56 protein-coding genes and 1 pseudogene (2 of these 57 only partly in view) are annotated in these 54,179 nt (G+C 73.7%); 33 read left to right on the top strand and 24 right to left on the bottom strand.

Going from position 1 to position 54,179, the window contains the following annotated elements; genetic code table 11:
- A protein-coding gene (locus tag ACFYXU_RS21230) for an ABC transporter ATP-binding protein (RefSeq protein WP_389405744.1) crosses the window boundary here: on the bottom strand, positions 1-494 show its 5' portion. The gene continues 514 nt to the left of window position 1, outside the view; only the first 494 of its 1,008 coding nucleotides appear in the window; its start codon is at positions 492-494; its stop codon lies beyond the left edge, outside the window.
- Between the two features lie 575 nt (positions 495-1,069).
- On the opposite strand from ACFYXU_RS21230, the gene ACFYXU_RS21225 reads away from it, so the two are divergent.
- The 5 genes from ACFYXU_RS21225 to ACFYXU_RS21205 all read left to right on the top strand — a co-directional run bounded on the left by ACFYXU_RS21225 (position 1,070) and on the right by ACFYXU_RS21205 (position 6,564).
- Positions 1,070-1,699 carry a hypothetical protein gene (locus ACFYXU_RS21225; protein ID WP_329858369.1) on the top strand — a complete coding sequence of 210 codons (630 nt, stop codon included), beginning with the start codon at positions 1,070-1,072 and terminating at the stop codon, positions 1,697-1,699.
- A 102-nt stretch (positions 1,700-1,801) separates the two neighbouring features.
- Complete coding sequence (locus tag ACFYXU_RS21220; RefSeq protein WP_389405745.1) at positions 1,802-2,437, top strand: hypothetical protein; 636 nt, start codon at positions 1,802-1,804, stop codon at positions 2,435-2,437.
- 62 nt (positions 2,438-2,499) lie between these two features.
- Positions 2,500-4,155, top strand: a complete 1,656-nt coding sequence (locus tag ACFYXU_RS21215; RefSeq protein WP_389405746.1) for a DUF6801 domain-containing protein — start codon at positions 2,500-2,502, stop codon at positions 4,153-4,155.
- Positions 4,156-4,197: 42 nt separating this feature from the next.
- Positions 4,198-5,139, top strand: a complete 942-nt coding sequence (locus ACFYXU_RS21210; RefSeq protein WP_376514459.1) for a hypothetical protein — start codon at positions 4,198-4,200, stop codon at positions 5,137-5,139.
- 213 nt (positions 5,140-5,352) lie between these two features.
- The gene (locus tag ACFYXU_RS21205) at positions 5,353-6,564 is read left to right on the top strand and encodes a helix-turn-helix domain-containing protein (RefSeq protein WP_389459234.1); all 1,212 of its coding nucleotides are present in this window, start codon (positions 5,353-5,355) and stop codon (positions 6,562-6,564) included.
- 61 nt (positions 6,565-6,625) lie between these two features.
- On the opposite strand, the gene ACFYXU_RS21200 is transcribed toward ACFYXU_RS21205, so the two are convergent.
- Positions 6,626-7,108: a winged helix-turn-helix transcriptional regulator gene (locus ACFYXU_RS21200; protein WP_384568898.1), complete on the bottom strand. Its 483-nt coding sequence runs from the start codon at positions 7,106-7,108 to the stop codon at positions 6,626-6,628.
- A gap of 96 nt (positions 7,109-7,204) precedes the next feature.
- Between ACFYXU_RS21200 and ACFYXU_RS21195 the strand changes: the two genes are divergently transcribed.
- Both ACFYXU_RS21195 and ACFYXU_RS21190 read left to right on the top strand, forming a co-directional pair.
- Complete coding sequence (locus ACFYXU_RS21195; RefSeq protein WP_389459660.1) at positions 7,205-7,906, top strand: SDR family oxidoreductase; 702 nt, start codon at positions 7,205-7,207, stop codon at positions 7,904-7,906.
- Positions 7,907-7,946: 40 nt separating this feature from the next.
- A complete protein-coding gene (locus tag ACFYXU_RS21190) occupies positions 7,947-8,372 on the top strand; it encodes a tautomerase family protein (RefSeq protein WP_389459232.1) in 426 nt (141 codons plus the stop codon).
- 71 nt (positions 8,373-8,443) lie between these two features.
- Here the strand turns inward: ACFYXU_RS21190 and ACFYXU_RS21185 are convergent, their stop codons facing one another.
- Positions 8,444-9,931, bottom strand: coding sequence for a long-chain fatty acid--CoA ligase (locus ACFYXU_RS21185; RefSeq protein WP_329858376.1), 1,488 nt, complete (start codon positions 9,929-9,931; stop codon positions 8,444-8,446).
- 145 nt (positions 9,932-10,076) lie between these two features.
- Between ACFYXU_RS21185 and ACFYXU_RS21180 the strand changes: the two genes are divergently transcribed.
- On the top strand, positions 10,077-11,252 hold the full coding sequence (locus ACFYXU_RS21180; RefSeq protein ID WP_376514467.1) for a PucR family transcriptional regulator: 1,176 nt from the start codon (positions 10,077-10,079) through the stop codon (positions 11,250-11,252).
- 107 nt (positions 11,253-11,359) lie between these two features.
- Here the strand turns inward: ACFYXU_RS21180 and ACFYXU_RS21175 are convergent, their stop codons facing one another.
- The 4 genes from ACFYXU_RS21175 to ACFYXU_RS21160 all read right to left on the bottom strand — a co-directional run bounded on the left by ACFYXU_RS21175 (position 11,360) and on the right by ACFYXU_RS21160 (position 13,988).
- Positions 11,360-11,812 (bottom strand): DUF5709 domain-containing protein, encoded by a 453-nt coding sequence (locus tag ACFYXU_RS21175; protein WP_361392199.1) that lies wholly within the window; start codon positions 11,810-11,812, stop codon positions 11,360-11,362.
- 47 nt (positions 11,813-11,859) lie between these two features.
- Positions 11,860-12,027, bottom strand: a complete 168-nt coding sequence (locus ACFYXU_RS21170) for a hypothetical protein (protein WP_376514469.1) — start codon at positions 12,025-12,027, stop codon at positions 11,860-11,862.
- 223 nt (positions 12,028-12,250) lie between these two features.
- Entirely contained in the window at positions 12,251-12,814 is a 564-nt protein-coding gene (locus tag ACFYXU_RS21165) for a hypothetical protein (RefSeq protein WP_389405747.1), read from the bottom strand.
- 7 nt (positions 12,815-12,821) lie between these two features.
- Positions 12,822-13,988, bottom strand: coding sequence for a 2,4-dienoyl-CoA reductase (locus ACFYXU_RS21160; RefSeq protein WP_389459230.1), 1,167 nt, complete (start codon positions 13,986-13,988; stop codon positions 12,822-12,824).
- 94 nt (positions 13,989-14,082) lie between these two features.
- Between ACFYXU_RS21160 and ACFYXU_RS21155 the strand changes: the two genes are divergently transcribed.
- Together ACFYXU_RS21155 and ACFYXU_RS21150 are read left to right on the top strand one after the other, a co-directional pair.
- Entirely contained in the window at positions 14,083-14,730 is a 648-nt protein-coding gene (locus tag ACFYXU_RS21155; RefSeq protein ID WP_376514474.1) for a TetR/AcrR family transcriptional regulator, read from the top strand.
- Entirely contained in the window at positions 14,727-15,836 is a 1,110-nt protein-coding gene (locus ACFYXU_RS21150; protein ID WP_389459228.1) for an ABC transporter substrate-binding protein, read from the top strand. Before ACFYXU_RS21155 ends, ACFYXU_RS21150 begins: the two co-directional genes overlap by 4 nt.
- Positions 15,837-15,863: 27 nt before the next feature.
- Here ACFYXU_RS21150 and ACFYXU_RS21145 read toward each other — a convergent pair whose 3' ends face one another.
- The gene (locus tag ACFYXU_RS21145; RefSeq protein ID WP_389459225.1) at positions 15,864-16,247 is read right to left on the bottom strand and encodes a VOC family protein; all 384 of its coding nucleotides are present in this window, start codon (positions 16,245-16,247) and stop codon (positions 15,864-15,866) included.
- Positions 16,248-16,320: 73 nt separating this feature from the next.
- Entirely contained in the window at positions 16,321-17,826 is a 1,506-nt protein-coding gene (locus ACFYXU_RS21140) for an MFS transporter (protein WP_389459223.1), read from the bottom strand.
- Between the two features lie 114 nt (positions 17,827-17,940).
- Here ACFYXU_RS21140 and ACFYXU_RS21135 point away from each other — a divergent pair, with 114 nt between their 5' ends.
- From ACFYXU_RS21135 to ACFYXU_RS21110, 6 genes and pseudogenes are all read left to right on the top strand, one after another.
- A complete protein-coding gene (locus ACFYXU_RS21135; RefSeq protein ID WP_376514483.1) occupies positions 17,941-18,825 on the top strand; it encodes a helix-turn-helix transcriptional regulator in 885 nt (294 codons plus the stop codon).
- A gap of 233 nt (positions 18,826-19,058) precedes the next feature.
- Positions 19,059-20,557, top strand: a pseudogene (locus ACFYXU_RS21130) (IMP dehydrogenase).
- A gap of 71 nt (positions 20,558-20,628) precedes the next feature.
- Complete coding sequence (locus tag ACFYXU_RS21125; RefSeq protein ID WP_376514487.1) at positions 20,629-21,129, top strand: hypothetical protein; 501 nt, start codon at positions 20,629-20,631, stop codon at positions 21,127-21,129.
- 78 nt (positions 21,130-21,207) lie between these two features.
- Positions 21,208-21,783 carry a GNAT family N-acetyltransferase gene (locus tag ACFYXU_RS21120; RefSeq protein WP_376514489.1) on the top strand — a complete coding sequence of 192 codons (576 nt, stop codon included), beginning with the start codon at positions 21,208-21,210 and terminating at the stop codon, positions 21,781-21,783.
- 139 nt (positions 21,784-21,922) lie between these two features.
- On the top strand, positions 21,923-22,480 hold the full coding sequence (locus tag ACFYXU_RS21115; protein WP_389459220.1) for a hypothetical protein: 558 nt from the start codon (positions 21,923-21,925) through the stop codon (positions 22,478-22,480).
- A gap of 141 nt (positions 22,481-22,621) precedes the next feature.
- A complete protein-coding gene (locus tag ACFYXU_RS21110) occupies positions 22,622-23,272 on the top strand; it encodes a CatB-related O-acetyltransferase (protein ID WP_389405754.1) in 651 nt (216 codons plus the stop codon).
- A gap of 67 nt (positions 23,273-23,339) precedes the next feature.
- On the opposite strand, the gene ACFYXU_RS21105 is transcribed toward ACFYXU_RS21110, so the two are convergent.
- Positions 23,340-24,068 carry a hypothetical protein gene (locus ACFYXU_RS21105; RefSeq protein ID WP_389459218.1) on the bottom strand — a complete coding sequence of 243 codons (729 nt, stop codon included), beginning with the start codon at positions 24,066-24,068 and terminating at the stop codon, positions 23,340-23,342.
- 223 nt (positions 24,069-24,291) lie between these two features.
- Here ACFYXU_RS21105 and ACFYXU_RS21100 point away from each other — a divergent pair, with 223 nt between their 5' ends.
- From ACFYXU_RS21100 to ACFYXU_RS21080, 5 genes are all read left to right on the top strand, one after another.
- Positions 24,292-25,485 carry an MFS transporter gene (locus ACFYXU_RS21100; RefSeq protein ID WP_376514497.1) on the top strand — a complete coding sequence of 398 codons (1,194 nt, stop codon included), beginning with the start codon at positions 24,292-24,294 and terminating at the stop codon, positions 25,483-25,485.
- A gap of 110 nt (positions 25,486-25,595) precedes the next feature.
- On the top strand, positions 25,596-26,219 hold the full coding sequence (locus tag ACFYXU_RS21095; RefSeq protein WP_389459216.1) for a histidine phosphatase family protein: 624 nt from the start codon (positions 25,596-25,598) through the stop codon (positions 26,217-26,219).
- A 130-nt stretch (positions 26,220-26,349) separates the two neighbouring features.
- Positions 26,350-26,736: a VOC family protein gene (locus ACFYXU_RS21090; RefSeq protein ID WP_376514501.1), complete on the top strand. Its 387-nt coding sequence runs from the start codon at positions 26,350-26,352 to the stop codon at positions 26,734-26,736.
- 161 nt (positions 26,737-26,897) lie between these two features.
- Positions 26,898-27,389, top strand: coding sequence for an SRPBCC family protein (locus ACFYXU_RS21085; protein ID WP_389459213.1), 492 nt, complete (start codon positions 26,898-26,900; stop codon positions 27,387-27,389).
- A 131-nt stretch (positions 27,390-27,520) separates the two neighbouring features.
- Positions 27,521-28,585, top strand: a complete 1,065-nt coding sequence (locus ACFYXU_RS21080) for an MBL fold metallo-hydrolase (RefSeq protein ID WP_389459211.1) — start codon at positions 27,521-27,523, stop codon at positions 28,583-28,585.
- A gap of 48 nt (positions 28,586-28,633) precedes the next feature.
- On the opposite strand, the gene ACFYXU_RS21075 is transcribed toward ACFYXU_RS21080, so the two are convergent.
- Positions 28,634-29,053 (bottom strand): hypothetical protein, encoded by a 420-nt coding sequence (locus tag ACFYXU_RS21075; protein ID WP_361392145.1) that lies wholly within the window; start codon positions 29,051-29,053, stop codon positions 28,634-28,636.
- A 166-nt stretch (positions 29,054-29,219) separates the two neighbouring features.
- Here ACFYXU_RS21075 and sigJ point away from each other — a divergent pair, with 166 nt between their 5' ends.
- Complete coding sequence (gene sigJ / locus ACFYXU_RS21070) at positions 29,220-30,173, top strand: RNA polymerase sigma factor SigJ (RefSeq protein WP_389459208.1); 954 nt, start codon at positions 29,220-29,222, stop codon at positions 30,171-30,173.
- 85 nt (positions 30,174-30,258) lie between these two features.
- Here sigJ and ACFYXU_RS21065 read toward each other — a convergent pair whose 3' ends face one another.
- The gene (locus ACFYXU_RS21065; RefSeq protein ID WP_389459206.1) at positions 30,259-30,696 is read right to left on the bottom strand and encodes a glutaredoxin domain-containing protein; all 438 of its coding nucleotides are present in this window, start codon (positions 30,694-30,696) and stop codon (positions 30,259-30,261) included.
- Between the two features lie 196 nt (positions 30,697-30,892).
- On the opposite strand from ACFYXU_RS21065, the gene ACFYXU_RS21060 reads away from it, so the two are divergent.
- Positions 30,893-32,083: a cytochrome P450 gene (locus tag ACFYXU_RS21060; protein ID WP_389405764.1), complete on the top strand. Its 1,191-nt coding sequence runs from the start codon at positions 30,893-30,895 to the stop codon at positions 32,081-32,083.
- 38 nt (positions 32,084-32,121) lie between these two features.
- Positions 32,122-32,331: a ferredoxin gene (locus ACFYXU_RS21055; RefSeq protein WP_389459658.1), complete on the top strand. Its 210-nt coding sequence runs from the start codon at positions 32,122-32,124 to the stop codon at positions 32,329-32,331.
- A gap of 149 nt (positions 32,332-32,480) precedes the next feature.
- On the opposite strand, the gene ACFYXU_RS21050 is transcribed toward ACFYXU_RS21055, so the two are convergent.
- Complete coding sequence (locus ACFYXU_RS21050; protein WP_389459204.1) at positions 32,481-33,512, bottom strand: metallophosphoesterase family protein; 1,032 nt, start codon at positions 33,510-33,512, stop codon at positions 32,481-32,483.
- Positions 33,513-33,673: 161 nt separating this feature from the next.
- Entirely contained in the window at positions 33,674-33,955 is a 282-nt protein-coding gene (locus ACFYXU_RS21045; protein ID WP_389459202.1) for a hypothetical protein, read from the bottom strand.
- A gap of 195 nt (positions 33,956-34,150) precedes the next feature.
- Between ACFYXU_RS21045 and ACFYXU_RS21040 the strand changes: the two genes are divergently transcribed.
- From ACFYXU_RS21040 to ACFYXU_RS21025, 4 genes are all read left to right on the top strand, one after another.
- Complete coding sequence (locus ACFYXU_RS21040) at positions 34,151-34,864, top strand: alpha/beta fold hydrolase (RefSeq protein WP_389459200.1); 714 nt, start codon at positions 34,151-34,153, stop codon at positions 34,862-34,864.
- Between the two features lie 225 nt (positions 34,865-35,089).
- Positions 35,090-35,785, top strand: a complete 696-nt coding sequence (locus tag ACFYXU_RS21035; RefSeq protein WP_329858414.1) for a type 1 glutamine amidotransferase domain-containing protein — start codon at positions 35,090-35,092, stop codon at positions 35,783-35,785.
- A 99-nt stretch (positions 35,786-35,884) separates the two neighbouring features.
- A complete protein-coding gene (locus tag ACFYXU_RS21030) occupies positions 35,885-36,349 on the top strand; it encodes a nuclear transport factor 2 family protein (RefSeq protein WP_389459198.1) in 465 nt (154 codons plus the stop codon).
- A 38-nt stretch (positions 36,350-36,387) separates the two neighbouring features.
- Positions 36,388-37,182 (top strand): YqjF family protein, encoded by a 795-nt coding sequence (locus ACFYXU_RS21025; RefSeq protein WP_389459196.1) that lies wholly within the window; start codon positions 36,388-36,390, stop codon positions 37,180-37,182.
- Positions 37,183-37,191: 9 nt separating this feature from the next.
- Here the strand turns inward: ACFYXU_RS21025 and ligA are convergent, their stop codons facing one another.
- The 4 genes from ligA to ACFYXU_RS21005 form a co-directional block, all read right to left on the bottom strand.
- Positions 37,192-39,258: an NAD-dependent DNA ligase LigA gene (gene ligA, locus ACFYXU_RS21020; RefSeq protein ID WP_389459194.1), complete on the bottom strand. Its 2,067-nt coding sequence runs from the start codon at positions 39,256-39,258 to the stop codon at positions 37,192-37,194.
- 325 nt (positions 39,259-39,583) lie between these two features.
- A complete protein-coding gene (gap, locus tag ACFYXU_RS21015; protein ID WP_376515609.1) occupies positions 39,584-40,582 on the bottom strand; it encodes a type I glyceraldehyde-3-phosphate dehydrogenase in 999 nt (332 codons plus the stop codon).
- A gap of 130 nt (positions 40,583-40,712) precedes the next feature.
- On the bottom strand, positions 40,713-41,669 hold the full coding sequence (locus ACFYXU_RS21010) for a DJ-1/PfpI family protein (RefSeq protein ID WP_329858422.1): 957 nt from the start codon (positions 41,667-41,669) through the stop codon (positions 40,713-40,715).
- A gap of 62 nt (positions 41,670-41,731) precedes the next feature.
- Positions 41,732-43,063, bottom strand: coding sequence for a hypothetical protein (locus ACFYXU_RS21005; RefSeq protein ID WP_389459191.1), 1,332 nt, complete (start codon positions 43,061-43,063; stop codon positions 41,732-41,734).
- Between the two features lie 420 nt (positions 43,064-43,483).
- Here ACFYXU_RS21005 and ACFYXU_RS21000 point away from each other — a divergent pair, with 420 nt between their 5' ends.
- Positions 43,484-44,740: a serine hydrolase domain-containing protein gene (locus tag ACFYXU_RS21000; protein ID WP_376515600.1), complete on the top strand. Its 1,257-nt coding sequence runs from the start codon at positions 43,484-43,486 to the stop codon at positions 44,738-44,740.
- Between the two features lie 74 nt (positions 44,741-44,814).
- Here ACFYXU_RS21000 and ACFYXU_RS20995 read toward each other — a convergent pair whose 3' ends face one another.
- The 3 genes from ACFYXU_RS20995 to ACFYXU_RS20985 all read right to left on the bottom strand — a co-directional run bounded on the left by ACFYXU_RS20995 (position 44,815) and on the right by ACFYXU_RS20985 (position 46,701).
- Positions 44,815-45,348 carry a GNAT family N-acetyltransferase gene (locus ACFYXU_RS20995; protein WP_389405771.1) on the bottom strand — a complete coding sequence of 178 codons (534 nt, stop codon included), beginning with the start codon at positions 45,346-45,348 and terminating at the stop codon, positions 44,815-44,817.
- Positions 45,349-45,412: 64 nt separating this feature from the next.
- A complete protein-coding gene (locus ACFYXU_RS20990; RefSeq protein WP_361392100.1) occupies positions 45,413-45,841 on the bottom strand; it encodes a nucleoside deaminase in 429 nt (142 codons plus the stop codon).
- Positions 45,838-46,701, bottom strand: coding sequence for a TIGR03619 family F420-dependent LLM class oxidoreductase (locus ACFYXU_RS20985; RefSeq protein ID WP_389405772.1), 864 nt, complete (start codon positions 46,699-46,701; stop codon positions 45,838-45,840). Before ACFYXU_RS20985 ends, ACFYXU_RS20990 begins: the two co-directional genes overlap by 4 nt.
- Positions 46,702-46,795: 94 nt before the next feature.
- Here ACFYXU_RS20985 and ACFYXU_RS20980 point away from each other — a divergent pair, with 94 nt between their 5' ends.
- Positions 46,796-47,275 carry an Lrp/AsnC family transcriptional regulator gene (locus tag ACFYXU_RS20980; RefSeq protein WP_376515593.1) on the top strand — a complete coding sequence of 160 codons (480 nt, stop codon included), beginning with the start codon at positions 46,796-46,798 and terminating at the stop codon, positions 47,273-47,275.
- 456 nt (positions 47,276-47,731) lie between these two features.
- Here ACFYXU_RS20980 and ACFYXU_RS20975 read toward each other — a convergent pair whose 3' ends face one another.
- Positions 47,732-48,697, bottom strand: coding sequence for a serine/threonine dehydratase (locus tag ACFYXU_RS20975; RefSeq protein WP_389405773.1), 966 nt, complete (start codon positions 48,695-48,697; stop codon positions 47,732-47,734).
- 194 nt (positions 48,698-48,891) lie between these two features.
- Here ACFYXU_RS20975 and ACFYXU_RS20970 point away from each other — a divergent pair, with 194 nt between their 5' ends.
- Positions 48,892-50,364: a hypothetical protein gene (locus ACFYXU_RS20970; protein ID WP_389459189.1), complete on the top strand. Its 1,473-nt coding sequence runs from the start codon at positions 48,892-48,894 to the stop codon at positions 50,362-50,364.
- A gap of 61 nt (positions 50,365-50,425) precedes the next feature.
- Here ACFYXU_RS20970 and ACFYXU_RS20965 read toward each other — a convergent pair whose 3' ends face one another.
- Positions 50,426-51,640 carry a S8 family peptidase gene (locus ACFYXU_RS20965; RefSeq protein WP_389405775.1) on the bottom strand — a complete coding sequence of 405 codons (1,215 nt, stop codon included), beginning with the start codon at positions 51,638-51,640 and terminating at the stop codon, positions 50,426-50,428.
- Positions 51,641-52,010: 370 nt separating this feature from the next.
- Between ACFYXU_RS20965 and ACFYXU_RS20960 the strand changes: the two genes are divergently transcribed.
- On the top strand, positions 52,011-52,457 hold the full coding sequence (locus ACFYXU_RS20960; protein ID WP_376515581.1) for a nitroreductase family deazaflavin-dependent oxidoreductase: 447 nt from the start codon (positions 52,011-52,013) through the stop codon (positions 52,455-52,457).
- Between the two features lie 151 nt (positions 52,458-52,608).
- On the opposite strand, the gene ACFYXU_RS20955 is transcribed toward ACFYXU_RS20960, so the two are convergent.
- Positions 52,609-53,535: a DMT family transporter gene (locus ACFYXU_RS20955; protein ID WP_389405776.1), complete on the bottom strand. Its 927-nt coding sequence runs from the start codon at positions 53,533-53,535 to the stop codon at positions 52,609-52,611.
- Positions 53,536-53,607: 72 nt separating this feature from the next.
- On the opposite strand from ACFYXU_RS20955, the gene ACFYXU_RS20950 reads away from it, so the two are divergent.
- Positions 53,608-54,179 carry the 5' portion of a LysR family transcriptional regulator gene (locus tag ACFYXU_RS20950; protein ID WP_389405777.1) on the top strand. Its footprint extends 340 nt past the window's final position, so the window shows 572 of its 912 coding nt (coding positions 1-572); the start codon lies at positions 53,608-53,610; its stop codon lies beyond the right edge, outside the window.

The raw sequence follows: 54,179 nt of genomic DNA, 5'->3' as shown, positions 1-54,179 counted from the left end.
TCGCACAGGACGATCTGCGGGTCGAGCACGAGCGCGCGGGCCAGTCCGGCGCGTTTGCGCATGCCGCCGCTGATCTCGCCGGGCAGTTTGCCCTCCGCGCCCAGGAGGCCGACGAGTTCGATCCGCTCCATGACGATGCGGCGGATCTCGGACTCGCGCTTGCGGGTGTGCTCGCGCAGCGGGAAGGCGATGTTGTCGAAGAGACTCATGGAGCCGAACAGGGCGCCGTCCTGGAACATGAGGCCGAAGAGTTTCCGGGTCTCGTAGATGTCGCGTTCCGGACTGCTGACCATGTCGACACCGTTGATGAGGACACGGCCCTGCTGCGGTTTCAGCAGTCCGATGAGCGATTTCAGGAAGACCGTCTTACCGGTTCCCGAAGGGCCGAGCATGACGCTGACCTCTCCGGCCGGCAGGGTCAGCGACACGTCCTGCCAGATGTTCTGCTTGCCAAAGGACATGGTCAGACCCTCAACGACTACTTCGATTCCCATCCCACCTCCAGCAAGCGTGCGTCGGGTGTGCGCCGCGGGCGCACGTTAAGTCGGTCCGGATCATCCGGACAATAGGCGGGTGCCACTTTTCTTGATCCGCTCCCGTTGTTTGTCACCGCGGAGACAAGGTCGGGGTCGGCACTTGTCTCCGCGGAGACACAGAGCTGCGCCGACCTGCGACGGTGCGCCGCCCCGGGAACGCTACGGCCGAGTAACCTCTCGCGGCAATACTGGAATCCCAGTTTTCCCGGTACGGGACCTGACGCCGGACGAGTTGTCACGCGGGAGACAATTCCGCTTCCGCTCTTGTCACCGAGAAGAGCAGGGGAAGGCCCCGGCGATCGATCAGAATTGTCGACATTGCGCACCACGGAACCAAGGGGATTCCCGTCATCGCTCACCCACTTGACAGGCAATGCGAGAACTCCAAAGAATCTTGGACTCCGCCATTGTTCAGCTAAGTTTCCCGCAAGTAACGTCTCGTTTCGCGGCCGAGAAATGACGAGCCGCCGGCCGCTCGACCCCCACCGCGGCCACCCCTCTGCCGGTCAATCCCCAAGGAGAGTCCCAGAGCCATGAACAAGCCCATCAGAAAGCTCGCCGTCGTCGCCGGAGCCGCCTCGGCCGCGTTCGCCCTCGCCGCGGCGCCCGCCTCGGCGGTGCCGTCGACGGTCTGGACCGTCAACCCCACGCCGGCCAGCTTCACCGCGGCCAACAGCGGGAACGTCGTCCTCAGCGTCAACGGCATCGCCATGACGTGTACGAAGTCGACCGCCGCGGGCACGATGGCGAGCGCCACCGGCAACCCCGCCACGGTGGCCTCCATCAGCTCCATCGCGTTCGGCGCCTCGGGCGCGCCCTGCACCAGCGTCCTCGGCAACGTGACCACGGTCGCGACCACGCCGTGGACCGTGGTGGCGCAGGACTACACCGCGGGGACCGGCGTCACCAAGGGCTACGTCGGCAACGTCGACGCCAAGGTGACCGTCGGCGCCTGTGTCTTCCGCGTGACGGGCAAGGCCTCCGGAACGTACACCAACTCGACGGGCGCGCTGGCCGTCAACAGCGTCGCGGGCGAGCTCACCGTCGTCTCGGCGACCAACTGCGGCTCCGCCGTGCCGGTCGGCGCCAAGCCCACCTTCAAGGGCACCTACCTCGTGAAGGCGGGCAACGTCATCCCGACGATCGTCGGTTCCAACCCGTAAGGACGCAGGACCCGCGTCCGCCCGGCCGGCGATCCCGGCCGGGCGGACGCGGCCCGTTCGGGTTCACGCCCGCCGCCCATCACCAAGGAGACCTCCCGGGCCATGCAGAAGCCGATCGGAAAACTCGCCACCGCCGCCGGCGCGGCCGCGGCCTCGGCCGTCCTCGCGGCGGTCCCGGCCGTGGCGGAGCCCTCGACGGTCTGGACGGTGAGCGGATCGCCTGTCGCCGTCTCCGCGACCGCCACCGGGCACGTGACGCTCGTCCTCAACGGCTTCATCATGACGTGCTCGAAGTCGACCGCTTCGGGCACCCTGCGGAGCGCCTCGGGAAACCCGGCGGCCGTCGGGTCCCTCACCTCGGTCACCTTCGGTGCGCCCGGGACGCCCTGCACCAGCGTGCTGGGGAGTCCCACCCTGCCCACCTCCACTCCGTGGAGCGTCGTGGCGCACGACTACGCCGCCGCTACCTCCACCACCACGGGCCACCTCACCGGCGTCGACTTCCGGACGACCCTCGGTGCCTGCGTCTTCCGGGTGAGGGGCGGGGCCTCCGTCACCTACGCCAACGCCACGGGCAAGCTGGCCGTCGCGTCCACCGACGGCGAGCTCACCGTCGTCGAGTCGCTCAACTGCGGCGACCTCGCCCCGCTCGGCGCCCGGCCCGTCCTCCGGGGCGACTACCTGGTCAGGGCTGCCGGTACCGGCGGCGTCCCGACCGTCGTCGGCTCCCACCCGTAGATCCCGCCCTGCCGGCGGGACACACCCTCACGCGTTCGCGAACGACCCGAGCGGAGCACCAGATGAGAGGCCCACGGCCCACCCCTCGACCCTCCCGCGTCCGCGCGCGCGGCGCGACGATCGCCGCGTTCGTGGCGCTCGCCCCGCTGCTTCCGGCCGCGGCCGTCGCCGTCGGGACGCTGAAGGTCGACGCCGCGCTCCCCTATGTCTGCACCCTGCCCTCGGGGCAGCAGTCCGCGACGGTACGGATCACGGCGAGCTTCCCCGAACGGGTCGCCGTGGGCGAGGAGATCCGGCCCACCGACGTCACCACGACGGTCGAGCTGCCCGCGGCGGCCGTGGCCGAACTCACCGCGCTCCAGGCCGCCACCGTCCGGGCCGAGACGCGGCTCGCGGTCGGGGTGGCCCAGAAGGAACAGCGCGCGGAGGTCACCTGGAGCGGTACGGCGGAGCCCGTCGCCGTCCCCGCCGAGGGGCCCCTCGTGCTCACCACCACCGGTGACGTGCCGTCCCTGACGACAGCCGAGGCGGGCGGTCTGACGCTCACCGCCCAGGCCCTGGGGATCGACCTGGCCCCGAGCACGTCCGACGGCGCGGCCACCACCCCCGCGGCCCTCTCCGTCAGCTGCGTACCCGGCCGGGACGCGGAGGGGCGTACGGTGCTCGCCACCGTTCCGGTCGGCGCCGACGGGCCCACCGGGGAACCCGGCACGCCTTCTCCGTCCCCGGCCTCCCCTTCGCCGTCCGGTTCCACGACGGTCGGTCCGCCGCCCCCGCTCCCGTCGAACCGTCCGGCACCGGCGAGTCCGGGGACCCCCGACGGGACCGGGAAGCAGGCTCCGAAGGACCCGCGGAGCCCCAGGCAGCCGGAGCGCGGACGGGCGGCGGACGAGACCCCACCCGGCACTCCGCCGCCCCGGCCGGCCGCGCCGCCCTGCATCACCGAGAACCCGACCCCGGTGTCGCTCTCGGCGTACATCACCGGCTACTCCAACGTGAGGAAGCTGAACGGAGCCTCGCTCATCCCGTTGTCCTGTCTCCTGATCGAGCAGGGCCTGCCGGAGCCGCCCTCCACCCCCGTGCCGGACGGCGAGTTCCAGTTCTTCACCCCGTCGACGGCCAATCTCTCCTACCAGGGGCGCAAACAGACCCCGCCCTTCACCTCCACCCTCCTGACCTTCGGCTTCGCGCCGGTCACGGCGACCATGGTCCTGGAGCAGACGGGCCCGATCACGATCGGCACGCTGTTCCGCGCCATCTTCGCCACCGGTGACAACTACCTGGACAACACCGTCCGGGCGCCCCTCGTCCTGCGCGTCCTCGACGTCGAGGTCAACGGCGTCACCCTGGACGTGGGCCCCTCCTGCCGCACGGAGACCTCGCTCAGCTCGCCCGAGCCCGAGCCCGCCCGGTACCCCGGGAAGCACCTGGTGATGCTCGGCAGGGGCTACATCCCCGTCGGAGGCAACGCCCAGGGCTACCAGCTGACCACCGGCGGACCCCTGAAGGGCGAGGTGACCATCCCGGCGTTCAAGGGCTGCGTCACCGAGGGGGGCGAGAACCTCGACCGTCTCCTCACCGCCTCCATCTCCGGATCCGGCAACTACCTCAAGCAGATGCAGGGTCAGACCTGCACCGTGCTCAACCAAGTGCCCACCGACGATCCGCAGTGCACCGAGGACCTCCAGCCGTACGTGGTCCCCAAGCCCGAGCGCTGATCCACCCCACCGCCCCCGCTCCCTCCCAGGAAGGCCACCGCCATGTCCCTCGCCTCCTCCCGCACGAGACTCGCCACCCTCTCCGCCCTGACCGCGCTCGGCGCGTTCGCCTCCGTCGGCACGGCGACCGCCGCCACCCCCCAGCTGAACGGCGGATGGGCCCCGTTCACCCGCTGTCCGGTCGACGCCCCGGCGATGCTCGCCGCCGACGGTCTCGACCTGTCGCCGCAGTGCGTCTCCTCCAGCTCGGTCTCCGGCTCCATCAAGCTCGGGAACACGACCGTCATCACCGGGAAGACGAACCTGCAGATCGGCGTCGTCCAGAACGCCGACGGCACCAGCTCGGTCGTCGCCCCGCCCGCGGGCTCGATCATCGCGGACTCCGCCACCGTCCCCGGCGGACTGCTCGGCCTGATGTGCCCGAGCGACATCCCGTTCATCACCGACATCTGCCGGCAGCTGTCCGACGCCAAGCTCAACAAGATCACCGCCACGATGGAGTCGGTCGGCACGCCCTCGGACTTCGACCAGATCGCGGGCGTCCTCACCGACATGCCGATCGTGACCCTCCCGGTCCGCATCCACCTGGAGAACCCGTTCCTCGGCAGCAACTGCTACATCGGCACGAAGGCCAACCCGATCATCCTGCGCCCGAGCAACAAGACCTCGCCCGACTTCTCCGTGGAGCGCTACAACGCCGACGGCTCCCCGAACGAGGAGGGCGACATGAGCCGCCTGAACATCCTCGGCTCCACCCAGGTCGACACCACCTTCGCCGTCCCCGGCGCCAGCGGCTGCGGCCTCGGACTCGGCCTGGTCAACGGCGCGGTCAACCTCAAGACCGGACTGCCGTCCGCGGCCGGCCGGAACAGCCTCACGCTCAACAACACCCAGACCTACCTGACCGGCCTGTACGCCCCCGGTCTCGTCGCCCCCGACGCCGGGAAGGTGCTCTCGCGGAACTGGCACTCGGCCGTCAAGTAACGGCCACCCAGGGTCGATTCCCGGCCTACTCGACGGCCCACGGGCCTCCGCGCCCATCAACTCTTGCGCAAGTTGTGTACAGCACACAGCAGTTGATTTAGCTTCAGCAGTCCCCGTTGGTACGCACCTGACGGCCATGGCGGCGCCCACCACCCAGGAGGGCGCCGCACTGCCGCTCCCCACCGGTCGCGCAGGAGAGCAAGGGATCGGTCCATGCCCGCAATCGCACAGTCACCGAACATCGGCGAGCCGCTCGACCCGCTTCCCCGAGAGTTCGCCGACCTGATGAGGCCGGAGATCCCGGGGCTCATCAAAGAGATCGGCATGGAGGTCCAGCGGGCCTACCCCGTGTACGCGCACCTCTTCAACGGACCGCACTCGGACGCCATCCGCCAGGGCGTGGAACAGGCCCTGGCGGCCTTCGTGGAACGGGTCGCCTCCCCCGGCACGACCTCGGCCCTGCGGGACGAGCTGCTGCGGAAGTTCGGCCGCGTGGAGGCCTACGAGGGCCGCGACCTGGGCTGCCTCCAGGGCGCCTACCGGCTCGGGGCGCGCATCGCGCTGCGCCGGGCCAAGGGCATCGGCCGCACCTACAACCTCTCCCCCACGCTCATCCTGGCCTTCGCCGACGCCCTCTTCGCCTACGTCGAGGAGCTCGAAGCCCTGTCGCGGGAGGGCTACGTCATGGCCCAGGCCCGTGCCGTGTCCGACGTGGCCGCGCGCAGACGGCAGTTACTCCACCTCGTCGTCGCGGGTCCGCCGCTGCCCCGGGCGACGATCGCCGAGCTGTGCGAGGAGGCCTCCTGGCAGCTTCCCGCCGAGTGCACCCTGGTGGCCCTGCGCCCGCCGGTCGCCGAGCTCGTCCAGGCGGGGCTCGACCGGGACGTGCTGGCCGATCTGACCCTCCCCCAGCCGCACCTGCTGATCCCCGGACCGCTCACCCCGCAGCGGCTCGTGATGCTCGAATCGGCCCTGGCCGGGACCCCCGCGGTCGTCGGCCTGACCGTGCCGCCGGCGCAGGCCGCGCACTCCGTGCGCTGGGCCCGGCGCGTCCTCCAGCTCGTCGACGAAGGCGTCGTACCGGACGCCCCCCTCGTGCACTGCGAGGAGCACCTGACAACGTTGTGGCTGCTGTCCGATCCGGCTCTCACGGCGCATCTCGCCGCGCGTGAACTGGCCCCGCTCGCCGAGCTGTCCGGCACCCGGCGCGAGCGGCTGATCGAGACCCTGCGCGTCCACATCTCGACGCGCGCCCCCGCCGAGCAGGTCGGCGAGATGCTGGGCGTGCACGCCCAGACGGTCCGCTACCGGCTGCGGAACCTGGACACCCACTTCGGCGACCGGCTCCTGGACCCGGACCACCGGTTCGCCCTCGAAGCGGCGCTGCGCTCGCTGCACCTCAACGGCGGGAAGCGGACGGACTGAGAACGGCGGGAAGCGGGCGGACCGACCCGCCCCCGCCTCCGCCGGCCGCCCCGCCCGCGTGTCAGTCGCGGTCCCGGCCGGGGTGCAGACGGATCTCGATGGCGTCGGACGACGGCTCCGGCGCCGGGTCGGCGGTGACGCGCACGCTCAGCGGACGGCCGCTGTCGGCCTCGACGAAGACGAGCGGCGGACGGCCGTCCTGGAGGTGCGCGTCCCCCCAGCGCACGAGCGCGAGGAAGACCGGCAGCAGGTCCTCGCCGGCCGGTGTCAGACGGTACTCGTCGCGCGCCCGCATCCCCGGCTCCCGGTAGGGCGTCCGGGCCACGATCCCGGCCGACTCCAGCTGCTTGAGGGCGCGGGAGACCGAGGGCGCCGAGGTGCCGATCCTCGTCACGAAGTCCTCGAACCGGGTCGTGCCGTAGAAGCACTCCCGCACGACCATGAAGACCGTCCGGGTGCTCAGCAGATCGAGCACCCGGCCGGCCGAGCACCCGTCCCCGATCGACCAGGCGTCCCGGTCGCTCAACCGCTTCTCGAAGCTCATCGTCACACACCCATTGTAACTAATGCTTGCGTTACCCAGCCAGTACGTGCTTCCATCTGACTAACGAAGTCGTTATCCAGATGGGGAGTGAACGTCATGGTCGCGGTGGCGGGCAGGGTGGTCGTGGTGACCGGAGGGCAGCGGGGTCTCGGCGCCGCCCTCGTGGAAGAAGTGCTGGCACGCGGGGCGGTCAAGGTGTACGCGACGTCCCGCTCGCCCGCCGCGGACGAGCGGCCGCGCGTGGTGGCGGCGCCGCTGGACGTGCGGTCGACCGCGTCGGTCGCCGCGCTCGCGGAACTCGCCGCCGACGCCGAGATCGTGTTCAACAACGCCGGGATCCTGCTGCCCGGACCGCTGCTCACGGGCGACGTCGAGCAGGCCGCCGAGACGTTCGACGTCAACGTCTTCGGACCGCTGCGGGTGGCACGGGCGTTCGCGCCGGTGCTCGCCGCGAACGGCGGCGGCGCGCTGGTGAACATGCACTCCGTGCTGTCCTGGCTCGCCGGCAGCGGAGCCTACGGGGCCTCCAAGGCGGCGGCGTGGTCCCTCACGAACTCGCTCCGGCTCGAACTCGCCCCGCAGCGCACGCAGGTCGTCGGTGTGCACGCCGGGTTCATCGACACCGGGATGGTCGCCGCCCTCGACCGGAGCAAGGCGAAGCCGGCCGACGTGGCCGCGCGGATCGTCGACGGGCTGGAGGCGGGGCACACGGAGGTGCTCGCCGACGACGTCAGCGCGGCCGTCAAGTCCGCCCTCTCGGGCCCCGTGGAAGACCTGACCTTCTCGGCCGCCGGCTGAGACCGTCGACCGAACCCTCACGAAGGAGACACGAACCGCCATGCCCCTGTGGACCGTTCACCACACCCCCGGAGTCTTCTCCGACGACGACAAGCGCGGGCTCGCCTCGTCCGTCGCCGACCACTACGAGAAGGCCGGGCTGCCCCGCTTCTACGTGGTCACCCTCTTCCAGGAGACCCGGCCCGAGGACTTCTACGTCGGCGGCGAGCCCGCCTCCGCCGGGGTCCGGATCACCATCGACCACATCGCCCGGCACCATCACGACGGGGACGGCAGGCGCAGGACCGCCCAGTGGATCAGGCGGATGGTGGAGCTGTACCTCGAAGGGCACGCCGGGCTCCACTGGGAGTTCCACGTCGACGAGACCAGCGAGGAGATGTGGATGATCAACGGACTGGTCCCGCCACCGGGCGGCTCCGACGCCGAGCGGCACTGGGCGGAGCGGAACGCGGCCACCCCGTACTGACCCGCCCGCCCGGAACCGGCGCGGCCACCCCGCACCGACCCCGCCGCCCCGGTCGTCCCGTACCGGCCCGGTCACCCCGCCGGTACGGTGATCTCCCGCTTGAGGATCTTTCCGCTCGGCCCCAGCGGCAGCCGGTCCACGAGCCACACCCGGCGCGGGTACTTGTAGGCCGCCACGCGGTCCTTGACGTACGCGCGCAGTTCGTCGGGGGTGGCCTCGGCCGAGGGCCGCAGGACGACCGCGGCCGCGATCTCCTCGCCCAGCTCGGGGTGCGGGAACCCCACCACGGCGGCGAGGGCGACGGCCGGGTGCTCGTGGAGGACCTCCTCGATCTCGCGCGGGTAGACGTTGTAGCCGCCGCGGATGACCATGTCCTTCTTCCGGTCGACGATGTACAGATAGCCCTCGTCGTCGGCCCGGGCGAGGTCGCCGGTGCGCAGCCAGCCGTCCGGGATCGCGGCCTCGGTCTCCTCCGGGCGGTTCCAGTAGCCCTTCATGACGTTCGGCCCCCGGACGGCCAGTTCGCCGATCTCGCCGGGGGCCACGTCCCGGCCCCCGGCGTCGAGCAGCCGCACCTCGACGTCCCGGATGGGGGTGCCGATCGAGCCGGCCTTGCGCGGCCGCTCGGGGTGGTTGAACGTGACGACCGGGCTGGTCTCGGACATGCCGAAGCCCTCCAGCACCGGGCAGCCGAAGCGGCGCTCGAAGCCGTGCAGGATCTCCACCGGCAGCGAGGCGCCGCCGGAGATGCACATCCGCAGCGTCGACACGTCGGCGTCCGAGGGCTGCTGGAGCAGCGCCGCGTACATGGTGGGGACGCCCTCGAAGACGGTGGCCCGCTCCCGCGCGACGGCCTCCAGGACGGTCTTCGGGTCGAAGCGCGGGACGAGCACGAGCGAGGCGCCGCTGCGGACGGCCGCGCTCATGGTGCAGATCTGTCCGAAGATGTGGAACAGCGGCAGGCAGCCGACCACCACGTCCTCCGGCGTCATCCGCTGGATCTCGACCGTGTTCACCTCGGTGTTGTGCCGCAGCCCCGCGTGGGTGAGGACGGCGCCCTTGGGGCGGCCGGTGGTGCCGGAGGTGTACAGCAGGACGGCCATGTCCTCGTCGGCCGTGTCCGCGACCTCGGACAGCGGCTCGTGCGCGGCCAGCGCGGCGGCGAACGCGGCGGGTTCGACGGCGGTGTGCCGGACGCCCGCGGCGGCCGCTCCCCCGGCGCCCTCACCCGGCGCCTGGTGCCACTCGAAGAGCCGCACCGCGCCGGAGTCGGTGAGGTGGAACTCGGTCTCCCGGGTCTTCAGGAGCGGGTTCATCGGGACGACGACCGCCCCCGCGCGCAGGGCGCCGTAGTACAGGACGACGAACTCCGGCACGTTCGGCAGCATCAGCGCGACCCGGTCGCCGGGGCGCACGCCCTCGGAGCGCAGCAGGGCGGCGGCGCGGGCACTGCGCTCGTCCAGCTCCGCGTACGTGATGACCTGCTCCCCCAGCCGCAGCGCGGCCCGCTCGGGCTGCCGCCCGGCCGTCTCCACGAGGAACCCTGCCAGATTGGCCATGACCGCCTCCGTCACACGGAATCACAAGGATGTTTACATCGCCGACATCTTCCAGGGGTGCGCGCCCCAGGCCTATGGCCGGGGCGACAACGCGGGGCGTCGGAGATTGTTCCCGGTCACAAGGCGGGGGCACTAAGCTGCGTCGATGATTCTTTCGGGTGTTGCGGCGGCGCTGCTGGCGGGGCTTCCGGAGCTGGGTGAGCGCATGGCGCTGCGGATCCGGGCGAACGTCGAGGCGTACGAGGACGAGGCGCTGATCCCGCTGGACTCGCTGCGCCGTTCCTGCACGGCCAACGCGGACCTCATCCTGACCCATCTGCGCGTCGGCGGCGCCCCCGACGCGAGCTCGGCCCGGGAGACCGGGCGGCTCCGCGCGCAGCAGGGCGTCCCGCTGGCGGACACGCTGCACGCGTACCGGATCGGCTCCCAGTTCCTGTGGACCGAGATCCTCGCCGAGGCCCGCGCGCGCCCCGAGGTGTCCGACGATCTCCTGCTGTCGGAGTCGACCGAGTTCTGGGCGCTGTCGGGTCTGTACGCCGAGTCGGTGGCGGTGGCCTACCGCGAGACGGCGGCCGAACTCACCTCGCAGGGGCAGGCGCGGCGCTCCGCCCTGGTGGAGGCGCTGTTCACCGGCATCGTCACCGACCGGACGCTGTGGGAGACCGCCCGCGAGCTGGAGCTTCCCGAGCACGGCCCGTACGCCGTCGCGGCGGCGAAGGCGGGCACGCCCGGTGAGGAGCCGCTCGGCGGGGCGGAGGCGGCGCTGCGCCGGGCGAACCTTCCGTCCGCCTGGAGGCTGCTGCCGGACCAGCAGCTCGCGCTGATCGCCCTGCCGACGGCGTCGGCGGAGACGGCCTGTCTGCGCATCCTCCGCGGGACCCGTGCCCGGGTGGGCTTCAGTCCGCGCTTCCAGTCGCTGCGGGACACACCCCGCGCCCTGCGCTTCGCGCGGCTCGCCCTGGCCGGCCTGGAGGGCGAGGGCCCCGGCGTGGCGCGCTTCGACGACAATCCGCTGGCCATGGTCGTCGCCGCGGCGCCCGCCGAGGCCGCGCACCTGCTGGAGGTGGTGCTGCGACCGGTGCTCGACCTTCCGGTCGCGGAGCGGTCGCGGCTCCTGCGGACCCTGGAGCACTGGTTCGCCGCCGCGGGCTCGGCCGGTGACGCGGCGCGGAGCCTGTTCGTCCACCCCAACACGGTCCGCTACCGGCTGCGGCGGGTGGAGGAGCTGACGGGCCGCTCGCTCTCCGATCCGCGCGCGGTGGCGGACGTCGGCGCGGCGCTGCTCGCGGTGCGGGGTCCGGGGCAGCCGGAACCGGGCTGAGGCGTCCTGCGCGGTGAGGCGCCCGCGCCGGGCGGCGCCTCACTCCGGCGGGCGCTCGTACCGGGCGGGCGACTCGCTCCGGCGTACGCCCACACCGGGCGGGCGACTCACTCCTCGTCGATGATGTGCATCGCCGCCTCCTCGGCGGAGGCCGCGCCCCCGTCGATCCCGAGGTCCCGGGCGTTCAGCTCCGAGGTGATGCCGCGCGTTCCCTCGTCCTCGGACATCAGGCGTCCCGCGCGCCGCGCGCCGACCTGGTCGTCCAGGAGCTCCCCGTCGGTGTCCGTGGTGTCGCCGAGACCGTCGCCGTCGGGGACGGCGGACTCGGGTTCCTCGTTCGCCAGGCGGTCGTCGAGGGTCTCGCCCCGTCGCCGCTCGGCGGCGGTCACGCCGACGCGCTCGGCACCCAGGGGGCGTTCCGGTGGCGAGTAGCCCGCGTCGAGCGGATCGCCGGGCGGTCCTTCGAGGGTGTCCTCGTAGTCGAGCACACCCGCGTCGTCCTGGACCTCGCTGCCGTCGGGCTGGTAGACGTCGTCCCCCCACGCTTCCGTGTCGGTCATGTGGAACTCCGTTCCTCACCAGGTCCACGACGGCTCGTGCCCCGGGCTCACTCCTCCCGTTCGAACTCGGCCTCGGTCCGCTCGGCGTCGAGGTCGGACTGGGCCTTCGCGTACAGCGCGTGCACGAACTTCCGGGCCTCCTCGGGCGAGATGCCGACGCCGAGCCGGAGCAGCCGACCGGTCCAGTATCCGAGCGGATCGTCGGGTACGGTCATGGCCCCTCCTGAGGGAGTGCGGTCGCTGCCCGCCGTATCGGCTGCGGGCGGGACGGGTCCGGCCGCGCGGGTCCATGGTGATCCGACCGCACGCGTGGCGCGTGCGGGGCGCCTCGGGGGGCGCCGGATCCCCGTTCTTGATTCCATGGTCCCCGCCTGCGGGGGGAGCGCAACCCGATGTGGACAGGTCGGCGGCCCCCTCACGGGGGCGGCGGCACCGCCGTCACCGCCCGGCGCCGTCCGGATCCCCGGACGGGGACGGGCCCGCCCACCGTCGCAGGAGTTCCTCGCGCTGCGTCACGCGCGGTGTCCCGCCCTCGCGGGCTCGGCCCCACTCCGACATGGCGGCCAGCGTGGTGGCCATCGTCGCGGCGCCGTCCGTGAGGCGGGACAGCAGGGCGCGGGAGAGCTCGACCTCGGCCGGTGAGTAGCCGACGGCGGCGGCCACGTAGACCTTCAGCTCGTACGTGCCGTCTTGCGTCTCCAGGTCCACCGCCATCTGCGGCGGGGCTTCGCCGGACAGGCCGGGGCCCAGGGTCATCCCCAGGTTCATCACCACGTCGAGGGCCATGTCCGTGACGACGCCGACCTGCCGCTTCAAGGTCTTCACGGGCACGTCCGCGACGGTCAGGGCGCGGACGTCCTCCCAGAGGTGGAGGCCGGACTGCCCGTCGCCCAGGGCCACCACGCCGTCCGGGGTCAGACGCATCCCGGGGGCCGAACCGGTCGGCTTGGCCCCCACGTACACGTCGCCCTCGGCGATCCAGAACAGGCCCACCATGGCCATCGGTTGCTCACTTCCCCCCACGGCGGCGCTCCGCCGCCGTGTCGTGCGTCAGAACGATCAGGTCGCCTCCGGAACGCGCGCGGGTGCCGGGAAGTTCCCCCCCTCGGCGGTCACCGGACAACCAGGCGCGGTAGCGGCGCAGGGCCGCGCGCTGCTTCCGCTGTTCCGAGAGCAGCGCGAGGGCCGGGTGGGTGCCGGGCCTGGGGGCGGCGCCGCGGGCGAGCCGGCGCATCTGGTGGCGGACCTGCGCCATGCCGGCCGCGGAGGCGAGGGTCTTGTCCGACCAGGTCACCGGCGCCATCCGCCGGTCGGCCTCGCGGTCGTCGCGCCAGCGGTCCGGCAGGTCGGGAGTGACGGCGAGTTCGGTGCCCATCCCGACGACCGCCACGCCGCTGTCGAGGACCCGCTCGGCCGTGGCGCGGCGGGTGATGCCGCCGGTGAGCATGAGCGGGAGGGCGCTCGTGCCCACCAGTTCTTCGGCCAGGTGGAGGAAGTACGCCTCGCGGGCCGTGGTGCGGTCGTCGGCGGGGCGGCCGGCGCGGACGGCGCGGACCACGTCGAGGAGCAGCCGGGCCCGGTTCTCCAGCGAGCCGCCCCACCGGTCGGTCCGCGTGTTGACCAGCGGCGAGAGGAACTGCGACAGGAGGTACCCGTGCGCGGCGTGCACCTCGACGCCGTCGAAGCCCGCCTCCTCGGCGCGGCGGGCCGTGACCGCGAAGCGTGCGACGGTGTCCTCGATCTGGCGGGGGGTCATGGCGGTCGGGCGGCCGAAGCGGCCGCTGTGGCGGCCCAGGTCGACGGCGATGTCGGACGGGCCCCAGACGACGCCGGGCATGCCGGACGGGACCTGCCGCCCGGGGTGGTTGATCTGCATCCAGATCGCGCCGCCCGCCGACTTCCCGGCCTCGGCCCACGCGGCGAACGGCTCCAGGGGCGCGTGCTCGTCGAGGACGACTCCGCCGGGGCCGGTCAGCGCCTCGGCGTGCACCATGACGTTGCCGGTGATCAGCAGCCCCGCGCCACCGGCGGCCCAGCGCCGGTACAGCGTCGGCAGCCGCCGGTCGGGGAGCTGGCCGTCACCGGCCATGTTCTCCTCCATGGCGGCCTTGGCGATCCGGTTGCGCAGCACCTGCCCGGTGCGCAGGGGCAGTGCCGTGAACAGTTCGCTGGTCATGCCGGTTCCCTCTCCCGATGTTCCTCGCCTACGATGTGTGCACCACAAACATAAGGGCCCATGTAAGCAGCGCAAACATCAAAGAGTGTGACCTATGTCGCAAACCGGCACGTATCATCACGGCGATCTGCGCGCCGCCTGCCTGCGCGCCGCGCGGGAGCTCCTGGAGGAGGACGGCAGCGCCGGACTCTCGCTGCGCGCGGTCGCCCGGCGGGCCGGCGTGTCCGCCACGGCCCCCTACCGCCACTTCGCGGACCGGGACGCCCTGGTCTCCGCCGTCGCCGCCGAGGGGTACCGCGAACTCGCCGGGCACCTGGCCGCCGCGCACCCCGCCCCCTCGTCCCCCGACGACCTGGCCGCGGTCGCCGTCGCGTACGTGCGCTTCGGGCTCGACCACCCCGCCCTGTTCCGCGCCATGTTCGCGGAGCCCTGCGACCCGACCAGCGAGGAGCGCGTCGCCGCGACCGCCGTCATCACGGAGTACGTCCACGGCATCGTCCGTGACGCGTTCCCCGGCGCCGACGCGTCGGGGGCCCTCCCCACCAGCGTGTGGGCCCTCGTCCACGGCCTGGCGTTCCTGCACCTCGACGGCAAGCTCGACGCCTCGTCGCCGGAGGCGGTCGCCGCGCAGGTGCGCGGGAGCGTGCACGCCCTCTTCACCGCCTCCCCCGCGCTGCGGGCGCGGGCCACGCCCACCGGGCCGAGCGCGCCCGCTCCGTCCCAGGAGGACACCCCCCGATGAACACGCCGCCCGCCCCGTCCGGTGCGCACCCGGACCGCTCGCCCGTGCGGCTGGGCGCCCTCGTCCCGCTGACGCGGCCCGGCTGGGTCGAGGCGGGCCGGCACCTCCTCGCGGGACTCGAACAGGCCGTGGAAGAGGTCCGCGACACCGGCGGGATCGGCGGCCGGCCGCTGGAGCTGGTCGTCCGGGACAGCGCGGCCGATCCGGAGCGGGCCGCGGCGGCCGTGGACGAACTGGCCGCCCTGGGCGTGGCCGCCGTGGTGGGCGAGTACCACAGCGTCGTCGCCCGCGCCGTCGCCGCGCGGGCCGACGCCCTGGGTGTGCCGTTCCTCTGCTCGTCCGCCGTCCTCGACGCGCTCGTCGAGGAGCCGACGGAGTGGGTCGCGCGCGTGGCTCCGGCCCAGTCGCGCGGCTGGCGGATCTACGCGGACTTCCTCCTCGCCACCGGCCGGAGCCGGATCGCCGTGGCGACCCAGCCGAGCGTCTACTGGGCGACCGGGACCCGCGTGCTGCGGGACCACCTCGCGCCCCGGGGCGGCTCCGTCGTCGCACTCGACGCGGCCGCCCTCACTCCCGGGGCCCTGTGCGACGCGCTCGTCGACCACGACGTGACGGCGCTGCTCCTCCTGGTCGGCAGTCCGGAGCCGGCGGTGCCGATCGTGCGCGCCGTCCGGGCCGACCGGCGGCTCGCGGGCCTGCTGATCGGTGCCCCGGCCGGGCAGCCGGAGTTCGCCGGGTGGAACGAGGCGCTGGGCGCGGACGGCGCCGGCGTCCCGTTCCTGCGCTACCTCCCGGAGCGCCTCGGCCCGCTCGGCGCGCGGGTGCGCGAGGAGCTCGCCGAACGGCTGGGCGAGGCGCCCTCCTTCGTCGCCCTGGAGGGCTGGGACACCGTCACGGTCCTCGCCTCCCTGCTGCGTACCCACGGTACGGACCGGGCGGCGATCGCCGAGGCCTGGCCGCACGTGGCGGTCGAGGGCACGCGCGGCCCGATCCGGTTCTCCCGCACGCCGGGCATCGGCCTCTGGCAGTGGACGTGGGCCCCGGTCCAGGTCGCCGACCGGGACCCGTCGGCCCCCGGGGGCTTCCGGGTCCTGCACACCGGCTGAGGAGAGCGCGGCCGGCCGGCCCGCCCGTCAGGAGGCCGCCGACGCCCGGTCGGACGCGCTGCGCAGCACGCAGAACTCGTTCCCCTCGGGGTCGGCGAGGACCGCCCAGCCGGAGCCGTCGGCGTTCCGGTGGTCGGCGACGAAGGCGGCGCCGAGGTCCAGCAGGCGCCGCACCTCCTGGTCGCGCGAGGTCTCGGGGCGCAGGCACAGGTGGAGCCGGTTCTTCGACGTCTTGGCCTCGGGCACCCGGTTGAAGTAGAGCACCGGCCCGTCCGCGAGGAGGACCTGCGTCTCGTGCGCGCCCGGCCGGTCCTCCGGATCCATCGGGCTGCCCGTCACGCCGCTCCAGAACCGCGCCAGTTCGTAGGGGTCCGCACAGTCGATCGCCACGTTCTGCACCACCGAAACCATGGGGCGATCATTCCCGATCCTCACCGCCCCGGCCACCACGTCATCCGATCCGGGCGGCCGGTGGTGGCCGTCGCTACGGCGTGGCGGTGCTCGTCCGCGGCCGAGCGGCGCTCTCCCGGGGCCTCGCGCTCCGGGGGAGCCACCGGAGGGCGACCAGGCCGAGGGCGACGTGCAGTGCGGCAGCCGTCGCCGCGGCCACGCGCAGGCCCGTGACGAAGGCGGACCTGGCGTCGGCCGCCGCCGCCCGGGCCAGGCCCGGGACGCGCAGGGTCTCGTCCAGGGTCGGCGCGAGGTCGGGCCCCTGGAGGCGGAAGAGCACGGCGGCGAGCGAGCCGAGCAGCGCGATGCCGAGGGCGTTGCCGATCTCGTTGCTGGTCTCGGCGAGGGCGCCGGCCGAGCCCGCCCGCTCCGGCGGCACCGCTCCGACGGCGGTGTCGGCGACGACAGCGAAGGAGATGCCGTAACCGACGCCGGCGATCACCGTCGAGGCGACGTACCAGCCCGCGCCTCCGGTGGCGGCGGCCGGCAGGAGCAGCAGGAGCCCCGCCGCGATCGAGAAGTGGCAGACGAGCAGCGCGGCGCGGGTGCCGACGCGGTCCACCAGGGCCGGTGTGACGACACAGGTCACCGTCAGGACGGCGGCCCCCGGCAGCGCCAGCAGCGCGGCGCGCAGCACGGGGAGGCCGAGCACCGACTGGAGGTAGACCCCGGCCAGGTAGGCGACGGCCGACCAGGCGGCCAGCGGCAGGAGTCCGGTGACCACGGCGATCGTGAAGACCCGTTCGCGGAAGAGCGAGAAGTCGATCAGGGGGTGTTCCAGGTGTCGTTGCCGGAGGCCGAACCAGGTCAGAAGGGCGGCACCGGCCAGTCCGGCGGCACTCGCCGGCACCGTCACCCCTTGGGCGGCGGTGTGCTTGAGGGCGTGGATCACGAGCAGCAGACCGCTCGCGGAGGTCACCACGCTGACCGCGTCGACGCGTCCGGCCCGGGGCGCCCGCACCTCGCGGAGCAGGCCGGGTGCGACGTACAGGAACACGGCGATGACGGGGAGGTTGACCAGGAACACCGATCCCCACCAGAAATGTGCGAGCAGGACGCCGCCGACGACCGGTCCGATCGCGAACCCGGCCGCGAAGGCGGCGGCGAAGACGCCGATGGCCCGGGCCCGCCGCTTCGGGTCGGTGAAGAGTTCGCTCAGGACCGCGAGCGCGGAGGGCAGGAGGGTGGCCCCCGCGATGCCCATCACGGCCCGCGCGGCGATGAGGAGCTCCGCCGTCGGGGCGAAGGCGGCGCACGCCGAACCGATGCCGAAGAGGACCGCGCCGGTCATGAGGAGCCTGAGCCGGCCGTAGCGGTCGCCGATGTTGCCGAACGCGATGAGCAGCGAGCCCACGGCGAAGCCGTAGACGTCGAGGATCCACAGGGCCTGGTCGGCGCCGGGAGCCAGCGCGCGGCTGATCCTCGGCATGGCGAGGAACAGGACGGAGCCGTCCATGGAGACCAGGAGCACGGGGCCGAGCACGGCCAGGAGCCCGAGCCGTGCGCGGGTGTCGGCGGGGCGTGAGGAGCGTTGCGTCATGACGGCCACGGTCGGGCCCGGCGGTGCGGGCAGCCAGCCACCCGCCGTGGGTACACCCGACGGGTACACCCACACGCGGCTTCCCCCTCCTGGACACCCCCTAGGCTCGAAGGCATGGAGAGCCTCGGAGCGTTCTTGAAGAGCCGTCGCGACCGGGTCACCCCCGACCGGATCGGGCTGCGCGTCTACGGGACCGGACGACGGGTCCCCGGACTGCGCCGCGAGGAACTCGCCCATCTGGCCGGGGTGAGTGCCGGGTACTACACCCGGCTCGAACAGGGCCTGGCCGAGACGGCGTCCGAGCAGGTCCTCGGGGCGCTGGCGCGCGTGCTCGAACTCGACGAGGTGGAGACCGCGCACCTGCGCAACCTGGCGCGGCAGCCCTCCCGGGCCGGGCTGGCCGAGCCCCCGCCGGAGCACGCGCACCCGCGCGTGCTCGCGCTGCTCGGATCGCTGGCCCCGGCGACCCCGGCGGTCGTGCTGGGCCGGCGCGGCGACGTGCTCGCCTGGAACCGCACCGGGCACGCCCTCCTCGCCGAGCACGTCGACTTCACCGCGCCCGGACACCCGGAGGGCCGCCCCTCGATCCCCCGGATGTTCTTCCTCGACCCGCTCACCCGGGACCTGCACCGCAACTGGGAGGAGCTCGCCCGGGTCCACGTCGGCTATCTGCGCCTCACGGCCGGACGCTTCCCGACGGACGCGCTCCTGGCCCGCCTGATCGGTGAACTCACCATGCGCAGCGACCGGTTCGCGGCGATGTGGGCGGGGACCGACGTCGCCGACTGCACCGTCGGCGACCTGCGCCTGCGGCACCCCACGGTCGGTCCCGTGGACGTCGCGTACCAGGTCTGGCTCCAGCCCGACAGCCCCGACCACCGCCTGGAGATCTACACTCCCGACGGCCCCGCCTCCGCCGACGCCCTCGGGCTCCTCGCCCAGCGCGCCACGGCCGGGCCGGAGACCGGCGCCGACGGGCGCCGCCCGGCCGTGCGTTAAGATCACGCATGGCGTGATGGAAGTCAACGCCTGTGCGACAACGCCGGATTCGGGTCTGTCGTGTCCTCCGCCGACCCGGCCCGCGCGTGTGAGCACGCCCCCGCCGGGCGCGCCCGCTCCGAGGCCTCAGGAGCGCCCTTCCAGCTGTGCGCCCCGGCCGGCACCGACCCGAAGCGCCCGTACGAGCCCCGCCGTTCCGCTGTCGGCCGGCGTGCGGCTCCTTGCTGGAGACGATGTTGAAAATCCTTCCCGAGATCTCCCGTACGCTCAGCGAATACCTCCTCATCCCTGGCCTGACCACCGAAGACTGCACACCCGAGAACGTGGATCTCGGAGCGCCGCTGGTGCGTCACCGGGTCGGCGAGGAGCCGGGGATCCGGGTCGCCACTCCCCTGGTGAGCGCGATCATGCAGGCGGTGTCGTCACCGGCGCTCGCGGTGGCGCTGGCGCAGGCCGGCGGCCTGTCGTTCCTCCACCAGAACCAGCTGGTCGAGGACCAGGCAGCGGACGTGCGGGCGGTGAAGCGGCACAGGGCCGGCTTCCGGACCAGCGAGGTCACCGTGGCGCCGACGACGCCGCTGGGCGAGGTCTCCCGGCGTCTGGAGGACACCGAGCAGGGCGTGGCCGTGGTCACGCGTGACGGGGAGGCGGAGGGTGAGTTCCTCGGGATCATCAGCCTCGACGACTTCCACCTGGAGCGCCACGGCACCCACGAGACGGCCGGCAGCCGGATGCGGGCCCGTGAGGGCTGGTCACGGCGCCGGCCGCGGTGTCCCTGTCCGAGGCGAACGAGCTGATCCGGCAGCACCACCTGGACGTCCTTCCCGTGCTCGGGGAGGACAGCCGGGTCGTCTCCCTCGTCCTGAAGCGGGACTACCAGGCGCACAAGACGTTCCACCGGGCGACCGTGGACGGCGAGAAGCGTCTGCGGGTCGGCGCGGGCGTCAACTCCCGTGACTTCAAGGACCGCGTTCCCGCTCTGGTCGAGGCGGGAGCGGACGTGCTGTGCCTGGACTCCTCCGACGGCTACTCCGTGTACCAGGCGAGGACCGTCGAGTTCGTCCGCGAGACGTACGGCGACGCCGTCCCCGTGGGCGCGGGGAACGTCGTCGACGGACGGGCGTTCCGCTATCTGGCCGACGCGGGCGCGGCGTTCGTGAAGGTCGGCATCGGCGGCGGGGCCATCTGCACCACACGGGCGCAGAAGGGCATCGGCCGGGGTCAGGCCTCCGCCCTGCTCGACGTGGTCGAGGCGCGCGACGCGTACGCCCGGGAGACCGGGGTGTACGTGCCGTTGTGCTGCGACGGAGGCCTGCTGAACGACTCGCACATGGCGATGGCGCTGGCCATGGGCGCGGACTTCGTCATGCTGGGCCGCTACTTCGCCCGCCTCGACGAGAGCCCGTCGCGGAAGCTGCGGATCGGCGGCCAGTGGTACAAGGAGTACTGGGGCGAGGGCTCGCGGCGCGCGCAGAACGAGGCCCGCTACGGGCAGCGCGGCCGGATGGTCTTCGAGGAGGGCGTCGACGGTTACGTGCCCTACGCGGGCAGCCTGTACGACAACGTCGAGCGGACCCGCGCGAAGCTCACCTTGACGATGATCAGCTGCGGTTCCGTGAACCTGCGGGACTTCCACCGCGACGCGGTCCTCGTCCCGGTGTCGGCGGAGTCCTTCAAGCAAACGGGCGCGGAGGTCCAGCTGCGGCGGCCGGGCGTCGACTCCGGCGAGTGATCCGGCCGGTCCGGTGCCCGACCCGGGACCGGACCGTTCCTCCCCGTGCCGCGCACGGCAGAATGGTGCCCATGTGCGCCTTCTTCGACCCGCCCGCGCCCCGCCCAGTCCCGGCGGGCGCGTACCCGCTCTGGGACGAGGCCCTCGGCCTCCTCAACCGGGACCTCGCCGCGACCCTGCCGGACGAGGAACCGCTGCTGCTGCTGGGAGTTACCGACGAGGACGAGAACGAGGACGAGAACGAGGGCGAGTTCGTGTACGTGGGCCGCGCCAACGGCGAGTGGCACGGCAACCGCCTGGAGCCGGACTCGGCCGGCGACCCTCTCGACGCCCTGGCCGCCGTGGCCGACGCCGCGCAGGACACGGTCACCGAACTCCTGTGGCGCGCCTGGCCGTTGTGCACGGAACACAACCTCGGCATGCACGTCTACGAGGCCGAGGGGCAGTTGTCCTGGTGGTGTTCGGGCGGCATGGATCCCCGCGACCCGGCGCACCTCCGCGCCGCCGTGGGCGGGCTCGACGCGCTGCTCCGCCCGAGTCGCCCCCACCGCCGGCGCCGGTCCCGTCCCTGATCGGCGCGGACCGTCGGCGGCTCGCCTGTCCGGGACACCGGGACCGGCCCGGTGTCCCGGATGGCTAGGCTGGCGATCATGACGCCGGAGAACTCCCGTGAGACCGCCCCTCGGCCCGTGCTGCACGACGCGGCGGAGCTGACCTCCGACCCGGAACGGTGGCACGGGTGCGCGGAGTCGGCCCATCGGATCCTGGCGGACCTGGTGCGCGGCGGGGCCGCGCTCGGCTGGGTCGAGCCGCCCGCGCAGGACGAGGTGGCGGCGCTCCTCGATCACGTCGTGTCCGCCGTACGGGCCGGGGACGGCGCCCTGCGCGTCGCGTACCTCGGCCGTCGGCTCGTCGGTCTGGGGTACTGGCTGAGGTACGCCCGCCCGACCCATCGGCCCCACGCCGACCTGGAGAAGGTCGCGGTGGACCCGGCGGCCCAGGGGCACGGTGTCGGCCGGGCGCTGACCGCCGCGCTGGTCGCGGACGCCCGTGCGGCGGGGATCGAGGTGCTCACCCTGGACGCCCGGGGCGACAACGCCCCCGCCCTGCGCCTCTACCGGTCGCTGGGCTTCACCGAGTACGGCCGCCTGCCCGATTTCGTGGCCGTCGGCGATCGCCGCTACGACAAGGTCTTCTGCATGGTGGACCTCCGCACGCGGGACTGACTGCGACGGGACGGACCCGCGACCCCCTACCCGGGTACGAGGCGGGCCCGGCACCGTGGTGTGACGCGGTCGACGGCGAACGCTTCCTAGTCTCCGGGGGCCGGCAGGGCGCCGGCGACCACGAGAACGGGGACAGGTCATGTCTTCTCCCACCGCACGCGGCGCTCTCCCCCGCACGGCCGCACGGTGCGCCGGCCGGATCGGCCACGCCGCCTCGCTGCTGCCCGCCGCACTGCTCACGCTCGGCGTGGTGGCGGCCGGACGCCCGGATCCGGCGCGCGCCTGGTGGGCGCGGGTCGACGGGCAGGACCCCGCCGCGCCCTCGCGGCGGCCCGGCGCGTGGCGGCTCGTGGGACACGCGCTGACGGATATACCGCTCGGGCTGCTCGCCCTCGTCCCCGTGGGCCTGGAGATCCTCTTCGTGCTGCGCGGCGTGCTCTACCCCGTCGTCGAGGACGGCCCGTACGACCACGCCTGGGGCGGTCCGGGCCTGGCCGGGGCGTGGGCCGCGCACTTCCTGATCGGTCTGGCGCTCGCCGTCGCGGGGCTGGGCGCCCTGTGGCTCCTCGACCGCCTGCACCACCGGCTCGCGGGCTGGACGTGGGGCCGCGAGGTGGGAGCGGGCGCCGTGTGCGCCCTGCCGGTCCTGTGCGCCGCGGGCGGGGTCCTGGTCGTCGCGTGGACGCACCAGCTGTGACGGCCCGCGGCGGGCGAGGCTCACGGCCGAAGAGCTCACCCCGCTCCGCGCCATCTCCGAGCACACCGGGAAACCGGTTTCGCCGAGGCCGTGATCCCGCGATCATGGGCAGGTCCTCGCTCCCGACCGCAAGGAATCAGCGTGCCCGTACCCGCCGACCCCACCGTCCTCCACCCGATGCCCGAGCAGCCGCGCGTGGTCCTGCTCCGCCCTCTCGTGACCTCGCCGCTGATCGAGGTCGGGGAGTTCTCGTACTACGACGATCCGGAGCACGCGACCGCGTTCGAGACGCGCAACGTGCTCTACCACTACGGTCCGGAGAAGCTGGTCATCGGCCGGTTCTGCGCGCTCGGCACCGGGGTGCGGTTCCTCATGAACGGGGCCAACCACCGTATGGACGGCCCCTCGACCTTCCCCTTCCCCACCATGGGCGGCTCATGGTCGGAGCACTTCGACCTGCTCACCGGGCTGCCGAACCGGGGCGACACCGTCGTCGGGAACGACGTCTGGTTCGGGCACGGGGCGACGGTGCTGCCCGGTGTGCGGATCGGGCACGGCGCGATCATCGGCTCCGGTTCCGTGGTGACCGCCGACGTCCCCGACTACGGCATCGTGGGCGGGAACCCGGCGCGCCTCATCCGTACCCGCTACGACGACGCGGACGTCGCCCGGCTGCTCGCGGTGGCCTGGTGGGACTGGCCCCTGGAGCACCTCACCGCGCACATGCGGACGATCATGTCGGGGAGCGTCGCCGAGCTGGAGGCCGTCGCACCGGGCACCGGCCGCCCGTGACCCCCGGGGGGGCCGGGCTCCGCGCGTCGCCCCCCGGCCGCACCGCGTGGGCGGCGGGAGGTCCGCCTCAGCCGACGCGGTCGGAGGGCAGGACCGGGTGGACCTCAAGACCGGGCGTGGCGAGCAGCTCGGCGACCAGGTCCCGGCTTCCGCAGACGTACGTGCTCACCAGGTCGACATCGCCGCCCACGCACCAGGCGCGGTCCTCGGGCCACCACAGGTCGGGGAGTTCGACGAAGGCGTCGAGCCCGGCGGGGGACACGGCGTCGGCCAGCGCGCCCGACAGCAGGACCTCGTCACGGCCCGGGCTGGGGAAGGTCGGGATCCCCCGCCAGTCCCAGCGGCCGTAGCCCTCCCACAGCCCGAACCGGCAGCGCTCCGGCGTCGCCGTGTGCCGCGCCAGGACGGGGAGCAGGGCGCGCGCGACGCCCTCGGGCGTGGGGCCCTCGGCGGGATGCTCGTCCCACACGCCGGGACGGCCGTACTCCTGGGCGTTCTGGTAGAAGCGGTCCGCGCCGATCACCTCGTACCAGTCCGTGAGCGCCCCGACCCGGCGCCCCGACGCGGCGGCGACGGTGTCCCAGCGGACGGGCCGCCCGTCGAGCTCCGCGGGATGCAGCACGCGCGCATACGCCGGGAAGCCGGGTGCGGCGACACCGGCGACCGTGCCGAAGTCACCGTGCCCGGGGAGTCGTTCGGTGAGCCAGTGCGCGGGTCCGAGGTCGTCGGTCTCGACGCGCAGGCGTCCGTACAGCGCGGGCCCGGGCTCACGGCCCGAGCGGGTCCATCCGTCCATGCGCCCAGTCTGCCCCGGCGCGAGGCCCACGGGCCGCTCGGGGCTGCTCCGTCTCGCCCGGGCTCGCTCGGGGTCCACTCCGGCTCGCCCCGGCTCGCTCGGGTCCACTCCGTCTCGCTCCGGTACGGTCGGGTCCACTCCCGCCGGCTCCGGCTCGCTCTGCGACCCGCTCGGGGCGTCGCGTTGCCGGGCGGGCCGGGACGGCGGGGTTACGGTCGGCTGCATGGTTGGTGATCGTCAAGGGTGGCTCCGGTGTCTGCTCGCCGGGGCCGTGTTCGTCGTGGGGATGACCGGCACCACGCTGCCGACGCCGCTCTACCCCCTGTACCAGGAGAAGTTCGGCTTCTCCGAGCTGACGGTGACCGTCGTGTACGCCGTGTACGCCTTCGGGGTCATCGGCGTCCTGCTGCTGGCGGGGAACGCCTCGGACACCATCGGGCGGCGGCCCACCCTGCTCTGGGGGCTCGGCTTCGCGGCGGTCAGCGCGGTCTGCTTCCTGTCCGCCGACTCGCTGGGCTGGCTGTACGCGGGGCGGCTCCTCTCCGGTCTGTCGGCCGGCCTGTTCACCGGCGCCGCGACCGCGTACGTCATGGACCTCGCGCCGCCCGGCGGCCAGTCCCGGGCCACGCTCGTGGCGACCGCGGCCAACATGGGCGGCCTCGGCTGCGGGCCGCTGCTCGCCGGACTGCTCGCGGAGTACGCCCCCGAGCCGCTGCTGCTCCCCTTCGCCGTGCACCTGGCCCTGGTGGCCGTGTCGGCCGTGGTCCTCCTGAGGCTGCCGGAGACCGTGCGGGACCCCCGCCCCCTCCGCGCCGTCCGTCCCCAGCGACCGGCGCTGCCCCCGGAGGTCCGCCCGGTGTTCGTGCCGGCGGCCATCGCCTCCTTCGCGGGATTCGCCCTGTTCGGGGTGTTCACCTCGGTCAGTCCCGCCTTCCTGGCCCGCTTCCTGCACGTCGACAACCATGCCGTGAGCGGGCTGATCGTCGCGCTCGCCTTCTTCTCCTCCACCGCCGGACAGCTCGCCGTCGGCCGCTTCGGGGTGTCCCGGTCCCTGCCGCTGGGCTGCGCGGTGCTCTTCGCGGGCCTGGCCTTCCTGGCGGGCGCGCTCTCCGTGGAGGTCCTCGCGCTCGTCGTCCTCGCCGCCGTCGTCGGCGGGGTCGGGCAGGGGCTCTCCTTCCGCGCGGCGATGTCCGCCGTCGCGGCGGCCGCCCCGGTGGAGCGGCGCGCGGCGGTGATCTCGGCGCTGTTCGTCGTCGCGTACACCGGCATCTCGATCCCGGTCATCGGCGTCGGGCTGCTCGCGGGGCCGCTCGGCCTGGAGCAGGCGGGCCTGGTCTTCACCGGCTGCATGCTGGTGCTGGTCACCTCGGCGGCGGTGTACCTGCTGCGCCGGCCGGTGCGGACGCCCGGCCCGTGATCCGGGACGGTGTCTCCGGCGCCCGGCCGCCCGGCGGCGGAACCGTACGCCGCCGTTGTGCGTCCGTCCACACGTTCGCACGATCATGAAGAGTGCCCGAGGAGCCGCGCATGACGGAGACCGCCGCCCGCTACCTGTACCTGGCCCGGCACGCCGAGGCGACCCCGGACGAGAGCGGGCTCACGGACCGGGGCCGCCGCCAGGCCGTCCTGCTCGGCGAGCGGCTCCGCGGGGCGCCGCTGACGGCGGTCCACCACGGCCCGCTGGCCCGCGCGGAGGAGACGGCCCGGCTGATCGGCGATCAGCTCGACCGCGTTCCCCTGCGGATGTCACCGCCGGCGGGCGACTACATCCCCTACGTGCCCCGGCACGATGAGCTGCCCCCGAGGTCGGCCGACGCGATGCTCGCCTTCCTGGCGCAGTTCCCGGCGGAGGAGCGCGAGCAGGGGCCCGGGCTCGCCGCCGAGGCCCTCGCCCGGTTCACCGGTCCCGTCGAGGGCGACCGGCCGGTCCACGAACTCGTCGTCACCCACAACTTCCTGCTCGCCTGGCTCGTACGGGAGGCGCTGGAGGCCCCGAGGGCGCGCTGGATGGGGATCAACCACGCCAACGCCGCGCTGACCGTGATCCGCTACACGCACGACCGGGCCCCGGCCGTCCTGTTCCTCAACGACACCGGGCACCTCCCCCAGGAGCTGCGGTGGACCGGCTTCCCCGCCGAGCTCCACGTCTGACGCCGGTCCGGACACCGCTTCCCGGAGGCGGTCGGTCCGCATCGTGGACGCCCGGTCCCCTTGATCGCGGCCTGTCCAGTGACCATGATCATCGGGACCGGATCCGTCCCAGAGAGGCACTGAGCCCATCATGCGAGTCAAAGCCTTCGACCACCTCGTGCTCAACGTCACCGACGTCGACAGGTCGCTGGAGTTCTACACCGGCGCCCTGGGCCTCGCCCCCGAGCGGGTCGAGGAGTGGCGGGCGGGCAAGGTGTCCTTCCCGTCCGTACGCATCGACGAGAGCACGGTCATCGACCTCTTCTCCCGGACCCGGGGCGAGTCCAACGTCGACCACATCTGTCTGGTCGTGGACCCCCTGGACTGGCAGGAGGTCGTCGACTCCGGCACGTTCGAGGTCCTGGAGGGCCCCGTCCCGCGCTGGGGCGCGCGCGGCTCGGCCGAGTCGGTCTACGTGAAGGACCCCGACGGCAACACGGTCGAACTGCGCTGGTACCCGCAGGACGTCGAGAGCTGACGCGCCCTGCCGGGAACGTCCCGGTCGTTCCCGGCCCCGGTCACCGGGGCTGCCCGGCGGTCCCCGGCGGGGCGATCCGGGGACAGACGTACCGTCGGCCCGCTAACGTACCGGCGAGTAGCAAGGTGGGGCGGTCCCACCGGGTGCGAGGGGAGCGGACCATGGACCGACAGTGGAGCCTCGAGGAGAGCACGGTCGTCGACGCGCCGCCGGAGCTCGTCTTCGGCCTGGTCTCGGACCTGCGGAACATGGGCCGCTGGAGCCCGGAGTGCCGGTACGTGTGGGTGCTGCGGCCACCGGCCCGCACCGGGACCCGGTTCGTCGGCCTCAACCGGCGGGGACCGTTCCTCTGGCCCACCCTCGGGCGGGTGAGCACGCTGCGTCCGGACCGCGAGTTCGCCTTCGACATCAGTGTGTTCGGGCTGCCGATCGCGCGCTGGGGCTACCGGTTCGAACCGGAGGGCACCGGGACGCGGCTCACCGAGTTCTGGCAGGACCTGCGGACCGAAGGGTTCCGGGCGCGGGCCGCCGACCTGCTGGGCACGGTGTTCGCGGGGACGAACCCGGCGCGCCGGATCGCCCTGAACCGGTCCGGGATGCGGACCACGCTCGAACGGATCGCCCGCACCGCGACGGCCTCCGCCGGGGCCTGAGCGGCGGAACGCAACCGGGACAGGCCCGCGTCGCGGCTCCGATGCCATGATGATCACCGTCCGCGGGTTCCGGCCGGGCCCGGCCGCGCTTCCCGGGGACCGTGATGTCCGTCGCAGCCCTAGGAGCGCACGTGCAGGACCCCACGCGGCAGGAGCCGGCCCGCCCGGACGGGGCGGCACGCCCACGGACGCGCCCGTCCCGAGCCCCGGCCCGAGGGCCGTCGGCACCCCCGTCGCTGCCGTCCTGGGCGTCCTGGTGGCAGCGGCCGTTCCCCGACGCCAACACGCTCCTGCTGCACGGGCGGAGTCCGGCCCTGGTCGACTCGGGATTCGTCGGCCACGCCCGGGAGACGGCCGACTGGGCCCGCGCCCGGGCCGGCGCGATCGAGCTGGTCGTGAACACGCACTGGCACTCCGACCACGTCGGCGGCAACGCCCTCCTCCAGGCCGGTGGCGCAGGCGTCGCCGCCGGGGCGCCGGAGGCCGAGGCGATCGCCCGCAGGGACCCCGGCTGCTGCTCCGCGGAGTACCTGGACCAGCCGGTCGCCCCGTACACCGTCGACGTCGCGCTCGACGACGGACAGGTCCTGCGGCTCGGCGACACCGACTGGGAGGTCGTCCGCACGCCCGGCCACACCCCCGGCCACCTGTCCCTCTGGGAGCCCGGGGAGCGGCTGCTCGTGGTCGGGGACGCGCTGTCGGACTACGACGTCGGCTGGGTGAACCTCGCCCTCGACGGACCCGACGCGGCGGCCACCGCGCTGGCCTCGCTCCAGCGGATGGCCGACCTCGGCCCCCGTGTGATCCTGCCCTCCCACGGCCCCGTGCCGACGGACACCGGGGCCGCCTTCGACGCGGCGCTGCGCCGGGGCCGGCGGCTCGTCGACGACCCCGACGGGGCCGTCTGGTACGGCGCCCGCCGGATCCTCGCCTTCGCGCTCATGATCCGCGACGGCATCCCGGCCGCCGAGGTCGAGCCGTACCTCCACGCGCGCGCGTGGCTGACCGACGCCGCGCGCCTGCTGCGGCGCACGCCCGAGGAGCTCGCCGAGGAGCTGGTGACGTCGATGCTCTCCGGCGGCGGGATCGTGCTGCGGGAGGGGCGGCTGCACGCGGCGGCCGGCCACACCCCCGTGGCGGCCGACTCGCTGCGTGTGCCGTACCCGAGCGCCTGGCCGGCCCAGGAAACGCCCTGACGCGCCGGGGGACGGGACCGCCCGCACCCGGCCGCCGCCCGTCCGCCGCTACCCCTGCCGTGCGGCCGAGGGCCGCCGCCGCCCGGAGGCCAGGGTCCGGCCCAGGTCCAGCACGCTGAGGCCGAACATCAGGACGCCCAGCGGGACGTGGAGGGCCGCCTCGTGGGCGATCCCCAGCACCACCTGGACCGAGGCGAGGACGAGGAAGCCGGTCGAGTGGAGGACGGGGCGCGGCGATCCGCCCCCCGGCTTCCAGGCGAGGACCGCCGCGAGCACGTACAGCATGGTCGCGCCGTACATGACGCGCGCGCCGACGCCGTGGAGCGTTTCGCCCAGCGACGAGGAGAGCAGCAGTCCCGCCGTGGAGGCCTGGAAGAAGAGGGCGAGGGTCTGCAAAGCCGTCGAGACCTGGACGAAGGTCCGGAATCCGCTGCCCTGAACTGCGTCGCTCTGCGTGATGGTGGCCATGACGTGGACCTCTTCTTCTGCCTCGCGGCGGTGGCTCGGTAGTGTCTCGTCCGTCCGACGAAGCAGGCCCGCGAAATGTGAGGCGGGCTGCCGAACTCCTCGTCCGGCACGGGTCGCGCGGGCGCGGGCGGGGTCGGGCGGGACGAACCAGGGAGCAGTCGCGATCATGAGCATCCCCACCGTGCCGGGGCACGACCGGTCCGCACCGGAGCCGAGCGCGGTCGCCGGTGAGCGGCGCCAGTTGCTCAACATCGCCTATCGGCTGCTCGGTTCGCTCGCCGAGGCCGAGGACGCCGTGCAGGAGACGTACGCCCGCTGGTACGCGCTGTCCCCGGAGCGGCGCGAGGCCGTCGTGTCCCCCGGGGCCTGGCTGACCAAGGTGGCCGGGCGCGTCTGCCTGGACGTGCTCGGCTCGGCGCGGGTCCGGCGCGAGCGCTACGTCGGGACGTGGATACCCGAGCCCCTGCCCGACCGCGCGGACCGGGAGGGCGTGCGGACGGAGGGCGAGGGGGCCGCGCCGACCGATCCCGCCGACCGGATCACCCTGGACGAGTCGGTGAGCATGGCGTTCCTCGTGGTGCTGGAGTCGATGACGCCGGCCGAACGGGTCGCGTTCATCCTGCACGACGTCTTCCGGTACCCCTTCGGCGAGATGGCCGACATCCTCGGCCGCTCCCCCGCCGCCTGCCGGCAGCTGGCCTCCTCGGGCCGCCGCCGCGTACGCGCCGCGCGGACCCCGGCCGTGCCCGCGGCCCGACAGGCCGCCCTGCTGCGGGAGTTCAAGGAGGCGTGGGAGGCGAGGAACATCAGGGCGCTGGTCGATCTGCTCGACCCCGACGCGACCCTGTCGGCCGACGGCGGCGGCCTGGTCGGGGCCGTGCTCCGTCCGGTGCGGGGCAGCGCGCTGATCGCCCAGTACCTGGTGCACATCGCGGACAAGGCCCCCGGTCTGACCCTCCTGGAGCGGACGGTCAACGGCGTGCCCGGACTCGTCGCGCAGCACGCCGGTGTCACCGTGACGGTGGCCGCGTTCGAACTCGTCGAGGGTCGTGTCGCCCGCATCTGGGCGGTGCGCAACCCGGAGAAGCTGGGCCCGTGGACGGAGGGCGACCGCCCCTGAGCGGCGGGGTTCGGGACCGTGCGGCCCGGGGACGGGCGGTCCCTGATCCGGCGATCGCCGACGGCGCCCCGGGACCGGCCGTCCGTCACGCGGTGGGCGAGAGCCGCTCCCTGACCCAGGCGGGATCGGGGTTCGTGTGGGGCCGGCCGCCCACGAAGACCGTCGGCACGGTCTCGTTGCCGTCGTTCACCGCGCGCACCGCGGCCGCTCCTTCCGGGTCGCGCCAGATGTTCACCCAGTGGGCCCGGCGAGCGCCCCGGCCCAGGCCGATCCGGAGCCGTATGCAGAACGGGCACCCCGGCCGCCAGTAGACGACGGGCCGCCCGTCGGCCGCGCCGCGGCGCACCGCCTCCTCGGCGCTGATCGACCGGGGGAAGATCAGGGGCGAGTTCAGGCTCGCGAGGAGCAGGAAGAGGACGAGGAGCACGGCGCCTTCGACGGGGCTCCCCCGGGCGATCATCCCCACGGCGACGAGTGCACCGGCGACGGCGAACAGCAGCGGCAAGATCCAGACACGCATCATGAGGCGCAGGCTACCGACGAACGACCGCCGCGCGAGGGGCGGGACCGCGATCCGCCGCCCCGCCGCGCCCCCGCCGGATGGCCTCGCCCGTTCCGGTGGAATGGCCGAACTCTGCGTAGACCAGATAGGTGCCTGAGGCATGTAGTGGAGACGGCACCACAGTCCCTGCCAGCGAATCGCCCCTTGCGAGGCCCCCATGACGAAAGCCGTGGCGTTCCCCCAGGACCGGACCTGCCCCTACCACCCGCCGACCGCCTATCCCCGGACCGAGGAGGAGCTCCCGCTGTCGCGGGTCACCCTCTGGGACGGGCGGCCGGTCTGGCTCGTCACCGGACACGCCGCCGCCCGCGCGCTCCTCGCGGACCAGCGCCTGTCCACCGACTCCACCCGACCCGACTTCCCGCTGCCCACCGAACGGGCCGCGACCCTGCGCAGGCGCCGACGCGCGGCGCTGCTCGGCTGGGACGACCCCGAGCACAACACCCAGCGCCGGATGCTGATTCCGAGCTTCACCCTCAAGCGGTCGGAGACCCTGCGGCCCCGCATCCAGGAGACCGTGGACCGGCTCCTGGACGCGATGGAGGCGCAGGGACCCCCGGCCGAGCTGGTGAGCGCCTTCGCGCTGCCGGTGCCGTCGATCGTCATCTGCGACCTGCTCGGCGTGCCGTACGCGGACCACGACTTCTTCGAGGAGCAGTCCCGGCGGCTGCTGCGCGGTCCGACGGGCGCGGACACCGAGGACGCCCTGGCCCAGCTGGAGGGCTACCTCGGCGATCTGATCGACCGGAAGCGCCTGAAGCCCGGCGACGGCGTCCTCGACGACCTGGTGGCGCGCGGGTCCGGGGAGGGCGGTCCGGACCGGCAGGAGCTGGTGCAGCTCGCGACGATCCTGCTGGTCGCGGGGCACGAGACCACGGCGAACATGATCTCCCTGGGGACGTACACGCTGCTGCGGCACCCGGAGCGGCTGGCCGAGCTGCGGGCGGATCCCGGGCTGGTCCCCACGGCGGTGGAGGAGCTGCTGCGGTTCCTGTCGATCGCGGACGGACTGCTCCGGGTCGCGAGCGAGGACATCGATGTCGAAGGGCAGGTGATCCGGGCGGGCGAGGGCGTGGTCTTCTCGACCTCGGTCATCAACCGGGACGCCTCGGCCTACAGCGATCCGGACCGGCTCGACTGGACGCGGTCCCCCCGTCACCACGTAGCGTTCGGGTTCGGCATCCACCAGTGCCTGGGGCAGAACCTCGCCCGTGCCGAGCTGGAGATCGCGCTCGGCACCCTCCTGCGGAGGCTGCCGGATCTGCGGCTCGCGGTGCCCGCCGAGGAGATCCCGTTCAAGCCGGGCGACACGATCCAGGGGATGCTCGAACTCCCCGTCACGTGGTGAGGGGAGCGGTACCGGACATGGCGAAGGAAGCGGTGCGGATGCGTGTCTCGATCGACGGGGACGTCTGTATCGGCGCGGGGCAGTGCGCCCTGACCTCCCCGGACGTCTTCACCCAGGACGACGACGGCTTCGGGACGGTCGTCCCGGGCCGGGAGGACGGTGCGGGAACGCTGGTCCGCGAGGCGGCCCGCGCCTGCCCCGTCCAGGCGATCAGCCTGCACGGCCCGGTCGGCGAGGACGGTGCGTGACGGCCGTGCGCGGGTGACGCGGGAGCCGGTGCCGTCGAGCGGGCGGCACCGGCTCCCGCGCGCGAAGGCCGGGTACGGGGGTACAGGTGGTACCGGCTCCCGCGCGCGAAGGCCGGGTGCGGGGTACGGGCGGGCCGCGGGTGGTGCGGTCAGATCCGGGTCGAGAGGGGTACCGTGATCTGCTTCAGCCAGCTGCCCGCGGCGAAGTCGCGGGCCTTGACGACGACGCGGTCGTGGAAGACCTCCACCTGGAGCCCCTGGTTGAAGGTGCCGGGGACGGAGACCTCGCCGCCCTGTCCGTCGTCGGTGTAACCGGTCTGCACGGCACCCGTGTTGATCACCGAGAAGCCGTCCAGGTTGGCGGTTCCGGGGACGACCCGGCGGACGTACCAGTCCGACAGTCCGAGGTCCCAGTGCGTGTGCCCGCAGAAGAGGAAGACGTCGCGGTGGCGGCCGAGGATCGCGAGGAGGCGGTCCGCCTGGAGGTAGTCGCGCGAGTAGAGCCGGTTGTGGCTGCCGGAGACGGTGTTGGGCAGCGGGTGGTGCGTGACGACCATGACGGGCCTGCGCCGCCGGGCCCAGTACGCGAGGCGGTCCTCCAGCCAGGTGAACTGGGCCTCGCTGAGCCACACCTCGTCCCAGAGCTTCGGGTCGTGGAAGTGCATGTACTTCTCGGTGCCGAGGCTCAGCACCGGGATGCCGCCGAACGAGTGCTCCGCGTAGACCGTGTTGCGGCCGGCGAAGTGGAAGAAGCTCCGGAACAGCGAGTCCTCGGTGGCGCCGTTGGGCCAGGTGTCCTGCGCGAGGGTGGCGGGATCGCGCCACTTGGGGACGTAGAACTCGTGGTTCCCGATGGCCCAGGCGGTCGTCCGCGTACGGGTGTGGCGCGCGAGTTCGGCCGTGACGGCCGCGTACTCCGCGTCGTATCCGCGCGGGGTGATGTCACCGGCGACGGCCAGACCGGAGCTCGCCGGGTTGGTCCGGCGCATGTCCTCCAGGGCCACGCCGAGGTCGCGCAGATCGCCCTGGATGTCACTGATGACGTTGAACGCGGCGACCGGCCGCCCGGGACCGGCGTGCGGGCCGGACCGGTCGAGGGGCGCCGCTCCCGCAGGTATCTGCGAGGCGGCGAGCGCGCCGGCCGCTCCGGTGGCGACGGTGAGCAGGGATCTGCGGTCCACGGGGACTTCCTCTCGGGGGCGGCGGTGGACGGTCGCGAGCGCGACCGGCCACCACACGTCGAACCAGACCCGTTATGGGTACGTGATCCGAGCGGTCCGTCACCCAGCCCTGGATGTCCGCCACATGAACGCGTTCCGACAGTTTGACCGGCGTTCGAACATCAGGCGCTCCAGCGGGTCCGGACGAAGCGGATTCCCTTCAGCGACAGGGCCACGCCCATCAGGCCGAGACCGACGAACCCGATGACAAGGCTGCCGAAGCCGAGACCCACGAGAAGCAGGAAGCCGCTCGACGAGTCGAGCAGGTCGAGCAGGTCGAGCCGGGCGTCGACGCTCCGGTCTGCCTCGGGAGCGCGCAAGCCGCGCACCACCCGGACGAGTACGAGGAACTGGAGGGCGGCCAGGGCGACGAACACCCAGCGAAGGCCATCAGGTATGTCCACGTCGGACAATCTAGACGCCTCGGGGCGCCCCTCACATCGACCCGCCGGAGCCCTCGCCGCCGGAGCCCTCCGACCCTCAACTACGGTGCCGCACGGCCTCGTCGGACCGAGCGTGCGCCCTTTCGGCTGTCGACTCGGACGTAGGGTCGACGAGTTGACCGATCGTCTCCCCTCATCGCCACGGAGGTACTGCTCATGGACACCGACCGCCCGGCCTTTCTGCTGGTCCACGGCGCCTGGCACGGGGCCTGGTGCTGGGACGCGTTGCGCACGGAGCTCGACGCCACGGGACGGCGGTCCCACACGGTCGACCTGCCCAGTGCCCGGCCCGCGGACGGGACGCCGTCCCGTCCGGTCGGCATGCGGACCGACGCGGAGGCGATCCGGGAGAGCCTCCGCCGCATCGAGGGGCCCGTGGTGGTGGTCGCCCACTCGTACGGCGGTGTCCCCGCCACGGAGGCCGTCACCGGCGCGGACAACGTGACCGGGGTCGTCTACGTCGCCGGTTTCGCGCTGGACGCGGGCGAGAGCATGTTCACCTTCCTCGGCACGCCCGTGCCCGAGGACGGCACGGGACACGCCCCGCCGTACGAGGACTCCCGGCGGATCCTCTTCGGCGACGTGCCGGAGGCCGAGGCCGCGCGCGCCGTGGCCCGGCTGCGCCCGCAGTCCGTCCTGTCGTTCACGGAGCCGGTGACCGAGGCCGGATGGCGTACCGTGCCCTCCGCGTACGTCGTCTGCGAGCACGACCAGGCGCTCCCGCCGTCCCGGCAGCACGAGCTCGCGCGGCGCGCGGACGCCGTCCACCGCCTGCCGAGCGGCCACTCGCCGTTCCTCTCCATGCCCCGCCGGCTCGCCGCGCTCCTGGACCGGATCGCCGACTCCGGCCTTCCCGCCCCACGGCGCTGACCCGTCGGACGCGCTCTCCCGGGCCGCCCGCATTCCCCGCCGAGACATCGGGATCCCTATGGCAGGCATCGGATTCCTCATTGGATGCCCGGGGGTCGTCACCCCTACGGTCGACCACGTCGCCGCACGGATGATCTCGCCGAGGAACGCCACCCGGAGCAGAGTGTCCTGTGTGCGCACCCCTGCCACCGGGCCCCGTGGGCCCGCCACTCCTTGGAGCTCCCCATGTCGAAGATCCTTTTCGTGTTGACCGGCGCCGACCACTGGACGCTGGCCGACGGCACGAAGCACCCGAGCGGTTTCTGGGCCGAGGAGGTCGTCGCGCCGTACGAGGCCTTCCGGGCCGCCGGTCACGAGGTCGTCGTGGCCACGCCGGGCGGCGTCGTCCCGACCGTGGACGCGGGCAGCCTCGCCCCGGAGGCCAACGGAGGCCAGGAGGGCGCGGACAGGGTCGCCGCGACGCTCGCCTCCATCGACGCCATCAGGAACCCCCTCAGGCTGGAGGACGCCCGTCCGGCCGACTACGACGCCGTCTTCTACCCCGGCGGTCACGGCCCCATGGAGGACCTCGCCGTGAACGCGGCCTCCGGGCGGCTGCTCGCCGACACCCTGCGGTCGGGGACGCCGCTGGGCGTGGTCTGCCACGGCCCGGCCGCACTGCTCGCCGCCACGGACGCCGACGGCTCGAACGTCTTCGCCGGTCGCGAGATCACCGCCTTCAGCAATGCCGAGGAGACCCAGGCCGGGCTGGCCGACCGGGCGAAGTGGCTGCTGGAGACCCGGCTGATCGAGGCCGGCGCGGACGTCCGGGTGGGCGAGCCGTGGGCCCCGCACGTGGTCGTCGACGGGAACCTCGTCACCGGCCAGAACCCGGCCTCCTCCGCCCCGCTCGCCGCGGAGCTGCTCAAGAAGCTCGGCTGACCCCGGCGCGATCGCGCGGGCGGGCCCTGGACGCGGCCCGCCCGCGTCACTACCCTCCTCCTCACCTACTCGCATAATTGACTAGTTGCGGAGATGTCCATGAAGTCCTTCCGCCAGGCCGTCGAGGCGAACGACCACGCGGCGATCGAGGCCCTGCTCGCCGACGACGTCGTCTTCACCAGCCCCGTCGCCTTCAAGCCGTACCCGGGCAAGCCCCTCACGGCGGCCATCCTGCGCGCGGTCACCCGTGTCTTCAGCGACTTCCGCTACGTCCGGGAGATCAGCGGGGAGGACGGCCGCGACCACGCGCTCGTCTTCGAGGCCCGGGTCGGCGAGCGCGCGATCACCGGGTGCGACTTCCTCCACCTGGACGAGCACGGACTGATCGACGACTTCATGGTGATGGTCCGGCCGCTCTCCGCCGCGCAGGCCTTGGCCGAGGCCATGGGGGCACAGTTCGACCGCATCGCCGCGGAGGCCGCCGCGGCCACGTCCACCGCCGTCACCACGGCCCCGGGCTCGGGCGGCGGTGACCAGCCGGGCGAGGAGCCGTCGGGCGTCTGAGCCGGGCGCGGCTCCCGCCGGTCGGCGATACTGCTGCGATGCAGCCGATCCAGCCCGCCACCGAGCCCGAACCCCTCTCGGCCGATCCGCCGCACCGCACGGACCTGACGCTGCTCACCCAGTCCTGGCTCGACCTCACGTTCCTGCACTGGCCCGTGGATCCCGCCGAGGTGGCCCCGCTGCTGCCGCCCGGCACCGTGCCCGACACCCTCGACGGGGTCACCTACGTCGGCCTCGTCGCCTTCCGCATGCACCGGGTGGGCTGGTTCCGCCTGCCCGGGATCCCCTACCTGGGGAGCTTCCCGGAGACCAACGTGCGGCTGTACTCCGTGGACGGGCACGGGCGGCGCGGTGTGGTGTTCCGCTCGCTCGACGCCTCCCGGCTCCTGCCCGTGGCCGTCGGGCGATGGGCGTTCCGCATCCCGTACGTCTGGTCGCGGATGACCGTCCGCGCCGACGGCTCCACGCTGACGTACACGGGCCGCAGGCGCTGGCCCGGGCCGCGCGGGGCGCACAGCACGATCAGCGTGGACATCGGGGAGCGCGTCGACGAGCCGACCGAGCTCGAACACTTCCTGACCGCGCGCTGGGGCATGCACAGCTCCTTCCGCGGGCGGCCCCTCTACCTCCCGAACACCCACCCGCGCTGGCCGCTGCACCGGGCGCGCCTCCTCTCCTGCGACGAGAGCCTCCTCACGGCGGCGGGTCTCCGTCGTCCCCCGGGCGAGCCGGTGAGCGTGCTGTACTCCCCGGGCGTGCCGGTGCGGTTCGGCCCGCCGCCCCGGCCTGCCCGCACCGTGACCGTCCCCCGCCCGAGGCGCCCCGGGGACTGACGCCGCCGGTCAGTCCAGGAACGCGGCCACCAGCGCGGCGAAGTCCTCCGGGGCGAGGACCTCGACGCCGAGCTCCTGCGCCTTGACGGCCTTCGAGCTCGGCTTGCCGCTCGCGGACGGCGCCGCGACCAGGTACGTCGTCCTGGAGTTCACCCCGCTGCCCACGCGCCCGCCCGCCTTCTCGATGAGCGCGCCCATCTCGGAGCGCCCCCAGCCGTCCAGCGGACCGGTCATCCTCCCCGTCACGACGACGGTCGCCCCGGTCAGCGGGCGGTCGGCGGCGTCCTCGGCCGGCTCCTGCCGGGGCTCGGTCATCGCGACGCCCGCCGCGACCAGCTTGTCGATCACCGGGGCGAGCGCCGACAGCTGCTCCACGATGACCGGCGCCTTCTCCGGGCCTATGCCCTCGACGTCCTGCAGGGCCTCGGCGTCGGCCGCCCGGATGGCGTCCATCGTGCCGAAGTGCGCGGCGATGCGGCGGGACATGCTGCGGCCGGTGCCCGGCACACCGAGCGCGCAGAAGACCCGGCTGAGCGGGCGGGACCGGGCGAGCCGGATCTGCTCGGCCAGCTTCGCGCCCCGCTTGGCGCTGCCGGAGGCCTCGGTGAGCTGCTCCTCGGTGAGGGTGAACAGGTCGGCGACGTCGCCGACGGCCCCGGCGGCGATCAGCGCGTCGACGTATCTCCTGCCGAGGCCGTCGATGTCGAGTACGTCGCGCCCGGCGACGTACTCGATCAGCGGCGCCAGGGCGCAGGCGGTGCCCTTCGCGCAGCGCCACCGCTCCTGGCCCCGGTCGATCTCGCCGCCGCAGTTCGGGCACGCCTCGGGCAGCGGCACGGGCACGGCGCCCGGCGGGCGGAGCTCCACGACGGCGGCCTGGACGCGCGGGATGATGTCACCGGCCTTGTGGACGGTCACGGTGTCGCCGAGGTGGAGGTCCCGGCGGAGGATGTCGGCCGGATTGTGCAGGGTGGCTCGGGTGACGGTGGAGCCGTCGAGCTCCACGGCCGTGAGTACCGCCGTCGGGGCGAGCACACCCGTACGGCCCACCTCCCAGAACACGTCCTCCAGGACGGTCTGGCGCTCGACGGCCGGGAGCTTGTAGGCGATCGCCCAGTACGGGAAACGGGTGCCGAAGCCCGCGGCGGCCTGTTCCCCGGCGCTGTCCGCCTTGACGACGACGCCGTCGATGCCGAACGGCAGGAGCGCGCGCATGGCGGCGATCGCGTCGACCCGCTCCTGCGCCTCGGCCAGCGTGGCGACGGTGTGCAGTCCGGCCGGGGTCGCCGCCGTGGTCCGCACTCCCGCCGCCGCCACCGCGGCGAGGGTCTCGGCGTGACCGGCACCGGCCGGCAGGAAGGCCGCGCCGTCCAGCTCGACCGCGCCGTACGCCCAGAAGGTCAGGGCCGGCCGGTAGGGGCGGTCCTTGGCGCGCAGCGTGCCGGCGGCGCCGTTGCGCGGATTGGCGAAGACTCCCGCTCCGTGCGCGATCCGCAGCTCGTTCGCCGCCTCGAACTGCTCCTGGGTGAAGAGGACTTCCCCGCGCGCCTCGAAGGTGGCGGGCACGGGCAGCCGCTCGGGGAGGCCCTCGATCGTCCCGATGACGTGGCTGACGTCCTCGCCCCGTGCGCCGTCGCCCCGCGTGATGACCTGCACCAGACGCCCGTCGCGGTAGCGGGCGGCGACGGCCGCGCCGTCCATCTTCGGCTCGACGGTGAAGCCGCCCGCCGGCTCGTGGCCGAGCCGCCGCCCCAGGGAGGCGCCCCAGGCGACGAGCCCCTCGGGCGCGAAGACGTTGTCGAGGCTCAGCAGCCGCGTGGTGTGCGCGACGTCGCCGACGGGGGCCGCGCCGTCGGCGACCTGACCGGCGGGCGAGTCCGGGGCGACGTCCTCGGGATGCTCCGCCTCCCAGGACGTCACGGCGAGCCGCAGCCGGTCGTACGCGGCGTCGTCCATGACGCTGTAGCCCGCGCCGTAGTACGTGCGGGACGCGTCGCGCAGTCGCTCGATCGCGGCCGCGTACGCGACGGGGCTGGGCAGGCTGAAGTGCGCCTCAACGGCGGGCGTTGTCGTCATGTGCACCATCCTGGCGCAGGGCACTGACAACGCCCTTCGGGCGCCTATTGGGTGCTCATGCGGTGCGGGTGCGCCGGATCGGCCGGACAGACGAAGGCCCGGTACTCGTCCCGTCCCGCCGCGACCCCCGTCGGTGCGCCGACGGACGGGAAGGGTCCCCGACTCGCCTGGTGCTCCGGCCCGCCGCGAAGTCGCCGTCCGGCGGGGCCGGGTGGGGCCGCGGGCCGGACGGGGAACGCCGCACGCCGACTCCCGTGCGGTCGGAGTCGGCGTGCGGCGCTGTCCGCTCCCGCCGTGCGGCGGGAGCCGGTCCTGCGTCTCGTCGTCAGTGGGCGGCGAGCAGCTGGAGGGTGTCGATGACGCGGTTCGAGAAGCCCCACTCGTTGTCGTACCAGGCGACGACCTTGACGTGGCGTCCCTCGACGCGGGTCAGGGCCGAGTCGAAGATGGACGAGTGCGGGTTGCCCACGATGTCGGCGGAGACCAGCGCGTCCTCCGAGTACTCCAGGACACCGGCCAGCGGGCCCTCGGCCGCGGTGCGGTAGGCCGCCAGGACGTCCTCGACGGTCACGTCGCGGGCGACGGTCGTGTTGAGCTCGACGATCGAGCCGACCGGGACGGGCACGCGGATCGAGTCGCCGGACAGCTTGCCGTCCAGGTTCGGCAGGACGAGGCCGATGGCCTTCGCGGCGCCCGTGGAGGTCGGGACGATGTTGACGCCGGCGGCGCGGGCGCGGCGCGGGTCGCGGTGCGGGCCGTCCTGCAGGTTCTGCTCCTGCGTGTAGGCGTGGACCGTCGTCATGAAGCCGTGCTCGATGCCGGCGAGGTCGTCGAGCACCTTCGCGAGGGGCGCGAGGGCGTTGGTGGTGCAGGAGGCGTTCGAGACGATCGTGTGCAGCTCGGCGTCGTACGCGTCGGTGTTCACGCCGTACGCGAGGGTGACGTCGGCGCCGTCCGCAGGCGCGCTGACGAGGACCTTGCGGGCGCCGGCGTCGAGGTGCGCGCGGGCGGCCTTGGCGGAGGTGAAGCGTCCGGTCGACTCGAGGACGATGTCGACGCCGAGCTCGGCCCAGGGCAGCTCGGCCGGCTCGCGCTCGGCGAGCACCTTGATGCGGCGGCCGTCGACGACGAGGGTGTCCCCGTCGACGGTGACCGGACGGCCGAGGCGGCCCGAGGTGGAGTCGAAGGCGAGGAGCCGCGCGAGGGCGGTGGGCTCGGTCAGGTCGTTGACGGCGACGACCTCGAGGTCGGTGTCGCGCTCCAGGAGCGCACGGAGCGTGTTGCGTCCGATGCGGCCGAACCCGTTGATGGCGATGCGAGTCATGTTGCGGTGTCCCTTCCGACCTGCTGATTCGTCACCAGGTTCGCGCGGATCACCCGCCCCGACCAGCGGCGTGATCGCCACGGTCCGCAAGTATCGCGCCAAGGTCACGCGAGGTGTCCGGTGCGGCGGACTATTCCCCCTGCGCGAAGGTGCGCCGGTAGTCGCTGGGGGTGGTGCCCAGGATGCGCTGGAAGTGGAGGCGCAGATTCGCCCCGGTGCCCAGGCCGACGTCGGCGGCGATCTGCTCGACGCCCCGCTCGGAGCGTTCGAGCAGCTCACGGGCCATGTCGATGCGGGCGCGCATGACCCACTGCATGGGCGTGTAGCCGGTGTCCTCGGCGAAGCGCCGCGAGAAGGTGCGCGGCGACACGGCGGCGTTGCGGGCGAGGATCTCCAGCGTGAGGGGCTCGCCGAGCCGGTGCAGGGCCCATTCGCGGGTGGCGGCGAACCGCTCGCCGAGCGGCTCCGGGACGCTGCGCGGCACGTACTGCGCCTGGCCGCCGCTGCGGTAGGGCGCGGCGACCAGGCGCCGGGCCGCGTGGTTCGAGGCGCCCACGCCGAGGTCGCCGCGGAGGATGTGGAGGCAGAGGTCGATGCCGGACGCCGCTCCGGCCGAGGTGAGCACGCTTCCCTCGTCGACGAAGAGGACGTTCTCGTCGACGCGGATCAGCGGGCGCTTGGCCGCGAGGGCCCGGGAGTAGTGCCAGTGCGTGGTGGCGCGCCGGCCGTCGAGGAGGCCTGTGGCGGCGAGCGCGAAGGCGCCCGTCGAGATGGCGGCGAGCCGCGCCCCCCGGTCGTGCGCGGCGATCAGGGCGTCGACGACGGCGGGTGGCGGGTCCTCGCGGTCGGGGTGGCGGTAGCCGGGGACGAAGACGATGTCGGCCCAGGCGAGCGCTTCGAGGCCGTGGGCGACCTGGTACGCCAGGCCGTCGCCGCCGGCCACGACACCGGGTTCCGCGCCGCAGACGCGTACCTCGTACGGCATGCTCGCGCGGGTCGTGAAGACCTGGGCGGGGATGCCGACGTCGAGGGGTTTCGCTCCTTCGAGGACGAGGACGGCGACGCGGTGGAGACGTGAGGAGGACACGTCCACGAGGGTACGCGGCCGGGTGTCCGCGCTGGTCAGCGGCGGTCCTGGTGGCTTCCCGGTCAGCTTCTCCAGAGGACGCGCGCGGTCCGGGCGAGGACGCGGGGTGCGGTGAGCGCCCTGGGGTGCGCGCGCATGTGGACGACGTCCAGGTACGTCTGGTTGACCCGCGAGTCCCTGACCGAGGCGGTGGTGATGCGGTCGCCCGCCCAGCGCAGGATCCGGTAGCCGCGCGGGTAGGGGCCGGTGACGTGCGGCTGGGCGAGGTCGGCGGTCGTCGAGAGCTGCCAGGCGGCGTCGACCACCACGGCGGCCCGGCGGAAGTAGCCCCAGGCCGGGTCGTGCGGCGAGGCGCCGCTCCGCAGGTGGACGTGGAGGGAGGAGGCCTGGAGCGCGGCGAGCGTCAGTCCCTGGCCGTAGACGGGGTTCACGGTGGCCATGGCGTCTCCCAGGACGACGAGTCCGCCGGGGAAGTCTGTCAGGTCCGTGAACCGGCGCCGGCGACTCTCCCTGAAGTGGAAGGGCTCCACCCCGCCGGTCATCTCGCAGCGCTCGGCGACCTCGCGGAGCGGGGCGACGCAGCGCCTCATCCGGGCGAGGAACTCCGCGGGGTCGCGCCCGGGGCGGTGCTCGGCGTATCCGGCGAGGACGACGGACCAGGTGCCGTCCTCGGTGGCGGTCAGGGCCCCGGGTTCGCACAGGACGGGCTGGTAGTCGTGGGCGGGGCCCGGGGTGGAGTGGGCGACGACCGTGTCCGGGAGCTCGCTCCCCCGGGTGAAGCGGGCGGTGGCGTAGCCGAGGTCGACGCGCATGCGGTCCACCGGGGCCTGGCCCCAGCCCTCGGCCGCGAGCCAGGAGGTGAGCCGGCTGGAGCGGCCCATGGCGTCGACGACGAGGTCGGCCGGCACGTCGTACTCGGTGTCCTCGGCGTCAGGGGTGTGCGCGGCGGCCAGCCGGACTCCGACGGCCCGTCCGCCCTTCAGGATCAGGCCCTTGGCGGTGGCCCGCTCGGTCCTGACGTTGCCCAGGGCCGTGACGCGGCGGCGGACGTGCGCCTCGATGAACGGGCGGCCGGCGCCGAGCATCGTCACGTCGGCGACGGGGGCCTTGAGGGCGCCGTCGACGTAGAACCGGACCTCGTCGCCCCGGCCGAGGCGGGCGCCGCCGTCGACCATCTCCCGGGTGATGCCCGGGAAGAGGTCCTCGATCCGGGTGTGCCCCATGGCGAGCAGGGCGTGCAGCTGCCGTCGGTGCGGCGCGCCCGGTCCCGTACCGTCCCCGCCCTCGCCGAGGAGGTCGGGTTCGACGACGAGCACCTCGTCGGCGAAGCCGCTCAGGACCCGGGCGGCGAGCAGCCCGGCGAAGCTTCCTCCCAGAACAACGGCGCGCTTCACGTGTCCCCTCCTTCTCGGGTGTGTTCCCGGCCGTCGCGAAGGTCGTCGCGACGGCCGGGACCCTACCGTGCGCCGGAGCCGCCGGGCGCTCCGTACTCGCTGCGGCAGGAAGCGTGGCACCGGAACTCCTCGGGACGGGAGCCACGCCGTGCGGCACGGGAACTCCTCGCGACGGGAACCACGCCGTGTGGCACCGGAACCCCTCGGGACGGGAACTACGCCGTGTGGCACCGGAACCCCTCGGGACGGGAACTACGCCGTCCGGATCTCGTTCCTCGTGTCCGGAACCGTTCAGGAGCCCGCGGCACTCATGATCGTTGGACATCGGGGGCCCCGCGCGACAGCGGCGCGGTCCCCGCTCCTGCGGCCCACCCCCGCCGAGTGCCGCGCCGAACGTTCGCAAGAAGCAGAGGAATCACCGTGTTCCAGTCGTCGCACCGCCGCCTGGCCGTGAGCGCCACCCTGATCGCCGCGCTGGCGGCGGGTCTCGCTCCGGCCACCAGCGCGTTCGCCACGCCTCCCGCTCCCGCCGCCGCGCGGGCCGTTCCCGCCCCGGACATGGCCGGAGTGGCCGCGGCGCTCGACTCGGCCATGGCCAACGGCGCCCCGGGCGCCATGGCCCGGTTCAGCGGTCCCGACGGGGTCCGGAGCCGGACCGCGGGCGTCCGGGACCGGGCGTCGGGGGCGCCCATGGACATCAACGCCCGGTTCCGCATCGGCAGCGTGAGCAAGACCTTCTCCTCGGTGGTGCTCCTCCAGCTGGTCGAGGAGGGCCGGCTGGAGCTCGACGCGCCGGTCGACCAGTACCTTCCGGGGCTGCTGCCCGACGACCGGATCACCGTCCGGCACCTGCTGACGCACCGGAGCGGGCTGGCCGACTACACGGACGCGATGTTCAACGACACCGTGCCGGGCTTCGAGGCCGTGCGGAACCGGGTGTTCAGCTACCGGGAGCTCGTCGACCTGTCCCTGCGCGAGCCCCGCACGACCGAGCCCGGCGTGTCGTACCAGTACTCCAACGCGAACTTCGTGGTCGTCGGGATGCTCATCGAGAAGCTCACCGGCCGGCCTGTGTCCGACGCGTACCAGCGCCGCATCTTCACTCCGCTGAAGCTCACGAGCACGTCGTACGTCCACCCGGACACCCGCATCGCGGGCCTGCGCGTGCGGGGCTACCTGCACCCGGACGCCGCCGGCGACCCGCTCGTCGACTCCACGGAGCAGACGGTGTCCTGGGCGCAGTCCGCCGGTGCGGTCATCTCCAGCCCGGCCGATCTGAACACCTTCACCAGTGCGCTGATGCGCGGCCGGCTGCTGTCCCCGGCGATGCTGGAGGCCATGACGACGGTCACGCCGACGGATGCCACGAACACCCGTTTCTACGGACTGGGCCTGCGCCGCTACGACCTGTCCTGCGGTACGCGGGTGTACGGGCACACGGGCACCGTGCAGGGCTTCTACACGTACGCGTTCTCGACCGGCGACGGCCGGCGCAGTCTGTCCGCCCTGGCGAACACGTCGAACCACGGCGAGGCGAACACGGCGCTCGGCGGAACGCTGGAGGCGGCCTTCTGCGGGAAGAAGCCGGCGGCGGCGTCCTCGCGCGCGGCAGCGTCGCCGACGGCCCGCGACCTCTCGTCGCTGCCGGCGGAGCGGGACCTGCCCGAGCGCCACTGACGGCGCGGCGGTGACGGGCCGGGGCGCCGCTGACGGCTCTCCGGCGCGTCCCGGCGCTCACGCCGGGCGCGCGCTCACGCCGCGTACTCGGTGAGGTCGATGGCATGGACGCGCAGGGGAAGGCCGAGGACCGGGTGGCTCGTCTCCCGCTCCGGCACCATGCCGAGTTTGCGCATGACGTTCTCGGAGGCGCGGTTGCCGGTGTGGGCGATGGCGATCACGCGGTCGAGGCCGCGGTCCTGGAGGGCGAACTCCAGGACGGCGTGGGCGGCCTCGGAGGCGTACCCCTGGCCCCAGTACGGACGGCCCAGGCGCCAGCCGATCTCCACGGCGGGGAGCACCTCGGGGAGGAAGTCCGGGACCGACAGCCCGGCGAAGCCGATCAGCTCTCCGGAGCCGAGGATCTCGACCGCGAAGAGCCCGAAGCCCTCCTCGTCCCATTCCTCCTCGTACCGCTCGATGGCCTCGGCGGTCTCTTCCAGGTCGCGGACCGAGCCGTCGCCGATCCACCGCATGACCTCGGGGTCGGCGTTGATCTCCGCCATCGGGACGAGGTCGTCGTCGTTCCAGCGGCGGAGGAGGAGGCGGGGGGTGAGGATCTCGGTCATGCCCCCATCCTGACGCACGGGACGCCCCGCCTCACGGTGGCGGGCGCGCCCGGGCGTCGGCGGATCAGCGGTAGTACGGCTCGACCGCGGCCCGCACCTCGTCGAGCAGCGCGGGGCCGTCCTGCGGCACGGGCGGCCGGTCGGCCGCGGGGCGGATGTCGAGGAGCTGCGCGCCGGAGAGCGCGTAGACGACGCGGCGGAGGCCCGCCTGACGGATGACCGCCGCGCACATGCCGCACGGCTCGCAGCTGGTGTACATCGTGGTCGCGGCGGCCGTCACGGGGTCCAGTTCCCTGGCCGCCCACCGGGCGAGCTTGAGTTCGGGGTGGGCGGTGATGTCCCGGTCGGTGAGGGTGGTGTTGCGCTCCTCCGCCAGGACGGTGCCGTCCGGCGCCGCGAGGAGCGAGCCGAAGGGCGGGTCGCCGCCGTCCCGTGCCTCAGCGGCGAGGGCGATGGCGCGGCGGAGGAGGGTGCGGTCGTCGGCTGTCGTCATGACGGCTCCGTTCGGGTGCGGTGCGGGGCGAGGCGCGCGGCCACGGTGGCGAGTGCCTGCCAGGCCTTCTGCGGGTGTGCGGTCTCCTGGGGGTCGCCGCCGTACGGGTCGAGGACGACGCACTCGGCGCCCATCCGGCGCAGCTGGTCGAGGTCGTCCATGACCTGGTCGACGGTCCCCTCCCCCGCGACGCGGTCGGGTCGGCCGACCGGTTCGGGGGTGAGCCTCAGGGCGATGCGCGGGGCCAGGGCGGGGCGCGGGACGCCCTGCTCGTCCGCGTGTTCCTGGAGTCTGGCGGCGCCGTCGCGGAGCTGCGCCAGGGTGCGGCGGAGGGGGTGCCAGGCGTCGCCGAACCGGACGGCGCGGCGCAGTCCGGCGTCGCTGTGGCCGCCGATCCAGACCGGGATGCGGCGGTCGCCGTAGGCGGCGGTGTCGGCCCAGGCCTCGCGCAGCGCGGCGAGGTGTTCGTCGGTGAGCCGTCCCCTGCGCTCGAACGGGATCCCCAGGGCGGCGAACTCCTGGCGGGCCCAGCCCACTCCCACTCCGAGGACGAGCCGCCCGTCGCTGAGGGCGTCGAGGTTGGCCGCCATGCGCGCGGTGAGCAGGGGGTGTCGGTAGGGGGCGATGAGGACGGTCGTGCCGAGCCGCACCCGGGTGGTGACGCCGGCCAGCCACGACAGGGTGGTGAACGGCTCGTAGAAGGGGGCCGGGTAGCGCTCGGCGACGTCGGGGGTGATGGCGATGTGGTCCGAGAGCATCAGCAGGTCGTATCCGAGGCCCTCCACGGTCCGGGCCCACTCGCGCAGTGTTCCGGGGTCGGCTCCGGGGCCGAAGTTGAGGATGTTGACTCCGATCTTCACGCGGCACAGGCTAGCCAGGCGCGCCGGGCGATCAGAAGTGATTCCCGCCTGTTCAGGGGCCGTTCGGCCGTGCATTCGCCGGTATTCTGCTCGGATGACCGAGAGCATCGACACGACGGACTGGGCGATCCTGTCGGAGGTCCAGCGGGACGGCCGGATCGCCTACACGGAGCTCGCGCGGCGGGTGAACCTGAGCGCGTCGGCGACGAAGGAGCGGGTGCGGCGCCTCGAGGAGTCCGGGGTCATCACGGGCTACCGGGCGGAGGTGGACCTGGAGCGGATCGGTTACGCGGTGCTCGCGGTCGTCCGGTTGAAGTACCCGGGGACCCGGCACGAGCCGCTGCGCCGGCTGCTCGGTGAGCGTGCGGAGATCCTGGAGTGTCTGCGTACGACCGGTGACGACTGCTACGTGCTCAAGGTGGCGACGACATCGATGGCGCATCTGGAGGAGATCGTCGACCTGCTGGCCGAGTTCGGGAGCACGACCACCCATCTCGTCCTCAGCCGTCCGCTGCCGGCGCGCGGCCCGGGCCGGCCGCCGGCCGGGCGGCCGTCGGAGACAGTGGCATCATGAACGGCATGACGATCCGTCGAGAGGTCCGTGCCGCGTAGACGGCCGGGGCGCGTCCGGGCCCAGATGCCGGACAGGGGAAGGCCACCGCACGCGGGGCCTGCCGTCGACCGTCTCTCCTCGCGGGCGCTGGGCGAGATCGTGCGCCTCGAACGCGCCTGGAACCAGCTCCGCCCCGGGGACGTCGGCCGTGCCCTGAGCCGGTGGAGGGAGTACGTCCACCGTCCGGCGCGGGAGCTCTGGCACGACGACGAGTTCGGGAACGTGCACGGGTACTGCTGCGGCGATCCTCGCGAGGGCCGTGCCCTGCTCGACGAGGTGGCCCGGGGGATGTCACGCCGGGGGCCCGCGAGCTCCGTGCGGTCGTCGAGGGGCTCGACGCCTTCATGGGCCCGCCCGTCCCCGCGTACGGTCGTGCGGCATGGCGGTCCGCCGGCCCGGCTCCGGACGGTGGGCGGGTCAGGGCTGGCGGGGCGGCGTGAGGTCCGCCGGATCGGTGTTCGCGCCGCAGAGGACGACGCAGACCCTCTCGCCCGGCGACGGACGGTAGGCGGTTCCGTCCGGGTCCGTCAGCGCCGCCAGGGCGGTGGCCGCGGCGTGTTCGACGGCGAGACGGCGGTCGTCCCAGAGGGCCCGGCGGGCCCGGACGACGGCGGCGTCCGTGACGAGGACGGTGCGCACGGCGTCGTCCTGGGCGGCGCTCACGGCGAGGGCGGTGGCGCGGCGGGCCCCGAGGGCGTCGCCCGCGACGGAGTCGACGCTCACGTCGACGGGGTGCCCGACCCTGAGCGCGGCGTCCAGCGCGCGGCAGTTCTCGGGTTCGACGGCGACGGTACGGATGCCGTGGTGCCGGGCGGCGGTGGCGACGCCGGCGAAGAGCCCGCCGCCGCCGACCGCGACGACGACGGTGTCGAGGCCGGGGACCTGCCGGTGGATCTCGTCGAGGAGGGTGCCCGCGCCGGCCGCGATCAGCGGGTGGTCGTAGGCGTGGGAGGCGAGGGCGCCGGTCTCGGCGGCGAACGCCTCGCAGGCGGCGAGCGCCTCGGCGTACTCCGACCCGACGAGCCGGACGTCGGCGTCCAGGTCGCGCAGCCTGTCGACCTTCACCCGGGGTGCCGTGGCGGGCAGGAAGACGGTCGCCGTGACCCCGGCGCGGCGCGCCGCCCAGGCACAGGCGAGGCCCGCGTTGCCGCCGGAGGCGATGGTGACGCCGGCGGCCGGCAGGGTCCCCCGCTCCCGGTGGGCGAGGAGGAAGTTCTGCGCGCCGCGGACCTTGAAGGAACCGGTGTGCTGCATGAGTTCCAGCGCGAGGTGGAGTTCGTACGTCCCGGCCCCTGGGTCGGCGGGGGTGACCGTGACGGGCCGGACATGGCCGGCGATCCGGTCGGCGGCGCTCGTGACGTCGGCGTACGCGAGGGTGTGCACCAGTTGCTCCTGAGGGGGCGGGGACCAGTCGGTCGTCCCGGCGATCCTCTCAGGGTCCGGTGGGGCGGGAGCGCCCGGAGCCCTCCGATACCTGTTTGACCAGGCATTCCGCGGCAGGCGATAGTGACGCGATCGGCCGGGGACGTCGGGCCGGAACATCAGGGTGGGGACTCTTGCACAGCGAAGAAGACGGCATGTCCGCGTCCGGGGCGGCGTGCGCTCGGGCGACCGCGCTGATCGCCGCGGGCCGGTACCCGGAGGCGCGTGAGGCCGCGAAGGCGGCCCTGGAGGCGGAAGGGCCCGACCCGGCGCTCTTCCTCGCCCTCGCCCGCGCGCACCTGGCCGAGGACGAGGACGACCACGACGACGAGGCCGAGCGGGTCTTCCGCCGGGCTCTCGACGCCTTCCCCGACGACCTCGATCTCCTCGCCGGGTACGCCGAACTCTGTCTGCGCTCCGACCCCCTGGACCGGCCCGGACGGCACCGTCGCGGCCCCGTCCTGCTGGAGCGGCTCCGGGAGCTGGCGCCGGACTCGCCGCAGCTGCGCCGGGCCGACGCGTCGACGTCGACCGACGTCCTGGCCGCCACGGCGGGCAGAGGGCCCTCGGCCGCCCGGGTGCAGCGTCACGACGTCGTCCACGCGCTGACCTCAGCCGCGTCGCCCGAGGCGGCCGGGGAAGAGGTGCGGCGGCAGGTGGCCCGCGCGCCGTACGACCGGCGGCTCGCGGTTCTCGACGCCTCGCTCGACGCCCTCGGCCGCCCGGGCCGCGCGCCCCTGCGGCGGCTCGTCCTGCGCCGGCCGGAGTACGTGTTCGTCGTCCAGCTCGTCGTGGCGGCGCTGGTGATCGCGCGGTTCGCGGTGGAGGGGTTCCCGGTCTGGATCCCGTTCACGGTCGCCGTGATCGCCGATCTGCCGCTCCTGGCGCTGGGACTGCTCCTGCGCGGTGCCCGCGCACGGGGCGGGGAGCGGATGTCGGGCGCAGTGGACGGGGAGCGGACCCCGGGCGAGGCGGACGGGGAGCAGGCTCCGGGCTCGGTGGACGGGGAGCCCGCCGCCGCGGAACCGTATCTCCCTGAGGTGCCGCGCCGTTCGCGGCGGGAGCTGGTCCTCGTCGGGGCCGGTGCGGCCGTGCTCCTCGGCGCCGGCGTCACGACGGGTACCCTCGCGTACGCCGAGTACACGGCGTACCCGCGGTACGAGGCGGTCGCACCGGACAGCTTCCGCGGCATGGCGCGGATGGACGTCGGCGGGGTCCCGGAGGGTGCCGGGTTCGGCTCCTCGTCCGGGCGGGTCGAGACCTCGTTCAACGCCGTCTACACGGGCGGCTCGGGCGACGGGTCGGGCCTCTCGGTGACCGCGTCGATCGGCGACTTCCACGACGCCACGGTCGCTCTGGTGGAGGAGAGCGGCGCGCTCCTGGCGAGCACGCCCGGGGTGACCCCGCTCGGCGACGGCTGGATGGCGGACGCGGGCGCCTACGGCGGCTGGATGCGCTGCGACCGGTATACCGAGGACCTCGCGGGGACGCCCAAGGCCGTCTGCTTCTGGACCGACCGGGGAAGCATGGGGGTCGTGACGTTCATGGCCTCCGAGGCCATGACCGACGCCGAGGTCGAGCAACTCGCGCGGATGACACGGCAGACGGAGCTGCGGCCGGTGTCCTGACCCGGGCGACGGGAACCGCCCCGGAGACCGTCAGGGTCTCCGGGGCGGTTCCGTGCGCGCCTTACGGGACGATCTTCAGGAGGCGGTTCGGGGAGCCGCTGCCGGGGCTGGTCACCTTGTTGGGCGTGGCGCCGTTGACCAGGGCCGTGGCGACCTGGGCCGGAGTGGCGGAGGGGTGCCCGGCCAGGTAGACGGCGGCCGCGCCCGCCACGTGCGGGGTGGCCATGGAGGTGCCCGAGATGGTGTTGGTGGCGGTGTCGCTGGTGTTCCAGCCGGCGGTGATGGAGACGCCGGGGGCGAAGAGGTCGAGGACCGAGCCGTAGTTGGACCAGCTGGCCTTGGCGTCGGTGTTGCTCGTGGCGCCGACGGTGAGGGCGGCCGCGACGCGGGCGGGCGACGTGGAGGACGCGTTGGTCCCGGAGTTGCCGGCGGCGACGGCGTAGGTGACGCCGTCCGCGATGGAGTTCTTCACGGCGTTGTCGAGGGCGGTGGAGGCGCCGCCGCCGAGCGAGAGGTTGGCCACGGCGGGGGCTCCCGCCGCGTGGTGGGCGGTGACCCAGTCGATGCCGGCGATGACACCGGCGGTGGTGCCGGAGCCGTTGTTGTCGAGGACGCGGACGGCGACGATCTTCGCCTTCTTGGCCACGCCGTAGGTGGTGCCGGCGATGGTGGTGGCGACGTGCGTGCCGTGCCCGTTGCCGTCCTGGGCCACCGCGTCGCCGTCGACCGCGTCGTAGCCGTTCACCGCGCGCCCGACGATCTCGGAGTGGGTGATCCGCACACCGGTGTCGATCACGTAGGCGGTGACGCCGTCGCCGGCGCTGTCGGGGTAGGTGTACGTGCCGGAGAGCGGCAGGTCCGCCTGGTCGATGCGGTCCAGGCCCCAGGGCGCGTTGGTCTGGGTCGCGTCGGCGCGGACGATCCGGTTCTGCTCGACGGACGCCACGGCCGGGTCGGCGGCGAGGCGGCGGGCCTCGGTGGCACCGAGGGTGGCCGTGTAGCCGTTGAGGGCGGAGCCGAAGGTCTTGCCGACCGTGCCGCCGTAACCGGCTATGAGGCTCCGTCCCTCGGCGGAGGCGGCCTTGAGGCCCGCGCCCTGCTTCAGGGTGACGATGTAGCTGCCGGGGACCGCGTCGGCGGAGCCCGCCGCGAGGACGGTGCCCTCGACCGGAGCGGCCTGGGCGGGGACGGCGGCGAAGGTACCGAGCAGGGCGGCGGCGGTCGCGGCCGAAGCCGTCACGGCGAGGCGGGTCTTGGTGCTCTTGGGGAGTGCCATGGCGCGGGAGTCCTCCTCGTGGGCGTCGCGCCCGAAGGGTGGGGGCGGCGCGACAGTGGGGGTGCACGTGGGATCACGTACGTGGTCGGGACCGGTGCGTCCGGTCCCGCTGCGCTCAGCAGCCTGGCCTCTCCACGGGCCGTGCTCAAGGAAGTTGAGGTCTTGTCATGGATCTGCCATATCTCTGCAATCGAAGCCCCCGAAAAGGCCTCCGACCTGGCCGGATCGCGCGCTCCGGTGGCCGGTATCAGGGCGGGCACCGACACCACGCGCACCCGCCTCGCGCGGTGCGGGTGGGGGCGGGGGGCGTCGGATAGCGTCGGGGGGATCGGGCCGGCTCCACCGGCCTCCCTCGGAAAGGACGCCCCTCATGCCCCTCGAAGGCGAGTACGAGCCCAGCACGACGAAGTGGGTGCGCGACCAGGTCGAGTTGTACGAATCGTCCGGCGGCACCGAGGGCACGACGATGCGGGGCATGCCCGTCGTCCTGGTCACGAACCGGGGCGCCCGCAGCGGCAAGCTCCGCAAGACCCCGCTGATGCGGGTCGAGCACGAGGGCGCGTACGCGCTCGTCGCGTCCAACGGCGGCGCGGTCAAGCACCCCGTCTGGTACCACAACCTGGTCGCCGCGCCCCTGGTCGAACTGCGCGACGGAACCCGCCGGTGGGACATGAGGACCCGTCTGGTCACGGGCGAGGAGCGCCGGGCCTGGTGGGAGCGGGCCGTCGCCGCGTTCCCGGACTACGCCGACTACCAGGTCAAGACCGACCGTGAGATCCCCCTGTTCGTGGCCGAGCCGGTCGACCAGGACGGCTAGGCGGCGCCAGGGCGGCCGGTCCGTCCGCCGCCGCGCCCCGGGCGGGGCCCGTCCGGCCCCGGGTCAGACCGACGCCGCACGCCGGGCGATGCTCGTCCGGGAACCGGGTCGGACCGACGCCGCGCGCCGGCGGGGCCCGTCCGCCCCCGGGTCAGGCGTCGCCGCGCGCCGGGGCCAGTCCAGCCCCGGGTCGGGCCGTCGCCGCGCGCCGGGCGGCGCTCGTCCGGAAGCGGGTCAGGCCGACGCCGATCAGCACGACCATCATGCCCGTCAGCACCCGGGCGGTCAGGGGCTCGTGCAGGACCAGGGCGCCCAGGGTGACGGAGACCACCGGGAGCAGGTAGCCGACGGTGGCGGCGCTGGTGGGGCCCTCCTCCGCGATCATCCGGTAGTTGAGGTGGAAGGTGAGCCCGGTCGCGAGGACACCGAGGACGAGGACGGCGAGCACGCCCGCCGCCGTCACCTCCGCCGGGCCGCCCGCCGTCAGGGCAGGGGCGCTGAGTGCGGTCGCCGCGAGGAGTTGCGCGGCGGAGAGGGCCAGGGGCGCGGTGCCCCGGTCGGTCAGCCGGCGGGCCATGTAGGCGAAGGCCACCGCGTAGCTCAGGGACGCGCCGAGCAGGGCGAGCGCTCCCCCGGTCATCAGGCCGGAGCCCGCGCTCCAGGGCGCGAAGATCAGCAGGACACCGGTGAAGCCGAGGGCGAGTCCGGCGAGCCGGGCCGGGCGCAGCGGGCGTTCCGTACCGATGACGAGGCCGATGAGGAGGGACCAGAGCGGCGTGGTGGCGTTCAGGACGCCCGCCACCCCGCTGTCGACGGTCTGCTCCCCCACTGAGAAGAGGAGGAACGGCAGGGCGTTGCAGAGGAGGGCGGCGATCAGGAGTCGGCCCCAGGTGGCGCGGTCGCGCGGCAGCCGCTGACCGGCCCCGTGGGCGAGCGCGAGGAGGACGGCCGCGCCCAGGAGGCAGCGGACGAAGGTGATCCACCCAGGGGTGAGGCCCTCGTCGAGGGAGATCTTGATCCAGAGGAAGCCGGAGCCCCAGAGCAGGGCCAGGACGCCCATGCGTATCGCCGAAGTCATGCCGTCCACGGTCCCGGGACCGAGCCGACAGGACAAGCGAAGGTTCGTGCACCCGGCGTTAAGCTCTGCTACATGCTCGATGTGAGACGCATGCAGGTGCTCCGGGCCGTCGTCGCCAGTGGCTCGGTCACGGCCGCCGCCGGGCACCTCGGGTACACCCCGTCCGCCGTGAGTCAGCAGATCGCCGCCCTGGAGAAGGAGGCCGGCATCGCGCTGCTCGAACGCTTCGGCCGGGGCGTGCGGCCGACCGCCGCCGGGCGGCTGCTGACCGAGCACGCCGCCGTCATCGGCCGTCAGGTGGCCGAGGCGGAGACGGCGCTCGCCGATCTCAGGGCGGGCCGGACCGGGCAGATCTCGGTGCGCTACTTCGCCACGGCGGGCGCCGACCTGGTCGCACCGGCCCTGGCCCGGTTCCGGGCGGAACACCCCGGCGTACGGGTCGATCTGAGGATCGCCGACGGCCCGCCCGACACGGAGACCGATCTGACCCTCGTCGTCCGGCCCCGGGGTGCTCCGGAGTCGCCCGGTGAGGGGCTCCGGCTGGTCCCGCTGGTCGACGACCCGTACCGCGCCGTCCTGCCCCGGGGCCACCGGCTCGCCGCTCGCCGGGGTGCCGTGGACCTGGCGGACCTGGCGGCGGAGCC

The sequence above is a fragment of the Streptomyces sp. NPDC002232 genome (assembly GCF_042890295.1).
Taxonomy (GTDB): domain Bacteria; phylum Actinomycetota; class Actinomycetes; order Streptomycetales; family Streptomycetaceae; genus Streptomyces.
Note: the sequence above shows the minus strand (reverse complement) of the source record. Positions and strands in the feature narration are given on the sequence as shown.

Bases quoted from the DNA above. Each gene is read 5' to 3' on its own strand.
- ACFYXU_RS21120 (WP_376514489.1), top strand. From the start codon at position 21,208: ATGACGCCGGAGAACTCCCGTGAGACCGCCCCTCGGCCCGTGCTGCAC.
- sigJ (WP_389459208.1), top strand. From the start codon at position 29,220: ATGAGCATCCCCACCGTGCCGGGGCACGACCGGTCCGCACCGGAGCCG.
- ACFYXU_RS20980 (WP_376515593.1), top strand. From the start codon at position 46,796: ATGACCGAGAGCATCGACACGACGGACTGGGCGATCCTGTCGGAGGTC.
- ACFYXU_RS21165 (WP_389405747.1), bottom strand. From the start codon at position 12,814: ATGGCCATGGTGGGCCTGTTCTGGATCGCCGAGGGCGACGTGTACGTG.
- ACFYXU_RS21125 (WP_376514487.1), top strand. From the start codon at position 20,629: ATGTGCGCCTTCTTCGACCCGCCCGCGCCCCGCCCAGTCCCGGCGGGC.
- ACFYXU_RS20990 (WP_361392100.1), bottom strand. From the start codon at position 45,841: ATGACGACAGCCGACGACCGCACCCTCCTCCGCCGCGCCATCGCCCTC.
- ACFYXU_RS21075 (WP_361392145.1), bottom strand. From the start codon at position 29,053: ATGGCCACCATCACGCAGAGCGACGCAGTTCAGGGCAGCGGATTCCGG.
- ACFYXU_RS21210 (WP_376514459.1), top strand. From the start codon at position 4,198: ATGTCCCTCGCCTCCTCCCGCACGAGACTCGCCACCCTCTCCGCCCTG.
- ACFYXU_RS21040 (WP_389459200.1), top strand. From the start codon at position 34,151: ATGGACACCGACCGCCCGGCCTTTCTGCTGGTCCACGGCGCCTGGCAC.
- ACFYXU_RS21170 (WP_376514469.1), bottom strand. From the start codon at position 12,027: ATGACCGTACCCGACGATCCGCTCGGATACTGGACCGGTCGGCTGCTC.
- ACFYXU_RS21175 (WP_361392199.1), bottom strand. From the start codon at position 11,812: ATGACCGACACGGAAGCGTGGGGGGACGACGTCTACCAGCCCGACGGC.
- ACFYXU_RS21150 (WP_389459228.1), top strand. From the start codon at position 14,727: ATGAACACGCCGCCCGCCCCGTCCGGTGCGCACCCGGACCGCTCGCCC.
- ACFYXU_RS21135 (WP_376514483.1), top strand. From the start codon at position 17,941: ATGGAGAGCCTCGGAGCGTTCTTGAAGAGCCGTCGCGACCGGGTCACC.
- ACFYXU_RS21055 (WP_389459658.1), top strand. From the start codon at position 32,122: ATGCGTGTCTCGATCGACGGGGACGTCTGTATCGGCGCGGGGCAGTGC.
- ACFYXU_RS21220 (WP_389405745.1), top strand. From the start codon at position 1,802: ATGCAGAAGCCGATCGGAAAACTCGCCACCGCCGCCGGCGCGGCCGCG.
- ACFYXU_RS20970 (WP_389459189.1), top strand. From the start codon at position 48,892: ATGTCCGCGTCCGGGGCGGCGTGCGCTCGGGCGACCGCGCTGATCGCC.
- ACFYXU_RS21200 (WP_384568898.1), bottom strand. From the start codon at position 7,108: ATGAGCTTCGAGAAGCGGTTGAGCGACCGGGACGCCTGGTCGATCGGG.
- ACFYXU_RS20960 (WP_376515581.1), top strand. From the start codon at position 52,011: ATGCCCCTCGAAGGCGAGTACGAGCCCAGCACGACGAAGTGGGTGCGC.
- gap (WP_376515609.1), bottom strand. From the start codon at position 40,582: ATGACTCGCATCGCCATCAACGGGTTCGGCCGCATCGGACGCAACACG.
- ACFYXU_RS21160 (WP_389459230.1), bottom strand. From the start codon at position 13,988: ATGACCAGCGAACTGTTCACGGCACTGCCCCTGCGCACCGGGCAGGTG.
- ACFYXU_RS21155 (WP_376514474.1), top strand. From the start codon at position 14,083: ATGTCGCAAACCGGCACGTATCATCACGGCGATCTGCGCGCCGCCTGC.
- ACFYXU_RS21100 (WP_376514497.1), top strand. From the start codon at position 24,292: ATGGTTGGTGATCGTCAAGGGTGGCTCCGGTGTCTGCTCGCCGGGGCC.
- ACFYXU_RS21190 (WP_389459232.1), top strand. From the start codon at position 7,947: ATGCCCCTGTGGACCGTTCACCACACCCCCGGAGTCTTCTCCGACGAC.
- ACFYXU_RS21225 (WP_329858369.1), top strand. From the start codon at position 1,070: ATGAACAAGCCCATCAGAAAGCTCGCCGTCGTCGCCGGAGCCGCCTCG.
- ACFYXU_RS21185 (WP_329858376.1), bottom strand. From the start codon at position 9,931: ATGGCCAATCTGGCAGGGTTCCTCGTGGAGACGGCCGGGCGGCAGCCC.
- ACFYXU_RS21105 (WP_389459218.1), bottom strand. From the start codon at position 24,068: ATGGACGGATGGACCCGCTCGGGCCGTGAGCCCGGGCCCGCGCTGTAC.
- ACFYXU_RS20965 (WP_389405775.1), bottom strand. From the start codon at position 51,640: ATGGCACTCCCCAAGAGCACCAAGACCCGCCTCGCCGTGACGGCTTCG.
- ACFYXU_RS21095 (WP_389459216.1), top strand. From the start codon at position 25,596: ATGACGGAGACCGCCGCCCGCTACCTGTACCTGGCCCGGCACGCCGAG.
- ACFYXU_RS21030 (WP_389459198.1), top strand. From the start codon at position 35,885: ATGAAGTCCTTCCGCCAGGCCGTCGAGGCGAACGACCACGCGGCGATC.
- ACFYXU_RS21140 (WP_389459223.1), bottom strand. From the start codon at position 17,826: ATGACGCAACGCTCCTCACGCCCCGCCGACACCCGCGCACGGCTCGGG.
- ACFYXU_RS21145 (WP_389459225.1), bottom strand. From the start codon at position 16,247: ATGGTTTCGGTGGTGCAGAACGTGGCGATCGACTGTGCGGACCCCTAC.
- ACFYXU_RS21090 (WP_376514501.1), top strand. From the start codon at position 26,350: ATGCGAGTCAAAGCCTTCGACCACCTCGTGCTCAACGTCACCGACGTC.
- ACFYXU_RS21115 (WP_389459220.1), top strand. From the start codon at position 21,923: ATGTCTTCTCCCACCGCACGCGGCGCTCTCCCCCGCACGGCCGCACGG.
- ACFYXU_RS21060 (WP_389405764.1), top strand. From the start codon at position 30,893: ATGACGAAAGCCGTGGCGTTCCCCCAGGACCGGACCTGCCCCTACCAC.
- ACFYXU_RS21195 (WP_389459660.1), top strand. From the start codon at position 7,205: ATGGTCGCGGTGGCGGGCAGGGTGGTCGTGGTGACCGGAGGGCAGCGG.
- ACFYXU_RS20955 (WP_389405776.1), bottom strand. From the start codon at position 53,535: ATGACTTCGGCGATACGCATGGGCGTCCTGGCCCTGCTCTGGGGCTCC.
- ACFYXU_RS21180 (WP_376514467.1), top strand. From the start codon at position 10,077: ATGATTCTTTCGGGTGTTGCGGCGGCGCTGCTGGCGGGGCTTCCGGAG.
- ACFYXU_RS21085 (WP_389459213.1), top strand. From the start codon at position 26,898: ATGGACCGACAGTGGAGCCTCGAGGAGAGCACGGTCGTCGACGCGCCG.
- ACFYXU_RS21215 (WP_389405746.1), top strand. From the start codon at position 2,500: ATGAGAGGCCCACGGCCCACCCCTCGACCCTCCCGCGTCCGCGCGCGC.
- ACFYXU_RS21035 (WP_329858414.1), top strand. From the start codon at position 35,090: ATGTCGAAGATCCTTTTCGTGTTGACCGGCGCCGACCACTGGACGCTG.
- ACFYXU_RS21205 (WP_389459234.1), top strand. From the start codon at position 5,353: ATGCCCGCAATCGCACAGTCACCGAACATCGGCGAGCCGCTCGACCCG.
- ligA (WP_389459194.1), bottom strand. From the start codon at position 39,258: ATGACGACAACGCCCGCCGTTGAGGCGCACTTCAGCCTGCCCAGCCCC.
- ACFYXU_RS21065 (WP_389459206.1), bottom strand. From the start codon at position 30,696: ATGATGCGTGTCTGGATCTTGCCGCTGCTGTTCGCCGTCGCCGGTGCA.
- ACFYXU_RS21025 (WP_389459196.1), top strand. From the start codon at position 36,388: ATGCAGCCGATCCAGCCCGCCACCGAGCCCGAACCCCTCTCGGCCGAT.
- ACFYXU_RS20995 (WP_389405771.1), bottom strand. From the start codon at position 45,348: ATGACCGAGATCCTCACCCCCCGCCTCCTCCTCCGCCGCTGGAACGAC.